Below are 57,671 nucleotides of genomic sequence, written 5' to 3' on the forward strand. Positions count from 1 at the left end.
GGGTTTCACCGCGCTGAAAATGCGTTTCGGCTACGGCCCGAAAGACGGCCCGGCGGGCATGCGCAAGAACATCGAGCAAGTGCGTGCCCTGCGTAACCTGGCCGGTCCCGACATCGACATCATGCTCGAGTGCTACATGGGCTGGACCCTGGAATACGCCCGCCGCATGCTGCCCAAACTTGCTGAATTCGAACCACGCTGGCTGGAAGAGCCGGTGATTGCCGACGACATCGAAGGCTACATCGAGCTGAAGAAAATGGGGATCATGCCGATTTCCGGCGGCGAGCATGAGTTCACCTCCTACGGCTTCAAAGACCTGCTGGAACGCCGCGCCGTCGACGTGATCCAGTACGACACCAACCGGGTGGGCGGTATCACCGCAGCGCGCAAGATCAACGCCATGGCCGAAGCCTGGTCGGTGCCGGTGATCCCGCACGCCGGGCAGATGCACAACTACCACCTGACCATGTCCACCACCGCCTCGCCGATGGCCGAGTTCTTCCCGGTGTTCGACGTCGAGGTCGGCAACGAACTCTTCTACTACGTGTTCAAGGGCGAGCCGCAACCGGTCAACGGCTACATCCAGCTCGACGATGACAAGCCCGGCCTGGGCCTGGAAATCTCCGATGAGTACTTGAGCGACTTCAACATCATCGAGTGATCCAAATCCCAATTTTCTGGAGGCCGTCATGCGCCTGATTCAATTTGAAAACACTGCCGGTGAACGCCAGGTGGGTCTCGTCGAGGGCTCGCAGGTAAAGGTGCTGCAAGGCACCCGTAGCACCCGTGAACTGGCCCTCGCGGCGATTCGTGCCCAACGCAGCCTGCAAGAAGAAGTCGCACTGCGCCGCACCGAACCGGGACCGGATTACGCCCAGCTGTTGCAGCAGGGCAAAGTCCTGCCACCGCTGGACCACGAAGACCCGGCCCATTGCCTGATCAGCGGCACCGGACTGACCCATTTGGGCAGCGCCTCGGCGCGGGACAAAATGCACCAGCAGGAGGGCGCGGTCGAAGCCGGCATGACCGACACCATGCGCATTTTCAAATGGGGCCTGGAGGGTGGTAAACCGGCGGCCGGGCAGGTCGGCGCGCAACCGGAGTGGTTCTACAAAGGTGATGGCAGCATCGTCGTACGCCCCGGCGCGGATTTCCCGGTGCCGCCGTTTGCCGAAGACGCCGGCGAGGAACCCGAGCTGACCGGCCTCTACGTGATCGGCGACGACGGCCAGCCGTACCGCGTCGGTTATGCCTTGGGCAACGAGTTCTCCGACCATGTGATGGAGCGGCGCAATTATCTGTATCTCGCCCATTCGAAACTGCGCTTCTGCGCCTACGGTCCGGAGCTGCGCGTCGGCGAGTTGCCCAAGCACCTTGCAGGCACCAGTCGGATCAAGCGCAACGGCGAAACGATCTGGGAAAAGGAGTTTCTCAGCGGCGAAGACAACATGTGCCACAGCCTCGCCAACCTCGAATTCCACCACTTCAAATACGCGCAGTTTTTGCGTCCCGGCGATGTCCACGTGCATTACTTCGGCACCGCAACGTTGTCGTTTGCCGACGGGATAAAAACCCAGCCGGGCGATCGCTTCCAGATCAGCCTCGATGAGTTCGGCGCGCCCCTGGAAAACGGCATCGGCGAAAGTGCCCAGCCGTTGGCCATCGGCCAGGTGCGCACGCTTTAAGTCTTCAATCACCGGCGTTGTCGGCCGGTCAAGGGATCACTCATGACCACGCTACTCGGACACAACTACATCGGCGGTCGCCGCAGCGCCAACGGTACGCAACAGCTGCAAAGCCTCGATGCCACGACGGGCGAAGCGCTGCCGGTCCGTTTTTTCCAGGCCACTGAAGCGGAAGTGGACGCGGCAGCCAGCGCTGCGGCCGCTGCCTACCCGGTTTACCGCAACCTCAGCGCGGAGAAACGCGCTCAGTTCCTCGACGCCATCGCCGATGAAATCGATGCTCTGGGCGATGACTTCGTCGCCACTGTGTGCCGCGAAACCGCATTGCCGTCCGGGCGTATCCAGGGTGAGCGCGGACGCACCAGCGGCCAGATGCGCTTGTTTGCCAAGGTCCTGCGTCGCGGCGATTTCTACGGCGCGCGCATTGATCGGGCACTGCCGGATCGCCAGCCGTTGCCACGTCCGGACCTGCGTCAGTACCGCATCGGCCTGGGGCCTGTCGCCGTGTTCGGTGCCAGCAACTTTCCGTTGGCATTTTCAACCGCCGGTGGCGATACCGCTTCGGCGCTGGCCGCCGGTTGCCCGGTGGTGTTCAAGGCGCACAGCGGGCACATGGCGACGGCCGAGTGGGTCGCGGACGCGATCATCCGCGCCGCCGAGCGCACCGAAATGCCGGCCGGCGTGTTCAACATGATTTATGGCGGGGGTGTCGGTGAATGGCTGGTCAAGCATCCGGCGATTCAAGCGGTGGGCTTCACCGGTTCGCTCAAGGGCGGCAATGCCTTGAGCCACATGGCCGCGACCCGGCCACAGCCGATTCCGGTGTTTGCCGAGATGTCGAGCATCAACCCGGTGTTCCTGCTGCCCGAAGCGCTCAAGGTTCGCGGTGAGCAAATCGCTGCGCAACTGGCCGGTTCGGTGACCCTGGGCTGCGGGCAGTTCTGCACCAACCCGGGCCTGGTCATCGGTTTGCGTTCGCCGCAGTTCAGCCAGTTCCTGGAAACGTTTTGCGCCAGCATGAACCAGCAACCGGCCCAGACCATGCTCAATGCCGGCGCGCTGGTCAGTTACAGCCGAGGCCTTGGCGAGTTGCACGAACATCCGGGGCTGACGCACTTGGCGGGCAAGCCGCAACAGGGCAATCAGGCACAACCGCAGGTGTTCAAGGCTGACGTCAGTCTGTTGCTCAAGGGCGATGAGCTGCTTCAGGAAGAGGTGTTCGGACCGACCACCATCGTCATCGAGCTTGAGGACCGGGCGCAGCTGGCGGCAGCGTTGCACGGTCTGCGCGGGCAATTGACGGCGACGCTGATTGGCGAGACGGACGAGTTGCTGGAGTACCGTTGGCTGGCGGAGTTGCTGCAGGAAAAGGTCGGGCGGATTCTGCTCAATGGCTACCCGACCGGGGTCGAGGTGTGTGAGGCGATGGTGCATGGCGGGCCGTATCCGGCGACGTCTGATTCGCGCGGGACGTCGGTGGGGACGTTGGCGATTGACCGGTTCCTGCGGCCGGTGTGCTTCCAGAATTACCCGGATGCGTTGTTGCCCGAGGCGTTGCAGAACGCCAATCCGCTGGGGATTCGACGGTTGGTGGATGGGGAGGTGAGTCAGGCAGCGTTGTAGTCTCTACCGCCTTCACGAGCAGGCTCGCTCCCACATTGGATTTGCGGTGAACACAAAATCCTGTGGGAGCGAGCCTGCTCGCGAAGGGGTCATCAGCCACGCCGCCAAACTACTTGGCAGTCACCTCAGCCACTTTCCCCACCGCCGGCTTCAACACCAGCCACAACGCCGCCGCAATCAACACCCCGCCATAGATATGCGCCATCGACAACGGCTCATCCAGCAACAGCGCTCCCCACAACACCCCGAACGGCGGGATCAGGAAGGTCGTGGTCATCGACCTCACCGGCCCGATCGAGCTGAGCAAGCGGAAGTAAATAATGTACGCCAGGGCGGTACACATCAGCCCCAATCCAAGCAACGACAACCAGACGTTCCAGCCGCCCCAGCTTGCCGGTGGCTGGCTGATTACGCTGTAGCCGAACAACGGCAACAGGAACAGCGTTGCCCCGAGCATGCTGCCCAGCGCTGAAAGACGGCTGTCGAGACCGCCGGCGTGGTCAAGCCAGCGGCGGGCCAGGAACCCGGCAAAGCCATAACAGGTGGTGGCGAGCAGGCAGGCGGCGGCGCCCATCAACAATTCCATGTCGAACGCCACCGGACCGGCACGGGTCAGGACGCCTACGCCAAACAGCCCGAGGAACACCCCGCCAAGCTTGGCCGCGGTGAGTTTTTCATGGAAGAACAGGCCGCCGATCAACACGCCCATCAGCGGCGTGGTGGCGTTGAAGATCGCCGAGTAACCGGCCGGCAGCACTTGCGCGGCCACGGAATAGAGGGTCGCCGGAATCCCGGAGTTGATCACCCCGAGCAGCATCACCGTCTTGAGTTTGCCTTTGAAGTCCCAGCTGATGCGCATCAGGCCGAGAATCACCAGCAAGCCGACGGCGGCAATCGACACGCGGAAAAAGGCCGTGGGGATGGTGCCAATCACCGGGGCGATGATGCGCATGAACAGAAAGCTCGCGCCCCAGATCGCGGCCAGCGACAGCAATCGGAAAATATCGACAGGACTCACGGTGCACTCCTTCCTTGATGGGGACGAGAGTGTTGCCGAGCGCCTTATCCATGGCAACCGAAAAACGAGCATTTAACTCGAGCCGAAAATTACGCTTCTCCTGCACCCGGTTCACTGGCTAAGCTCAGGGCTCACGAATTCCCGCAGAGGTCTCACCCATGCCGCAGCAATGGCCAGCCGCCGACATCGCCCGAATGATCCTCGATGGCTTTGACGATTACCGCGAGCATTTCCGCCAGATCACCGACGGCGCCCGGGCCCGCTTCGAGCAGGCCCAGTGGCAGGAGGCGCAAATCGCCTCGGCCGCGCGGATCAATCTGTACGAAGAAAAAGTCAGCGAAACCGTGGAACGGCTGCGCGTCGCGTTTGACAGCGACACGCTGGACGTCAGTTGCTGGCCTCTGGTCAAAAGCGCTTACATCACGCTGATCGACCTGCGTTTCGATGATGAACTGTCCGAGACCTGGTACAACTCGATTTTCTGCGGGCTGTTCAGCCATGACCTGATCAGCGACGGCTGCATGTTTATCCACACCACCCGGCCCAGCCTGCGCCGGGCCCGCGCCGCGCAAACCCGAACCTATAAGCCCCAGGGCCAGTTGTCCGGCATGCTCGCGAGCATTTTTGCCGATTACAGCTTCAGCGAGGATTACGCCGACCTGGCCGGCGACCTGCACCGCCTCGAAGCCCAACTGCGTGAGAACCTGCCGGATTGGGTGTGCAAGGACCCGGAACTGAGCGTCGAGCTGTTTTCCTCGGTGCTCTACCGCAACAAAGGCGCGTACCTGGTGGGGCGCATCTATACCCGGGACGAACAATGGCCGCTGGTGATTCCGCTGTTGCACCGTGAAGGGCGCGGGATTCAGATCGATGCGCTGATTACCGACGAAGCCGATGTGTCGATCATTTTCTCGTTCACCCGTTCGTATTTCATGGTGGATGTGCCGGTGCCGGCGGAGTTCATCGGCTTCCTCAAGCGCATCCTGCCGGGCAAGCACGTCGCCGAGTTGTACACCTCCATCGGCTTCTACAAACACGGCAAGTCCGAGTTCTACCGGGCGCTGATCAATCACCTGGCCAACACCGACGACCAATTCATCATGGCCCCCGGCGTGCGCGGGATGGTGATGAGCGTGTTTACCCTGCCGGGTTTCAACACCGTGTTCAAAATCATCAAGGACCGTTTCTCGCCGTCGAAAAACGTCGACCGTGCCACGGTGATCGAAAAATACCGTTTGGTGAAAAGCGTCGATCGCGTCGGACGCATGGCCGATACCCAGGAGTTCGCCGATTTTCGCTTCCCGTTGAGCAAGTTCGACCCGGCGTGCCTGGAAGAGCTGCTTGAGGTGGCGGCGTCCACGGTGTCGGTGGAAGGCGACACCGTGCTGATCCGTCACTGCTGGACCGAGCGGCGGATGACGCCGCTGAACCTGTACCTGGAAAACGCCAATGAGGCGCAGGTCCACGAGGCCCTGGAGGATTACGGGCTGGCGATCAAGCAACTGGCGGCGGCGAACATCTTTCCCGGCGACATGCTGTTGAAGAACTTCGGCGTCACCCGGCACGGGCGGGTGGTGTTTTATGACTACGACGAAATTTGTTTCCTGACCGAAGCCAACTTCCGCCACATCCCGCAACCGCGTACGCCGGAAGACGAAATGGCCTCCGAGCCGTGGTATTCGATCGGGCCGCTGGATGTGTTTCCCGAGGAGTTTCCGCCGTTCCTGTTTGCCGATTCCGGGCAAAGGAAGCTGTTTGACCAGTTGCATGGCGAGCTATACAACGCCGATTACTGGAAAAGCCTGCAGGAAGCCATTCGTGCCGGCAAAATCATCGACGTATTCCCGTATCGCCGCAAAGGCCTGGATAACGAATAAACCCCTGAGTGAACACCCCTGTGGCGAGGGAGCTTGCTCCCGCTGGGTCGCGAAGCGACCCCAAAACCATCCACCGCGCAGCTTCAGACAAAACTCGATGACCGGATTACGACTGCCGCGCAGCCGAGCGGGAGCAGGCTCCCTCACCACAAAGGCAGGTTGAATTCGTCGCCGAGCCCCCAAATCTGCGACAATCCGGCCCCTGCGCCACTAGACGACTTTTGCGTACCTGATGACTGACGAATCGCCTTCCATCGACAAACTGCTGAAAAACCTCGATCACGCCATGCTCGCCGACCGCCACCGGCTGCGGCGGCAGTTGCTTGAGCTGCGCAAGAAACCTGACGAGGCCAAGCTGGCCCAGTGGGTGACGCGCATGCAGGCGTCCTGTGACCAGGTGCTGGCGCGGCGTGCCAGCCTGCCGGTGATTCGTTACGACGACAGTTTGCCGATCGCCGCCAAGCGCGACGAAATCAAGGAAGCGCTGCTCAAGCATCAGGTGCTGATCATCGCCGGCGAAACCGGCTCGGGTAAAACCACCCAGTTGCCGAAGATCTGCCTGGAAATCGGCCGCGGCCAGCATGGCTTGATCGGCCACACCCAACCGCGTCGAATCGCTGCGCGCAGCGTGGCCAGCCGGGTTGCCGAAGAACTGGCGACGCCATTGGGCGCGCTGGTCGGCTATCAGGTGCGGTTCGAGGATCAGAGCGACTCCAACACCCTGATCAAATTGATGACCGACGGCATCCTGCTGGCGGAAACCCAGAACGACCGTTACCTCGAACGCTACGACACGATCATCGTCGACGAAGCCCACGAACGCAGCCTCAACATCGACTTCCTGCTCGGTTACCTGAAAACCCTGCTGCCGCGTCGCCCGGACCTGAAAGTCATCATCACCTCGGCGACCATCGACCTGGAACGCTTCTCCAGGCATTTCGATGACGCACCCATCGTTGAAGTTTCGGGCCGGACTTTCCCGGTTGAAACCTGGTATCGCCCGCTGACGCTTGAGCAGGACGAGGAGGGCAACCGCGTCGAGGACGACTTGACTGTGGATCAGGCGATCCTCGCCACCCTCGACGAAATTGCCGCGTTCGAACGTAGCGAGCGCAAGAGCCCCGGCGACGTGTTGGTGTTCCTGCCCGGCGAGCGCGAGATTCGCGATGCCGCCGACATGCTGCGCAAGGCCCAACTCAAGCACACCGAGATTCTGCCGCTGTACGCGCGCTTGTCGCCGGCCGAACAGCAGCGGATTTTCCAGTCGCACCCTGGCCGTCGCGTGGTGCTGGCGACCAACGTCGCGGAAACTTCGCTGACGGTGCCGGGCATCCGTTACGTGATCGACAGCGGCACCGCGCGCATCAGCCGTTACAGCTACCGCGCCAAGGTCCAGCGCCTGCCCATCGAAGCCATTTCCCAGGCCAGCGCCAACCAGCGTAAAGGTCGATGCGGTCGGGTCGAGCCGGGTATTTGCATTCGCCTCTATGGCGAAGACGACTTCATCGGTCGCCCTGAATTTACCGACCCGGAAATTCTGCGCACCAACCTCGCCGCCGTGATTTTGCAGATGCTGCACTTGCGCCTCGGCGAGATCACCGACTTCCCGTTTATCGAACCGCCGGATGGCAAGGCGATCAGCGACGGGTTCAACCTGCTGCAAGAACTCTCGGCCGTGGATCGCAACAGCCAGCTGACCCCGCTCGGTCGCCAGTTGGCGCGCCTGCCGGTGGACCCGCGCATGGGCCGCATGCTGCTGGAAGCGGCGAAACTCGGCAGCTTGCAGGAAGTGTTGATCGTCGCCAGCGCCATGTCGATTCAAGACCCGCGCGAGCGTCCGCCGGAGCGCCAGCAAGCGGCGGATCAGGCCCACGCACAGTGGAAGGACGTGGACTCGGATTTCGCCGGGCTGGTCAATCTGTGGCGTGGTTTTGAAGAGCAGCGTCAGGCCCTGACCGCCAGCCCGCTGCGCAATTGGTGCCGCAAGAACTTCCTGAATTACCTGCGTCTGCGCGAATGGCGCGACTCGCACCGTCAGTTGAGCCTAATCTGCCGCGACATGCAGTTGAGCCTGAACAAAGAGCCGGCGGATTACCCGAAGCTGCACAAAGCCGTGCTCTCGGGCCTGCTCAGTCAGATCGGCCAGAAAACCGATGAAGGCGATTACCTCGGCGCCCGTCAGCGGCGTTTCTGGATTCACCCATCCTCCGGGCTGGGCAAGAAGCGCCCGCAATGGCTGATGACCGCCGAACTGGTGGAAACCACCAAGCTCTATGCGCGGATGGTGGCCAAGATCGACTCGGACTGGATCGAGCCGCTGGCCGGGCACCTGATCAAGAAAAACCACTTCGAACCGCACTGGGAGAAAAAGCGCGGCCAGGTCGTGGCCTTCGAGCAGATCACGCTGTTCGGGCTGATCGTGGTGGGTCGTCGGCCGGTGCATTACGGGCCGATCGATCCCGTGGTTTCTCGTGAGTTCTTCATTCGCGAAGGCCTGGTACGCGGCGAGATTCAATCCAAGGCCAAGTGCCTGACGGCCAATGCGCAACTGCTGGAACAACTCGACGAACTGGAAGCCAAGGCTCGGCGTCGCGACATTCTCGCTGACGAAGAAACCCTGTTCGCTTTCTACGATGCGCGATTGCCGGCGGAGATCCACCAGACCGCAACGTTCGACAGCTGGTACCGGGTCAACAGCCAGAAAGACCCGCAGCTGCTGATCATGCGCGAAGAAGACGTGCTGGCCCGTGAGGCCAGCGAAGTCACCGCCCTGCATTACCCGGACACCTTGCACATCGGCGATCTGGAACTGGCCCTGAGTTACCACTTCGAACCGAACCACCCGCGCGATGGTGTGACCCTGCGTGTGCCGGCGCCGCTGTTGCCGATGCTGCCGCCGGAACGTCTGGAATGGCTGGTGCCGGGCGTGATCGAGGCCAAGTGCATCGCGCTGGTGCGCAACCTGCCCAAGGCCCTGCGCAAGAATTTCGTGCCGGTGCCGGACTTCGTCAAAGCCGCGTTGCAGCGCATGACCTTCGCCGAGGGCTCGTTGCCGCAGGCGTTGGGCCGCGAGCTGCTGCGCATGACGGGCGCGCGGGTCAGCGATGAGGCGTGGGCGGAAGCTTCACAGCAAGTCGACAGTCATCTGCGCATGAACCTGGAAATCGTCGACGGCCAGGGCAAGTTCCTCGGCGAAGGGCGAGATCTGGCCGAGTTGACCGCACGCTTTGCCGAAGCCAGCCAAGCCGCGTTGGCCGTGCCGCAAACCGCGAAAAACCAACAGCCGGTGGAACCGAAAGTCTTTGCCGCCGTCGCCGAGAAAACCCAGCAGAAGATCGCCGGGTTGTCGATGACGGTGTATCCGGCGCTGGTGGAAGAGAGCGGGACAGTCAAGGAAGGGCGTTTTTCGACCCCCGCCGAGGCCGAGTTCCAGCATCGCCGCGCCTTGCAGCGATTGCTGATGCAGCAGTTGGCCGAGCCGGCGAAGTTCCTGCGCGGCAAGCTGCCGGGGCTGACCGAGCTGGGGCTGATGTACCGTGAACTGGGGCGCATTGATGCGCTGGTGGAAGACATCCTGCTGGCCAGCCTCGACAGTTGCATTCTCGAGGGCGAAGACCCGTTGCCACGGGATGGCGCCGGGCTGGCCTCGTTGGCCGAGCGCAAGCGCGGTGGCTGGACCGAGCACGCCGAGCGCCTGGCCAAGTTGACGCTGGAGATTCTCAAGCACTGGCACGGCCTGCAGAAACGCTTCAAGGGCAAGATTGATCTGGCGCAAGCCGTGGCCCTGAACGACATCAAGCAACAGCTCAGTCATCTGGTGTATCCGGGGTTTGTCCGGGAGACGCCGATGCAGTGGCTCAAGGAATTGCCGCGTTACCTGAAGGCTGTCGAGCAACGCTTCGAGAAGATTGGTGCACAGGTGCAGAGGGATCGGGTCTGGAGTGGCGAACTGTCCGGTCTCTGGACCCAATACCAGACCCGCGCCAACAAACACGCCCAGGAAGGCAAGCGCGATCCGCAACTGGAGCTCTATCGCTGGTGGCTGGAGGAATACCGGGTTTCGCTGTTCGCCCAGCAACTGGGGACCAAAGTGCCAATCTCCGACAAGCGCCTGAACAAGCAATGGACCCAGGTCGAACCCTGACCCCGAGACTTGTGCAATACCTGTGGGAGCGAGCCTGCTCGCGCTGGCGGCATCACAGTCGACATAGATGTTGGAGGTGATGGCCCCATCACGAGCAGGCTCGCTCCCACAGGTTTTTGTATTGCCTGGCAGGTGGGAGTCATCGAGCAAAATGGCGCCAAAACCCAATGTTTATGGCAAACTTCGCGCCTATAAACGCCGGTCCCGCAGTTTTGAGCCTCTCAAGGTTCGGGCGGTACGGAATAAAGCGATGCCAGGTGTGCTTTCCGTGACGGGAACAGACCCTTTGTGTGTTGGTACGTCGGTGCCAACGCTTTCTGCCTGAACAGATTAGAGAAACGACCATGCATAACGTCGTCATCAGCGGCACCGGCCTGTACACCCCGGCCAACAGCATCTCCAATGAAGAGCTGGTGCAGTCTTTCAACGCTTACGTCGCGCAATTCAACGCCGATAACGCCGACGCCATCGCCCGTGGCGAAGTCGAAGCGTTGACCGAATCCAGCGCTGCGTTTATCGAAAAAGCTTCCGGTATCAAAAGCCGCTTTGTGATGGACAAGGATGGCATCCTCGACCCGCAACGCATGGCGCCGCGCCTGCCTGAGCGCTCCAACGACGAATGGTCGGTGCTTTGCCAGATGGCCATCGGCGCGGCCGAACAAGCCTTGCAGCGTGCCGGCAAGACCGCCGCCGACATCGACGGCGTCATTGTGGCGTGCTCCAACCTGCAGCGCGCCTACCCGGCCATCGCCATCGAAGTCCAGGAAGCGCTGGGTATCCAGGGCTTTGGTTTCGACATGAACGTGGCTTGCTCCTCGGCGACCTTCGGCATCCAGGCGGCCGCCAACAGCGTGCAACTGGGCCAGGCCCGGGCAATACTGATGGTCAACCCGGAAGTTTGCACCGGTCACTTGAACTTCCGCGACCGTGACAGCCACTTCATTTTTGGCGACGCGGCGACGGCGGTGATCATTGAGCGTGCCGACCTGGCGACCTCCCCGTACCAGTTCGACATCGTCAGCACCAAACTGCTGACCAAGTTCTCCAACAATATTCGCAACAACTTCGGCTTCCTCAACCGCGCGGCGGAAGAGGGCATCGGAGCCAAGGACAAACTGTTCGTGCAGGAAGGCCGCAAGGTGTTCCGCGACGTCTGCCCGATGGTGGCCGAGCTGATCGCTACGCACCTGGAAGAGAACAAGCTCAACGTCAGTGACGTGAAACGTTTCTGGTTGCACCAGGCCAACCTCAGCATGAACCACCTGATCGTGAAGAAACTGCTGGGCCGCGAAGCCACCGAAGAAGAAGCCCCGGTGATTCTCGACACCTACGCCAACACCAGCTCCGCCGGGTCGGTGATTTCGTTTCACAAACATCAGGATGATCTGCCCGCCGGATCCCTGGCCGTGCTCAGTTCGTTCGGCGCGGGTTACTCGATTGGTAGCGTGCTGTTACGCAAGCGTTGAGGGAAAGGCTGTCGCTATTTCCGTTGATTTGCGGTGGTTTTTCCTACAGCCGAAGCAGTCGGGACGCTGTAGTTTTCGGAAATGACAGCAGGACGTTGCCGACGGCGACGCCCTGCTGACTCATTTTTCGAGGTCAGGACAAGGGGTTTGTGAATGGCGGCTGACGACGCGCAACTGCTGCAACGATTGCTGGCAGGTGAACAACAAGCCTTTAAAGAGTTGGTAAGCACTTACCAGAGCCCGATGCGTGCAGTCGCTTATGCGATCGTCGGCAACCGGCATGCTGACGAAGTGGTGCAGGATGCGTGGCTGTCGGTCGTGCGCAACCTGAGCAAGTTCGAGGCGCGTTCGAGCCTCAAGACCTGGTTGCTGACCATCACCGCCAATGCGGCGAAGGGCCGTTACAAGCAGAACCGTCGCGAGGTGCTGCTTGATGACCTTCCATCGCCCCATGGCACGATCGATGATGATCGTTTTTCGTCCGCTGATGGCCATTGGCTGGTGGCGCCGTTCGCCTGGCACCAGGACACCCCGGAGGCGTTGCTCACCGAACGCGAGTTGCGCGAATGCCTCGAACACACATTGCTCAGCCTGTCGGAACTGCAACGCAGCGTCTTGCTGTTGCGCGAGCGTCAAGGCCTGGAACTGGAAGACATCTGTAATCTTCTGGACATATCGCTCTCCAATGTTCGCGTGCTGCTGCATCGGGCACGGTTGAAGGTCTTTGCGACCGTGGAGCATTTTGAGGAAACCGGCGAATGCTGACCTGTAAGGAGCAAGTGGCACGTGCCAGTGATTATCTCGATGGCCAGTTGAGCTTTCGGGAGAAGTTGCTGGTGCGGCATCATTTAATGTTCTGCCCCAATTGCCGGCGGTTCATTCGTCAGATGCGTTTGATGCAGCAGACGCTGCGCGTCTTGCCGGAAGAGGCTGTGCCGGAGGTCGATGCACTCGCCGAGCGTCTCGCTGCGGAGCGTCGCAAGGACATTCCGTAAAGTCGTGGCGTTATCGCAGGGGACAGAAGCAGGCCGGCGTGGATGCATCGAACGGATGATGGGGATCGATCCATCCACGCCAGACTGTAAAGCGCCTCAAGCGTCCATGACCTGAGGCGTAGAGCGGTACTGCTTAGAACTTGGCTTCGGCGTCCAGTTGCAGAGTGTTGATGTCCGAATCCTTGAGGTTGGCGTTGGTGTAGTCAGAGTTAGCCATGAAGTACGTCGCGCCCAGGGCGAAGTTCTTGTCCAGCTCGTAACTCACTTTCAACTTGCTGCCACGCGAACCGGTGAAACCGTTGGCGAAGTCGGAGTCGGTGAAGGCGCCGACCACGGCGTTACGCTGCACGTCGCGGTAGTTGTAGTCTACGGCGAAGCCATAGAACTTGGTCTTTACACCGGCCAGCCAGGCAGAATCCTGATCGTTGCTGGCGTCTTTGTTGTTGACGTACTGACCGTACAGCGAGAGCGGCAGTGGCAGGCCGGTGATGTCGATCTGACCAAAGCCTTCGTACAGTTTGAATTGCTCGTTCGGGGTGTTGCCGTTGGTGGCCAGTACGGACGGGATGCTGGTGCCGCCAGCGGTGATGTCGTCGTCGTTGTCGTAGCCGTAGACGCTGCCACCCAGAGTCAGTTTCAGGTTGTCGGTGAGGGCGAAGCGCGCGCCCAACTGGCCGGCGTACAGACGCAAGTCGTGCTTGAACTGTACGCCGTCGCCGTCGACGTTGTCCTTGAGGGTGTAGTGGCCGGCGCTACCGAACACCTCGGTGCTGGCGCCCAGCGGGTATTTATACGACACGGACAGACCTTCAGGGCTGATGTCGCTATCCCAGATGATGTCGCCCATGCTCACCCATTGCTGTGGCATCTTGCCGCCAACGATGTGCAGGTTCTTGATCGCGTCCGGGTGGTAGTCGAGGTAACCCAGGTCCAGCCAGATCGACTTCTTGTCGAAGTAGTTGTCCAGGCTCTGGTTGGTGGAGCGCGCGTCGTCGTTGTTGCCGGTGGCGATACGGATACCGGTGTCGACTTGCGGGTTGATCTCGGTGTAGGCACCCAGACGGGCACGAACGCGCTGACGGTCCTGGTCCCGGTTGTTCGAGACACCATCGTTCTTGACCGTTTCCTGACGGAAACGCACGTCGCCCTTGAATTGGGTCTTGGCAGCCCAGGCCAGTTTCTGGTCGAAGGTGCTCAGCTCATTGGTTTTCTTCGCGGTGGCCGCGATCTGCTCGTTGGTCTCTTGCTGAGCCTGACGGGCGATTTGCTGATCTTTTTGATCCCTGGCCAGCTCGGCTTGCAGTTCGCTGTATTGCGCATTGGTAATCGAGCCGTTTGCCTTAAGCATGTCGAGCAGTTTGGCGTCGACTGCGGCACTGGCCGGAACACTCATGGCCAGCAGCAGACCGCCACACAGGGCCGCCGCAGTTTTCGTGGAAGCAAGACGCATATCAATCTCCGAAGATGTAAGGGGATGACTGAGCCATCCGGGACACAACCGACCGTTGAGGGACGGAAACAGTGGCCGGGTAGAACCCGACGCTCTAAAAACTGGCGCCAGTATCGCGATGGTTTATTACAGAGCGGTGGCAAAGTGATGGCGTCTCGATGACGATACAAAGACCGTATGAACTTTTGATCCAGAACCCTGTCAGGCGGTTTTGACGGATGTGTAATGGCGGGCGATAGGCGATACTCGCCGGGCTGTTACGCGAAGAAGTCGAGAGGGTGTCAATGCCGCTGCAACGTCTGGAAAGCCTGTCCGATATTGGTCCGCACACGTGGGATGCCCTGGTGCCGGAGAATCAGCCGTTTCTACGCCATGCCTTTCTCAGTGCGCTGGAAGACAGCGGCAGCCTCGGCCCCCATTCCGGCTGGCAGCCCGAGCATCTGTTGCACCTCGAAGAAGGGCGTCTGATCGCCGCGTTACCCAGTTACCGCAAGTGGCATTCCTACGGCGAGTACGTGTTCGATCATGCCTGGGCCGATGCCTGCGAGCGTGCCGGCATCGACTATTACCCGAAGCTGTTGACCGCCGTGCCGTTCAGCCCGGTCAGTGGGCCACGGTTGCTGGCGCGTAATGTCGAGGACGGTTTTGAACTACTGAAGAGCCTGCCGGGCTACCTTGAAATCGAAGAGCTCTCCAGCGCCCACATCAACTTCACAGACCCTTTCACCGATGCGGCATTGGCCGAACACCCCGGCTGGTTGCAGCGGATCGGCTGTCAGTACCACTGGCAGAATCGCGGATATCGGGACTTTCAAGACTTCCTCGACGTCCTCAGTTCGCGCAAACGCAAACAGATGCGCAAAGAGCGCGAGCAAGTGGCGGGGCAGGGTATTGAGTTCGAATGGCTGGAAGGCAAGCAGCTGGATCAGGCGCAGTGGGATTTTGTCTATGCCTGCTACGCCAATACCTACGCGGTGCGTAGGCAACGGCCCTATTTGACGCGGGAATTTTTCAGTCTGTTGGCCGAGCGCATGCCCGAAGCTATTCGTGTGGTGCTGGCCAAGCAAGGTTCACGACCCGTGGCCATGGCCTTCAGCCTGGTGGGCGGCGACAGTTTTTACGGGCGTTACTGGGGCTGCCTGGCGGAGTTCGACCGCCTGCATTTCGAGACCTGCTTCTACCAGGGCATGGACTACGCGATTGCCAATGGCTTCCAGCGTTTTGACGCCGGCGCCCAGGGCGAACACAAGCTGATTCGCGGGTTCGAACCGGTGATCACCCATTCCTGGCACTATCTGCGTCATCCGGGACTGAAAGCCGCGGTCAAAGACTTCCTTCACCAGGAGCGTCTTGGGGTGTTGGCCTATGCCGAGGAAGCGAGGACCGCGTTGCCTTATCGGCAAGCATGATCCTCGCCCGTGGCCTCAAGTGCCTTCCTTGCCTAGCCAGCGATAGGTCACGCCGCCGATCACCGCGCCCAACAGCGGTGCGACCCAGAACATCCACAATTGCGCGATGGCCCAGCCACCGACCATCAGCGCCGGACCGGTGCTGCGGGCCGGATTGACCGAAGTGTTGGTGACGGGAATCGAGATCAAGTGAATCAGCGTCAAGGCCAGGCCGATGGCAATCGGTGCAAGCCCGGCGGGCGCACGTTTGTCGGTGGCACCGAGGATGATCAGCACGAACATCGCGGTCATCACCAGTTCACAGACAAAGCCCGCGGCCATCGAGTACTTGCCCGGGGAGTGTTCGCCGTAGCCGTTGGACGCCAGGCCGGCGGAGAGGTCGAAGCCTTCCTTGCCGCTGGCGATGTAGTAGATCAGCGCGGCGGCGATAATGGCGCCAATCACCTGGGCGATGATGTACGCGGGCAACTCCCGCGCCGGGAACCGACCGCCGACGCACAGGCCGACGGAGACGGCAGGGTTGAGGTGGCAACCGGAGATATGGCCGATGGCGAAGGCCATGGTCAACACGGTGAGACCAAACGCGATGGCCACACCCAGTACCCCGATTCCGAGAGGCGAAGACGCAGCAAGCACCGCACTGCCGCAACCCCCCAATACCAGCCAGAACGTACCTAACAACTCAGTGACAGAACGTTTGAACAGCGACATGAGAGCGTCCTTGATAGGCGACCTATCGAGACTGTATCGCGTGATGCATCCTGCAGACTTACGACAGGCTCATCTCCAGAACCTTGGCTGAGTACAGCAGGGTTTCTGCGGATTTCCAGCGGCCACAAAAAACCGCCAGGGCCTGTGGTTAGCAGGCTGTGGCGGTTTTTTGGTGGATTTAGAGGGCGCTTGTGGCGAGGGAGCTTGCTCCCGCTGGACAGTGAAGCTGTCCCCATGGCAAAAACTCCACTGTGTCAGAAAAACCAGGCTGCCTGAAATTACGACTGCTGCGCAGCCGAGCGGGAGCAAGCTCCCTCGCCACAAAAGCTCACTCCCACAGGTTCGGTGGTGATCTCAGGATATCAGTCGATACCGACAAACCCACCCGTCTGGTGCTGCCACAGCCGCGCATACAACCCGCCATGCGCCAGCAGTTCGGCGTGGGTGCCGGTTTCGGCGATCTTGCCTTTTTCCAGCACCACCAGCCGGTCCATCCGGGCGATGGTCGAGAGCCGGTGGGCGATGGCGATCACGGTTTTGCCCTGCATCAGGGTTTCCAGGCTTTCCTGGATCGCCGCTTCGACTTCCGAGTCCAGCGCCGAGGTCGCCTCGTCCATGATCAGGATGGGTGCGTCCTTGAGCAGCACACGAGCAATCGCAATCCGCTGACGCTGGCCGCCGGAGAGTTTCACCCCGCGCTCACCCACGTGCGCATCGAAACCGGTACGGCCTTCGGCGTCCGACAGCAACGGAATGAACTCATCGGCGCGCGCCTTGTGCACCGCTTCCCACAGCTCGGCGTCGGTGGCATCGGGTCTGCCGTAAAGCAGATTGTCGCGAATCGAACGGTGCAGCAACGAGGTGTCCTGGGTGATCATGCCGATGCGCTCGCGCAGGCTTTCCTGGCCGACTTCGGCGATGTTCTGCCCATCGATGAGGATTCGCCCGCCCTGCACGTCATAGAGGCGTAGCAGCAGGTTGACCAGGGTCGATTTGCCGGCGCCGGATGGCCCGATCAAGCCGATTTTCTCACCGGGCTTGATCGTCAGGTTGAGGTCGCCAATGATTCCGCTCTTCTTGCCGTAGTGAAAATCCACGTGCTCGAAACGCACTTCGCCTCGGGGCACGGCCAGCGGTTTGGCCTGATCGCGGTCAGTGATGCTGACCGGTTGGGCGATGGTCCGCAAACCGTCCTGGACCATGCCGATGTTTTCGAAGATGCCGGTGACCACCCACATGATCCAGCCGGACATGTTGACGATGCGGATCACCAGGCCTGTCGCCAGGGCAATCGCGCCCACCGAGATCAGCGACTGCGTCCACAGCCACAGGGCCAGGCCGGTGGTGGTGACGATCAGCAGGCCGTTCATGCTGGTGATGGCCACGTCCATGCTGGTGACCACGCGCCCGGCCAGTTGGGCTTTTTCGGTTTGCTCCTTGATGGCTTCCTTGGCGTATTGCTGTTCATGGTTGGTATGGGCGAACAACTTCAAGGTGGTGATGTTGGTGTAGCCGTCGACGATCCGTCCCATGAGTTTGGAGCGCGCATCGGAGGATTGCACCGAGCGGTCCTTGACCCGCGGCACGAAGTAATAAAGCGCGCCGATGAACCCGGCGATCCAGGTCGTCAGCGGGATCATCAGGCGCCAGTCGGCTTCGGCAAACAGCACCAGCGCGCTGATGGCGTAGATCAGCACATGCCACAGGGCATCCACCGCTTGCACGGCGGAATCGCGCAGGGCGTTGCCGGTCTGCATGATGCGCTGGGCGATGCGCCCGGCGAAGTCGTTCTGGAAGAAGTTCAGACTCTGTTTGAGGACATAGCGGTGGTTCTGCCAGAGAATCAGGCTGGTCATGCCGGGGTTCAGCGTCTGGTGCACCAGCAGGTCGTGCAGGCCGAAGAAAATCGGTCGCAGAACCAGGGTCACTACCACCATCCAGGTCAGTTCAAGTGCGTGGTCCTGGAAGAAATCGGGGTTCGGCGTGCCTTGGGCCAGGTCGATGATGCGGCTCAGGTAGTTGAACAGCGCGACTTCGATCAAGGAGGCGAACAGGCCGACAATCAGCAGGGCGGCGAAACTCGGCCAGACCTGCTTCAAGTAATAGGTATAGAAGGGGAGAACCCGATCTGGCGGAGCCGCCGTCGGAGCGTCGCGGAATATGTCGATCAGTTTCTCGAAACGGCGATAAAGCATCAGTTCTCCGCCCGCGCGCGGGCTCTCCTTTAAACGATATGAGCGGCGCCGGATGCCGGCAGCCGCTCAAGCACTCCTGTGCAGATTAGTTGATCACTTTGGCCGACTTGATAAAAACAGAGTCGGCCGGCACATCTTTCATGCCGCCTTTGGTGGTGGTCGGGGAATTGACGATGATGTCCACCACATCCATGCCTTTGACGACTTTACCGAACACGGCATAGCCATCGCCCTGGTCGAGGAAATCGTTGTCCTTGACGTTGATAAAGAACTGGCTGGTGGCCGAATCCGGGTTCGAGGTGCGGGCCATGGACAGCGTGCCACGCACGTTATGCAGGCCGTTCTTGGACTCGTTCTTGATCGGCGCCTTGGTTTCTTTTTGCTGCATCTGTTGAGTGAAACCACCGCCCTGGACCATGAAGCCAGGAATCACGCGGTGGAAAATCGTGTTGTTGTAAAAGCCGCTGTTGACGTAATCAAGGAAGTTTTTGGTACTGATCGGTGCCTTGACCGGGTCCAGTTCGATTTCGATCTGGCCGTTGGTGGTTTCCAGCAATACGTGCGGCGCCTTGGCGGCGGGCGTTGCGGCCATCAGGTTGGCGGCAAACAGAACGGAGCCGGCGACGAGGGCGATTTTTTTCAGCATGGGTCAGTGATCCTGAGTGAGGGGGTGTCGACTGCGGTGAGAAACTCGAGCAGGGTTTGGTTGAAGCGTTCGGGTTGGTCCAGCGGGGTGGCGTGGCGGGAATCGGCGATCACCACCAGCCGCGCATCGGGCAGCAGTTTTACGTAGGTTTCCTTCAGCGAGACCGGCGTGTAATCGCGGTCGGCGGTGACGATCAGGGTTGGACAGGCGACTTTGGAAAGTCGTTCCTGAACACCCCAGCCAACAATGGCATCGAAGCTGGCGAGATAAGCATGTTTGTCGTTTTTTGCCCAGCGCTCGGCCATTTTCTGGCGCAAATCAGCTTGTTCGGGTTTGGGGAACAGCTTGGCACCCAAGGCCTTGCCGATGGCGCCCAGACTGAGGGCACGCATCAGGCTCCAGCGTTTGAACCACTGCCAGTAATCGTCGCGGCTGCGCAGCTTGACCTCCGGCGCACTGTTGACGATGCACAGGCTTTTAAGCATGTGCGACTGATCCACGGCCAGTTGAAAACCGATCATGCCGCCCATGGACAAGCCCACGTAATGCGTGGGGCCGAGGTTCAGGTGTTCCATCAGGGCGACCAGGTCGGCGCTGAACCCGGCAATGCTGTAACGCTCCTGGGGTTTGTCGGAGCGGCCGTGACCGCGCACATCCGGAACGATTACACGGTAATGGGCTGACAGCGCCGGGATCTGCTTTTCCCAGTCCAGGGTACTGGAACCCAGCCCGTGGACCAGCAGCAACGGCGTGCCGTGACCGTATTCCTCATAGTGCAGGTTGCAACCTTCATGTTCGAAATAGGCCATGCGGATACTCCGTGTCAGGCTTGTTCAGGGGCGGCGAACGGCGCATCCAGCGGCGCGGTGTCGAAGGTGCGCAGCAGTTCGATCAGGATTTGTGTCGCCGGGCCCAAGGGTTTGTCCTTGTTCGAATACAGATAAAAACTCGGGTTGCGGCTGCCGCCCTGGTCCAACGGTAGCAGCTTGAGCGTGCCTTCCTTGAGTTCGCGTTCGATCATGTGCCGGGGCAGCCAGGCGAAACCCAGGCCACTGCTGACAAACGTCGCCGCGGTGGCCAGGCTGCCGACGGTCCAGCGCTGTTCGGCGCCGAGCCAGCCGACGTCTCGTGGCTGCTGGCGACCGGAGTCGCGGATGACCACTTGCAGCTGGCTTTCAAGGTCCTGGAAATTCAGTTCGCGGTTGAGGCGATGCAAGGCATGTTCGGGGTGGGCGACCGCGACAAACTCGACGTCGCTCAACTCCGCGCCCAGGTAGCCCGGAATGCTGAAACCACTGATGGCCAGGTCGGCCACGCCTTCGAGCAGTACTTCTTCAACGCCCGACAACACTTCTTCGCGCAGACGCACCCGGCAACCACGGCTCTGCGGCATGAACGCGGTCAATGCGCGGACGAGGCGGGCGCTCGGGTAAGCCGCATCGACCACCAGCCGCACTTCCGCTTCCCAGCCTTGCTCCATGTGGTGGGCCAGGTCTTCCAGCTGACTGGCCTGTTTCACCAGTTGCCGCGAGCGTCGCAACAACACGCCGCCGGCTTCGGTCAGCACCGCTTTGCGGCCGTCGATGCGCAACAGCGGCACGCCGAGCTGGTCCTGCATACGCGCCACGGTGTAGCTCACCGACGATTGCGAGCGGTGCAGCGCTTCGGCGGCCTGGGCGAAACCGCCGTGGTCGACCACGGCTTGTAATGTTCGCCATTGATCAAGGGTCACGCGGGGCGCTTTCATGAATAGCTCCTCTTGTCCTAAGCTGGCAGTCCTTATTGGAGACTGCTGAATGAAAAAATTCTGTTGTTTGGTGCTGGCGCTGCTGCCGCTGACTGCGTTTGCTTACCCGATTGATGTGGAGAAAAACCTCAACGGCATGAAGATCGACTACAACGCCCACGACACGGATAACGACATCGCATCCATTCAGGTCAACAACTACGGCGATACCGATGCGATCTGCAAGGTGGTTTTCAACAATGGCCCGGAAGCGCCGCGCACCCGCTCTATCGAAGTGGCCGCTGGCAAACACAAAAATGCCACCGCCAAGTTCACCCGCACCATCATCAAGATGCGCATCAACCTGAGCTGCACCCCCAAATGACATAAAACCCTGTAGAGGCGAGGCTTGCCCGCGAAGACGGTGTGCCAGTCGACATGGATGTTGAATGACACCGGCCCCTTCGCGGGCAAGCCTTGCTCCTGCAGGTGCAGGGCATGATCAGCTTATAAACGAATTTATTGATGGGTTATAGCAGTTATTTGCGCTTTTTCATCGATATGACTCTGTTTAACCTTCACTCCATCGCCTTACAGCATTCTCAGATGGAGCCTACATCCCATGTCACGCGTTCTGATCATCGAAAGCAGCGCACGTCAGCAAGACTCGGTTTCCCGTCAGTTGACCCAGACGTTCATCAGCCAGTGGAAAGCCGCTCACCCGAACGACCAGATCACCGTGCGTGACCTCGCCGTCAACCCGGTGCCGCACCTGGACATCAATCTGCTGGGCGGCTGGATGAAACCCGCCGAACAGCGCAGCGACATTGAACAGGTCTCCCTGGAACGCTCCAACGAGTTGACCGACGAACTGTTGGCCGCTGACGTACTGGTCATGGCCGCGCCGATGTACAACTTCGCCATCCCCAGCACCCTCAAAGCCTGGCTCGACCATGTGCTGCGTGCCGGTGTGACTTTCAAGTACACCGAGACCGGCCCGCAAGGTTTGCTCAGCGGCAAGCGCGCCTACGTGCTGACCGCTCGCGGCGGGATCTACGCCGGTAGCACCGCCGATCACCAGGAACCGTACCTGCGTCAGGTGATGGGTTTCATCGGGATTCACGACGTGACCTTCATTCACGCCGAAGGCATGAACCTGGGCGGTGACTTCCAGGAGAAAGGCCTGAACCAGGCCAACGCCAAGCTTTCCCAGGTGGCCTGAGGCTTTAATCGCCAGATAATCCCTTGATGTTCAAGTGGCCTGGCGCAACCCCTTCAAGGCTTTACGCGCATCGAACCTCCCTTTGCACTTGTTGCTCCTGAGTGCTGTCGCCCGATTGAACGCTTTAGCGAGATCGGGCTTTTTTTTGCCTGGGATTTTTGGGGTTGAACACGAACCTGGAGCGAAGCTTGCTCGCGAAGACGGTGTCAGATCCAACATAGATAGCGGCTGACACAGCGTCTTCGCGAGCAAGCTTCGCTCCTACAGGAATCGATGTGTTCTCGTGATTGCCAGCAAAACCCGCTATCGTCGCCGCCATTCGAAACGAGGCGAGCATGGGCTATCTACTTTTTGTCACGCTGATCCAGGCGTTTTCCTTCAGTCTGATCGGCGAATACCTGGCCGGTCATGTCGACAGTTACTTCGCGGTGCTGGTGCGGGTTTTGTTGGCCGGGCTGGTATTTATCCCGCTGACGCGCTGGCGTTCGGTCGAGCCGGCGTTCATGCGCGGCATGCTGTTGATCGGCGCGTTGCAGTTCGGCGTGACCTACGTCTGCCTGTACCTGAGCTTCCGGGTGCTGACGGTGCCGGAAGTGTTGCTGTTCACCATCCTCACACCGCTGCACGTGACCCTGATCGAAGATGCCTTGAATCGGCGCTTCAATCCGTGGGCGCTGGTGGCCGCACTGGTGGCGGTGCTCGGTGCGGCGGTGATTCGTTACGACCGGATCAACCCGGATTTCTTCATGGGCTTCCTGCTGCTGCAACTGGCCAACTTCACCTACGCCGCCGGGCAAGTGCTTTATAAACATCTAGTGGCGCGCCATCCGAGCGATCTGCCGCATTACCGACGCTTCGGCTACTTTTACCTGGGCGCGCTGGCGGTGGCATTACCGGCATTCCTGATGTTCGGCAAACAGAATTTCCTGCCGGAGGCGCCGCTGCAATGGGGTGTGCTGGTGTTCCTCGGCCTGGTCTCGACCGCGTTGGGGTTGTACTGGTGGAACAAGGGCGCCTGTATGGTGAACGGTGGAACATTGGCGGTGATGAACAACCTGCATGTGCCGGTGGGGTTGCTGATCAATCTGTTGATCTGGAATCAGCATGAAGAGCTGGGGCGGTTGTTCTTTGGCGGATCGGTGATTTTGATGGCGGTGTGGATCAGTCGGTTGGGTGTACGCAGGCCAGCTATCGCATGATCATTCCCACGCGGAGCGTGGGAGCGATCAGTTCGGTGGGCTACATGATGTGTTTTTCGGGCTCGGGAATGTGGCTCGCGCCTAAAACCGCCGGAAGTAACCCGCTCCGCAAGTCCCCGCCACTCGGCTGCTGATACAGGCTCAATCCGAACTCCGGCAGCACCGCCAGCAGGTAATCGAAAATATCCCCCTGAATCCGCTCGTAATCCGCCCACGCCGTAGTGCGGGTGAAACAGTAGATTTCCAGCGGAATACCCTGCGCGGTGGTTTGCATCTGGCGGACCATGCAGGTCATGCTCGGCTGAACCTCCGGATGACTCTTCAGATAGGCCAGCGCATAGGCGCGGAACGTCCCGATGTTGGTCATTCGCCGACGGTTGGCCGACATCGCCGCGACGTTGCCCTGCGCCTCGTTCCAGGCCTTGAGCTCCGCCTGTTTGCGGCCGATGTAGTCGGTCAGCAGATGCACCTGGCTCAGCTTCAACTCTTCGTCATCACGGATGAATCGCACGCCGCTGGCATCGATGAACAGGCTGCGCTTGATCCGTCGTCCGCCGGACTGCTGCATGCCGCGCCAGTTCTTGAACGACTCGGACATCAGGCGCCAGGTCGGTATCGAGACGATGGTCTTGTCGAAGTTCTGCACCTTGACCGTGTGCAGGGTGATGTCGACCACGTCACCGTCGGCACCGACTTGCGGCATCTCGATCCAGTCGCCGACCCGCAGCATGTCGTTGCTGGTCAGTTGCACGCTGGCGACGAACGACAGCAGCGTGTCCTTGTAGACCAACAGAATCACTGCCGACATGGCGCCCAGGCCGGACAGCAGCAACAGGGGCGAACGGTCGATCAGCGTGGCGACGATGATGATCGCGCCAAACACGTACAGGACCATTTTCGTCAGTTGCACGTAGCCTTTGATCGACCGGGTACGGGCATGTTCGGTGCGCGCGTAGATGTCCAGCAGGGCACTGAGCAGGGCGCTGACCGACAGCATCAGGAACAGAATGGTGAACGCCAGCGCGACGTTACCGAGGAATATCAGGCTGGTCTTGCTCAGCCCCGGCACCAGGTGCAGGCCGAACTGGATCACCAGCGACGGCGTCATTTGTGCCAGGCGATGGAAGACCTTGTTATGCCGAAAGTCGTTGACCCAGTGCAAGGCCGGTTGCCGGCCGAGCATTTTGGTCGCATGAATAATGAGGTAGCGCGCCACTCGTCCGAGGACCAGCGCCACCACCAGCAGCAGGATCAGTGCCAGGCTGGAATGCAGGAGCGGGTGCTGATCGAGGGCACCCCAGAGGTCTTGGGCGTTGAGCCAGAGCTGTTTGATATCCATGGGTAAAACCGGTTCTTCTGTAGGACGCGACGGGGCGATTAGAGCATCTAAGACGCTTTGCATGACGTTTTGAGACAAATCAGGCAACAAAAAAGCCACTGTTTACCGCCGTTTGCATAAAGAAACTCGGCCTCGGCGCTCGAAACCGTTACCCTATGCAGCTGTTTTTTTGTATTTCTTCGAGGTAGCACCCGTGTTTTCCCAATTCGCCCTGCACGAACGCCTGCTCAAAGCCGTGGCCGAGCTTAAATTTGTCGAGCCAACGCCTGTGCAAGCAGCGGCTATTCCGCTGGCGCTCCAAGGGCGTGACCTGCGGGTGACAGCGCAAACCGGTAGCGGCAAGACCGCTGCATTCGTTTTGCCGATCCTCAACCGTCTGATCGGCCCGGCCAAAGTCCGCGTCAGCATCAAGACCCTGATCCTGTTGCCGACCCGCGAGCTGGCCCAGCAGACCATCAAGGAAGTCGAGCGCTTTGCGCAGTTCACGTTCATCAAGTCCGGTTTGATCACCGGTGGTGAAGACTTCAAGGTCCAGGCCGCCATGCTGCGCAAAGTGCCGGACATCCTGATCGGTACGCCGGGCCGGATGATCGAGCAACTGAACGCCGGCAACCTCGACTTGAAAGAAGTTGAAGTGCTGGTCCTCGACGAAGCCGACCGCATGCTCGACATGGGCTTTGCCGAAGACGTGCAGCGTCTGGTGGAAGAATGCACCAACCGTCAGCAGACCATGCTGTTCTCGGCCACCACCGGCGGTTCGGGCCTGCGCGAGATGGTCGCCAAAGTCCTGAACAACCCTGAACACCTGCAACTGAACAACGTCAGCGATCTGAACGCCACCACTCGTCAGCAGATCATCACCGCCGACCACAATCAGCACAAAGAACAGATCGTCAACTGGCTGCTGGCCAACGAGACCTATCAGAAGGCTATCGTGTTCACCAACACCCGGGCCATGGCCGACCGTATCTACGGCCGCCTGGTGGCGCAGGAATACAAAGCGTTCGTGCTGCACGGTGACAAAGACCAGAAAGACCGCAAGCTGGCCATCGACCGCCTGAAGCAGGGCGGTGTGAAAATCCTCGTCGCCACCGACGTCGCCGCTCGCGGTCTCGACGTGGAAGGCCTGGACCTGGTGATCAACTTCGACATGCCGCGCAGCGGCGACGAATACGTTCACCGTATCGGTCGTACCGGCCGCGCCGGCAACGATGGCCTGGCCATCTCGCTGATCTGCCACGGCGACTGGAACCTGATGTCGAGCGTCGAGCGCTACCTCAAGCAGAGCTTCGAGCGCCGCACCATCAAGGAAGTCAAAGGCACCTACGGCGGACCGAAAAAGGTCAAGGCCTCGGGCAAAGCCGTTGGCGTGAAGAAGAAAAAGGTCGACGCCAAGGGCGACAAGAAGAAAACCGGCGCCAAGGCCCCGACCAAGCGCAAGATCGCCAACCGCCCGAAGACCGACGCCCTGTCGCTGGTCAGCAAGGACGGCATGGCCCCGCTCAAGCGCCGCAAGCCGGAAGCGCCGGCTGCTGAATAAGGCGTTGTCAGGTCAGTTAGGGTAGGTATGGCGAACACAAAACCTTGTGGCGAGGGAGCTTGCTCCCGCTGAGGCGCGAAGCGGCCCTGAAAAGAAGGGACTGCTGCGCAGTCCAGCGGGAGCAAGCTCCCTCGCCACAGGATCCGTGTTGCTTCTGACTGACTGGTTTTAGCCGTAGCGATCCAATAAAAACCCGGACAAGTGTCCGGGTTTTTTTATCTCCAGCGTTTGTCAGCTCCCCAATAGCCCACTGGTGTCCGCATCAAAGCGTTGTTTGGCTTGATCAGCCTTCGGTTTGAGTAGCGTGAGCAGCTCGGCCTCGCCGTACAACCGTGTGACCGCCAGTTCCTTTGGCGTCGGCTCAATCGGGATCAGCACGTCTTCAGTGTCGGCATGCAGCCAGATCGCCACCAAGTGCAGCGCCGAAACAAACAGCACCCGCAGCTCAACGGTTTTACCCTGCAGTTGCGGCGACTGTTCCGCCAGTTTCAACGCCCCGACCGTCGCAGCGGCGATGGCCCCGTGGTTCAGCGAGGCGAACTCGACATGGCCGCGGACGTCGGCCAATTGAGCATCGGCAATCGTCACGCCATTGGAAAACACCAAGTAATGCCAATCGCCGACTTTGGCGTCTTTCAGGCCTTTGCCTTGGCTCACGTCCTCCAGGCTGAGCGAGTAACCACGGTAGGCCTCGCTCAGGCTGATGTTGCCGGGCGTGGCGTTGGCAAACTGGCGATTGACGCCGAAGCCTTGGGTTTGCAGGGCGGCTTGCAGCGCCGGACGCAATGTCTGTACGCCGTTGGAAGGCGCCTTTGGATAAGTCAGTTGCATGATGTCGCCCTCCTAGTTTTTAACGGTGAAGTAAGTGTTGGTCCAGTTGCCGCCGCCGTTGTAAGAACCGGGGAAGGAGTTCAACGCTCGGGTCGAGTAGCCGTAGATCGAGTCTGCGACCAGCACGTAGTTGCCGTTGGTGCCATAGATCGTCAGGAAGTGCGCACCGCCACCGAACCAGGCACAGCGCAAACCGATCGGTCGGCCCATGTTGATCTGATTCTGGATGGCCGACATCTGCAGCGAACCCTGATTCATGCCGTTGAAACTGCGGGTGATTCTCAGGGCTGTATCCAGATAGCCATACACGTTACACGGCCCCGGTTGATTACAGCAGTTGCGGTCCAGCGCAGTGGTGGCCACGCCGCATTGGGTCCAGGACCCGGTGCCGTAATAGTTGCCGACCGAGGCGGAAACCGCCGCCCAGCACCAGTTGGTCTGGGTTTGCTTCTGCATTGTGAAGTTGAGGCTGGCAGCAGCCAGTGCGCTGAGGGGGGCAGCCGATTCGACATCGGACAGTTGCGGGTTGAGCAGATGACCGGTCAGGCACCTTGGCAGGGTTTCGCCGGTGAATGACGTGGCTTCAGTGGTTAACATTTTCAATCCTCCATGAGTGAAAACTAGCGTCCAGCTAGTGGGTATGTAGCGGTGTGGCTGAGCGATCGGCGTATGCGGTTTGCCATGTTGGATGGCCGGCTCCGATCCGGGCTCGGGGTAACCTTAGGCAGATATATGCGTCTGTGCAAATAATTAAATGCACTAGTGCAAATTCCGGATCGAAAGGACGGCGCCTTTGGCAGCGCCGGAAGAAGCGTCATTTTTGCGTAGGAGTGACCGAAGGCTGCAATCCCTGGTTTCAGCTCTCGGCCTTTTTGTCCGCCGTCTTCAGCTCTTTCAGCCGCTGATCAATCAGCTGGCATTTGTCGGGAAGATCCGCGCTGGCGGTGCCCAAATCCATCTTCTGCAGCTCGGCGTTAATTTCTTTGGCCTTGGCCGGGTTCTGCTCGGTGAGTTTGGTCACTTCCTTGGCCAGTTGTTCGCGCTTGGCTGTGGCTTCTTCGGGAGTGCAGGCCCAGGCAGGGAGGGCGCAGGCGAGAGTGGTGACGAGGGTGAGTTTCAGCAGGGTTTTCATTGTGAGCCTCAGTCCGGGTTAAGACGGGTTAACCGGTTGAGGGCCGAAGTACGGCAAAAGTTCAGCGGCGCAGTGGTGGATCGACCGGGATTTCGTGGATGCTTAGCCTTCCTCCCCTTTTTCCTGTGCCCAAGGATCGAACATGCTTCCAAAAGTAGTGTTGATGGTACTTTTCCTGTCGCTATCAGCTTGCGGACCTTCTCGTTCAGCATGGATCGACAGCGCCAACAGCCTGGTCGGGCAGCCGATGCCCGATCTCGAAAACAAACCTTGCGATGCTCGCTGTCAGCTCATGCTGTGGTCCCCAAACAATCACGAACACCGCTATGAACGAGTGGTCGAGGGCGATGGCAATCGTTACTACTTCAACTGGCTATTCGATTGCAGTTACTCGGTGTACACCACGGCCGATGGTGTGATCCGGTCGTGGCGGTTCGAGACATCGCGGCCTGAAAGTTGTTATGTGTTCTAGCGCACTATCCCCCGTGGCAGCAGCTGGATGACGTCTTGTCGTCGTATTTGTCGTGGTGCTGCACCCACTCCATGATTTCCTCTTCATTACGGCCCTTCGGCGTCAGGTCGAGATAGTTATAGGCCCCTACCAACATGTCTAGGCCACGAGCATAAGTGGAGTAGGTATGAAAAATTTCGCCCGCTTCATTGCGATAGAACACGCTGAGCCCCGGGAGTTCTTCCTCGGCGCCGTCGGATTTTTCGTAGTTGTAGGTGGCTCTGCCGGCAGCGACATCTTCGGCCCGGGCAGAGACGCCAAAGTCGTAGTTGAAATCGCAGCCTTCTGACGACACCCAATCAAACTTCCAGCCCATGCGCCGTTTGAAAGCCTGGAATTCGGCGAACGGTGCGTGAGAAACCGCGACCACTGCCACGTCATGATGGGCCAGATGCTGGTTGGCGCCGTCGATGTGGTCGGACAGGAACGAGCAGCCGGGGCAACCTTCGTCCCATCCAGCGGCGAACATGAAGTGGTAGATGACCAGTTGGCTGCGGCCGCCAAACAGGTCGGCGAGTTTCAGTTCGCCGTTCGGGCCCTGGAAGTGGTAGTCCTTGTCGATTTTCACCCAGGGCAGGGCGCGGCGTTCGGCGCTAAGTTTGTCCCGCTCCTTTGTGAAGGCTTTTTCGTGGGCCAGGTGTTGTTTGCGTGCGGCGAGCCATTCATCGCGGGACACGACGGGATGATTCTGAACGTTCATCAGGTTTTCTCCTTCGCAAGGCTGGGAGGTGACTTACAGAGCCTAGTCGTTTGACCTGCGTCCAATTCGACATGCCGTCGGTCGGCAGCCGCAAAAAACTCGGCTGAACGGCTGCGCGCGGTGCCGGTCACAACTTAAGAAGGCCCTCTCTCACAGGCTTTGGAGGTTGAATCAGGATGACCACTTACAACTGGGATTTGATTGAACGCTTGCTGCACGAAGTGCAACGCGGTGAGGCCAGTTTCACGCCGCGCCCGTACGCCGAGCAGCATGCGGCGGAGAAAGCGTCGGAAGGCGAAGCGACTGAAAATCTGGATCACCTGAAAGCGGTGGCCGGCGAGTATGAAAAATTACTGCTGGAGCGCGGCTATATCGAGTCTCGACCCGAAGAGCAGGGCGGCACCGGCTCCAATTACATTTTGACGCCGCGTGGCTCGAGCTTGTTGAGCCTGATCGACAGCAGCATTCCGGGTAATGACCATCCGCGGCAGGTGTTGGATGAGCAGGAAGATGCGCTGGATGCGCTGACGTTTGATGAGGTGGCGTCGAAGGCGCAGATTGCCTGAAGACCACCTGAAACCAATGTGGGAGTGAGCCTGCTCGCGATGATGGAGTATCAGACAACGACGATGTCGACTGACACTCCATCATCGCGAGCAGGCTCACTCCCACATTTTGACCTGTGTTGGGCTTAGCCTTGTTGCGCGGCTTTCAGGCATTTCAAATCGTTGAAGTCCTTGCGCACCCCTCCAATCTTTTTCAACAGCCGCTGACGTTGAGGCGGCGTACTCTCGGCCATCAAATCCACAAACAATCCTCGTGCTTGCGCTTCAGTGTTGGCATAGGCCTGACGGTACGCCGGCGTCCATAAACTCTCACGATTCACCAGAAGCGTCTCGATTCTCTGTGGGAATTCCGGACTCTGACGCTGCGCAACGGCCGCACTGAATTGCTTCTGCCAATGCGCTCGGTTGGCGATCCATTGCGTGTTCTGGTCACCCAAGGCGTTCGACCATGTCTCCACCCGTTGTCTCTGAGTCGGGCTGAGCGGGCCCAGCCAGTCATTCAGGCGTTTTTGCATGCGCTCGCTACGTTCCTTGATCTGCTGATCGAGCGTCGGTTTGACGTAATCGTCTTGGCGCTTGCGCTGATCCTTGGCGAAGGCGTCGTTCATTTCAGCGACTTGCTTGTCATCCAGCCCCTGTAACAATTCGATGGCCGAAGGGGTGATTTCCCGGGCGGTCTGTGCGATGGCGTCCTTGGCTTCCTGAGTGCGGGTTTGCAGCGCGTCGTCGGTGACCTGGTTGGTCTCGACCATCGCCTGCAAGCGGTCCAGCCAGTCAAGGTAGCCCGGCAGTTGCGTGGTGCAGTGCCAGCTCAGGTGTTCCTTGAGGCGCTCGTTGAACCAGCCTTTTTGTTCGCCGTTCATGTCCAGGTAATCGCTGAGCGTCCACGGAATGATCACGTCGAGGTTGCGATAGGCCAGGCCCACGCGGCTACAGGCGCCAAGGGCCAGGCTGAGCGTGATGATGAGGGCGAGATACTTTAACCAGCGCGACATGGGCGAATCCTTGCGAAGATCTGGCTTCTTTAATGGATTCTTATGTGAACGCAGAATGGGCCCGGCAGTTCAGCCGATCAATAGAAGGGGCGCTCGGCCTTGAGGGTGACCAACCCGTCGCACTGGCTGTTGTGCCCGGAGTAGGCGGAACAGTCGCTGCCGCTGAGGCTTGAGTCGCTGTAGATCAGGTTGAGGTCGACACCCATGAACGGCCGGGAAAGTTGCACCGACCAATCGGTAAAACTGCCGATATAGCCGCCGTCGACGGACGCTGGCGTGTTGAGTTGGTGGGTGGTGTATTTCATGCTGATCCCGATGCCGAACGGCTGATTGCCGCCCAGGTCGGCGAAGACGGTGCTGTTCTGTTTGTCCGGGTCGTTGCTGAAGGCTGCGCCGAAACGGCTGCCGAGAAAGGTCAGGCCGCCGAAAAACTCCTGGCTGTCGAGGGTGTCCACTTTCGGGTAGCTGTAATGGATCATGCCGACTTCGTACCCGAGGGTATTATCGAAAGGCTGTTTAAAGCCCAGGTAGGAGTCGACTTCAAGGTTGGCCCCAGGGGATAAACCCATGCTCGGCGCCCATTGCCCCGCGTAAAAGCCACTGTCATGGCTCAGGTCGAGACCACCGTGGAACGAACCGGTGCTGGCGGGCTTGACCAGCCCTTGGGCCATGCTGCGGCTGGGGGTGGTGCCGAGTTTGAGATCGAAATCGCCCAATTCACGCTGGAAGATTTGCGCGTTGGCGACCGAACACGACAGCAGGGTGCCGAGCAATAAATGGGAGGGTTTGAGCATGCGTCACTCCATGACCGCGAGGAGCAGGAACAAAAACCTACTGAAACGCTTGATCTAGACGTGTGCAAGCATACCGGCGAATGCTCGGCATTGAAGGCCGTTCGTCGATTTTTGAAATATTGATGTGTTTGGCGGGGTGTTGCGGGGAGGTTCCAGTCCAAGCGCTTCGAAGCTCAAAGCGCTTACGGACCAGGTGACGCGGCGGATCTTTGGGGGAGTGTTACTTCTTGCCCAAAGTGATCTGCTTGGACGGGCCGAACGTCTGGCCGCTCACGCCTTTGGCAATTTGCTGGATCTCGCCGCCGGACTTGAGGAACGCAGCGATCTGGTTGTTGATCGATTCGCTGGTTTCAACGGCTGGAGCTGGCTTTGCTTTGCTGTTGGATGCTTTTACACGCATGGCGGCCATTAACCTGTAGAAAATTAACTTGGCCAGGCATCGTACAGGAAATACTTGACAATTGCTTGGCTAATATCCCCTCAAAATACACATTGCAGGGGCGTCATTAATCACAAGCTATTATTCGAAACACGTTCCTAAGCTGCTGTTTTAAATAAGAACGACGGTAGAAAAACACAGGTTTCATATCCGCTGGCGAGGGTGACGATCGCCCGTTCGGCCTGACGAGCGGCCAAATACCCAAGGCAAAACCCAGGAAAATTAAGGCCTTCAGAAGAATTTCTGGTGTCACCGGGCTGGCCACGGGAACGCCGCACGGAAAAACGGGTAGAATGCCGCCCACGCAATGAGGGTATTGGAAATGGCTTTAGTCGGGCGCTACAACAGTTTGCAAGTGGTTAAACACACTAACTTCGGTTTATATCTTGACGGTGGCGCGGATGGCGAAATCCTCCTGCCTAATCGTTATATTCCCAAAGATATTCCCAGCGAAGATGAAGATTGGCTCAACGTTTTTGTTTATCTGGACAGCGATGACAAACTCATCGCAACTACCGAAAAGCCGAAAGTTCAGGTCGGTGAATTCGCCAGTTTGAAAGTCGTTGAGGTCAACAGCATCGGTGTTTTCCTGGATTGGGGCCTGCCGAAGGATTTGCTGCTGCCGTACTCCGAAGAAAAGCGCCAGATGACGGCCGGTGAATATGTCGTGGTGCACGTCTACCTCGACAAGCACACCCGCCGCATCACCGCGACGGCGCGCCTGGACCGCTACCTCGACAAGACCCCCGCCAGTTACACCCCAGGCCAGGAAGTTGATCTGCTGGTGGCCGAAGCGACCGACATGGGCTTCAAGGCAATCATCAACAACAAGCACTGGGGTCTGATTCACAAGAACGAAATCTTCAAGTTCATGCGCGCCGGCAAGGAAGAGAAGGGCTTTATCAAAGAAGTCCGTGCCGACGGCAAGATCAGCCTGAGCCTGCAACCGGTGGGCGAAGAAGCCGCCACCAGCCTCAACTCGAAGATCCTCGCCAAGTTACGTGAGAACAACGGCACCCTGCCGGTCAGCGACAAGAGCGACCCGACCGTGATCACCAGCCTGTTTGGTGTCAGCAAAGGCAACTTCAAGAAGGCTATCGGTGCGCTGTACAAAAATGGCCAGATCGTCATTCATGCGGATCGCATTGAACTAAGCTGACCTCGCTCCGGCCCCATATAGAACGATTACAGAGGGGCGGGTTATGAAAAAAGGGCTGTTTGCCTACGCGGGCACCTTGCTCGCGTTTCTCGTGCTCGACGGCCTATGGCTGGGCGTGCTGATGGCGCCGACTTATCGGGCGCTGCTCGGTCCGCTGATGCTCGACCAACCGCTGCTGGCCCCGGCAGCGGTGTTCTATCTTCTTTATGTCTTGGGTTGCGTGGTGTTCGTGGTGTTGCCGGCGAAGACCTGGCGGCGAGCTTCGGTGCTGGGCGCGCTATTGGGTCTGGTGGCTTACGGCACGTATGACCTGAGTAACTGGGCAACCTTGAACGGATGGTCGGCGCAGTTGGCGTTGATGGACATGGCCTGGGGCACGTTGGCCACCTGCATTGCCTGCACGGTCGGGTATTGGGTTGCGCGAAAAGTGCAGTGATCCTCGTTGCCTGCAATGACGCAATCGGGAATTTAAAGGTCCCGTCCAGGCGGTATTTTCTGGCCGTTTGGTTAATAATCGACAGCATAACTTTTCGCCCCGACACCGTTTGTTCAGCAAGCAGGCCGGGGCTTTGTTTTTACTGTCGAGTCACTGCCATGTTTGTTGTTGTCGAGGTGTTCCGGTGAGCGCCAGCCGGCGTAGCGCCGATGGGTTTGCCCTGCAAGTGATGGTCGGGCTGTGCCTGATCTGGGGCGTGCAGCAAGTGATGATCAAATGGGCGGCGCCCGACATCGCTCCGGTCATGCAAGCGGCGGGGCGGTCGGGTATTTCCGCGTTGCTTGTAGGACTGTTGATCTGCTGGAAGGGTGGCTGGGACCAAGTCAGCAGCACCTGGCGCGGTGGCTTGTTGGCCGGTGCGTTGTTTGGTCTGGAGTTCTTTTTCATTTCCGAAGGTTTGCAACTGACCACGGCAGCGCATATGTCGGTGTTCCTTTATACCGCGCCGATTTTTACCGCGTTGGGCGTGCACTGGCTGCTGCCGAGCGAACGTCTGAGGCCGGTGCAATGGCTGGGGATTTTCCTCGCCTTCGTCGGGATCGCCATCGCGTTTGCCGGCGGCGTGTCCTGGGACAACCTCGACCACCGCATGTTGATGGGCGATGCGTTGGGCGTACTGGCCGGGGCTTCCTGGGGCGCGACCACGGTGGTGGTGCGTGCCTCGCGACTGTCGGAAGCCCCGGTCACGCTGACCCTGTTTTACCAACTGATCGTCGGTTTCGTTGGGCTGCTGCTGATCGCGATCCTCAGCGGCCAGGTAACCCATGTCAGCCTGACCACCGTCGCGGTGGCCAGCGTGCTGTTCCAGGGATTGGTCGTGTCGTTCTTCAGCTACCTGACGTGGTTCTGGCTGTTGCGCCGTTACCTGGCCGCGAACCTGGCGGTGTTTTCGTTCATGACACCGCTGTTCGGTGTCACATTCGGCGTGGTGTTGCTGGGTGAAGAGTTGAGCCTGAACTTCGTCATCGGTGCCGTGCTGGTGTTGTTGGGCATCACGTTTGTCAGCGCTGAGCAGTGGGTGCGCCGTCGTTTGCGCAAAGCCCTTGGGCAGCAGTGACCGGACGCAACAGCAGACCACCAGCGACAAGCAAGCCGCTACCGGCAACCACCAGTGCTGGCTGCAAACCGCCGCTGAAATGGCTGCTCAGCGCCGCCAGCAACGGCCCGGCGAGTTGACCCACCGCAAAGCAGGCCGTTAGCATCCCGGCGTTGCGTTGAGTAGCGTGGGGCGCCAGTTCCCGGGAACGTTGCATCACCAATTGCATGCAGGCCAGGAACGGCGTGCCGCAAAGAATCACCCCCAGCGCCAGGCCCGAGCCGCTGCCCAACAGGCAGGCAAAGACACCAGCGGCTTGCAGCCACAACGTCACCATCAGCCAGTGGCGGGTGCCATTCGGGGTTTGTCGACGCAGGCTGACCAGCACCACCCCGATAGCCGACGCCAGACCGAAGCACGGCCAGAACAGGTCGGCCTGCCATTGGCCATGGAACTGTGCGCTGGCCATTTGCGAAAGGAACGTGGCGGGGATGATGTAGCCCAAGCCGTACAACCCGTAGATCACACCTAGGCGGCCAATGCCTTGCTGACTCGAAGTGCCCGCGCTCGGTGCGGCAACCACTGCGGCGGTCGATTGCGGCAGAAACGGCAGAATTCCCAGCAACATCGCCAGGGCGACACCGGCATAAACCAGCCACAAGGTGGCAGACGTCTGCCCCAGCAGGTGCGAGCCCAACGCCAACATTCCTGTGATAAAAATCCCCAAACCAGGTCCGGCAAATACCTGGGCGCCCAGTCGTGGGCGGCCGGCTGCCGCTGCCAGTGGCTGGCTCAACGCCGTGATCATCACCAGCACCCAGGCGCTGGCCACGCCGGTACCGAATCGCAGCACCAGGTGCGACCAGAACCCGTTGGCCCAGAACGACGCCAGCGTCAGCAGCACACACAGCCACAACCCACCGAGCAGGCGCCGACGAACTTGTTCGGGACGGCGAGAGAACATGGCATCCACAGCGCCGACGAAGTAGCCGAGGTAGTTGGCGGCCGCAATCAGACCGGCGGCAGTCAGGTCGATCTGACCTTCGCTGAGCAAGTGCGGCATTTGCGGTGTGAGGGCGAAACGCCCGATCCCCATGGCCATCATCAGGGCGATAAAACTGGCGAGTAAGCGAATCAAGGGAGACATGGTCTGAATTCCGGTAAAGGCTCAATGACCGTCAGGCTAGGACTGATTGACTTTCTTTAAAAATGAATAATAGTGAGTAACTTGTTCTGATTTGGAGAAGATCGTGGAGTTCAGCCAGTTACGAATCTTCCAGGCCGTGGCGCAAGAGGGCTCGATCACCCGTGCTGCCGAACGGTTGCACCGGGTGCCGTCTAACCTGTCAACGCGGCTCAAGCAACTTGAAGAGCAGCTCGGTGTAGAGCTTTTCGTCCGCGAGCGTCAGCGTTTGCAACTGTCACCTGCGGGAAAAGTCCTGCTGGACTACACCGCCAAGCTTTTTAACTTGCGCGACGAAGCTCAGGCGGCGGTGCAGGGCGGGCAACCGGCCGGGGACTTCGTGTTGGGCACCATGTACAGCACGGCGGCGATTCATTTGCCGGGACTACTGGCGCGTTATCACCGCACGTATCCGGCGGTGAACCTGCAAGTGCAGTCCGGGCCCAGCGGTGAATTGCTTGAGGGTTTGCTCACCGGTCGTCTCGATGCGGCCTTGGTGGATGGCCCGCTGGAGCTGGCCGGTCTGGACGGTGTGCCGTTATGCGACGAGCGGCTGGTGCTGATCAGTGAGGCCGATCACCCGCCGGTCCGCAGCGCCATGGATGTGGAAGGGCGCTCGGTGTTTACCTTTCGTCAGGGCTGCTCCTACCGCATGCGTCTTGAAGCCTGGTTTGCCCATGACCACGCGGCCATGGGCCGGGCGATGGAGATCGAGTCTTACCCGGGCATGCTGGCGTGTGTGATTGCTGGCTCGGGCGTGGCGCTGATGTCGGAGTCGATGCTGGCAAGCCTGCCGGGCCGTGAAAGCGTGGCGGTGCACCCGCTGGCGGAGCCGTTTGCCCACGCGACGACCTGGTTGATGTGGCGCAAAGGCATGGTCGGGGCCAACCTGAACGCGTGGATTGAACAGCAACAAGCGGTCTATCCATCGGCGCCGATGCAGGCTTCGGCGATTGCTTGAACTATCGGTCAGGTATTTTGATCAATTCAGTAACAGATCATTGCGGATTTGGCCGAGCATTGCGTAGGACTTCAGACTATTATCAGTGCGAAGGGGCTACAGAATTTCAGCCGCTCGGCACTACCCTGAAGGGGGCACCATGAAAGAGAAAATTCAAAACTGGCTGCACGATCTGGGTGTTGCACTCGGTTTGATCGAACCGCCTCTGCAACCTGTTCCTATTCGCACCGACGACGAACAGCGTCGACGCCAGCCGCGCCGTCGGTAAGTCTGACCCGCACTGGCTCAAACCTGGCAAATCCTCTGTGGCGAGGGAGCTTGTTCCCGCTGGGGCGCGTAGCGCCCCTTGGTAGCCTCAGAGTTGTCAGGGAATACTCGGACAGGATTGGCGACTGCTGCGCAGCCGAACGGGAGCAAGCTCCCTCGCCACAGTTCACCACGAGCGTGCGTTTGGCATTCGGACTCAATGCCGTCCAATCTCCACCAAAAACCGACTCAAATCATTCGCCGTCCTGGCATCCTTGAGCATACGGTCTTCTTCCGCCGTAAACGCCGTCAACCCCAGCTCATCCTCCAGATGGAAGATCAGCTCTTCGATATCCTGTTTATCCAATCCCAACTGCGCCAGGCTGGCGTTGTCGTCGAAGTCATCCTGACCCTCCAGCAGGCGGCTGATGAAACGATGCACGGCGGCACGAACGGCAGCTCTTTTCATGGTGGTTCTTCGAGGGCGTTATTGTTGTTCCTGAGCTTGAGTACAGCAGGCTTCAGGTGTGTGAGCGCTGCCACTCGTCAATCATCGTGCGCAAATGCTCCCCGGAAAAACTCCCGAAATGCCCGCCGTGCACCGTACGGATCGGCAACGCGCGCAAGCGCTGCAGGCTGCGAGCGTAGTCGTCGAGATTGGAGTGGTAGGCGTCTTCGATCAGCGGGCCGTCGTAGATGATGTCGCCGCTGAACAGCGTCTCGGTTGCCGCTTCGTACAGGCTGATGCCGCCCGGTGAATGCCCCGGCGTATGCAGAACCTGCAGCACGCGATTGCCCAGATCCAGCACGTCGCCTTCTTCAATCATCCCCGTGGCCGGCGCGGCTTTGACTCGATATTCGGCATAGCACAACGGGCAGTCCGGGTGCGCCTCGAACATCTCGTCGCCGACAAACGCCCGGCTCAAATCGTTTTCGCCGTCGGGTGCCGCCAGGATGTCGGCCTCGGCCGGATGCACCAGGCGCTCGGGAAATTCGTGATGACCGGCAATGTGGTCGAAATGGCAATGACTGGCCACCGCCACCAGCGGCCGCTCGGTGATCCACGGCAACTGCTCGCGCAGGCTCACCAACCCGGAACCGCTGTCCAGCAGCAAGTCCTTGTCGCGGCCCTGAATGTGCCAGAGGTTGCAGCGATAGAAGGGCCGGATGTAAGGCTCGTGAATCAGCCGTATGCCGTCACTGAGCTGTTTGACCTCGAACCACTGATCGCGCGAAACAATCTTCATCAAAGGTTTTCTCCAGACGAAAAAAAACGGGTGTGGCAACCGACGCCACACCCGTCGAAGAAAGCATCAAGTCGTTAGGTTCAGCTTAGGCGGCGCTGGCCATCGTTGCCGGACGAGGGGACAGCAAGCTGACCACCACGAAGCTCACCAGGCCCACGCCGAGGCTGTAGTAGATCGGAGTGTTGGCGTCCATACCGTCCTTGAACATGAACAGCAGCGCAGTGGCAAAGCCCATGCCCATGCTGGCGATAGCGCCGGCGGTGGTTGCGCGTTTCCAGAAGATCGCGCCCATCAGCGGAATCAGCATGCCGCCCACCAACAGGTTGTAAGCCAGGGTCAAGGCACTGATCACATCGTTTACCACCAGCGCGATACCCAGCACGGCGATACCGGTCAGCAGGGTGAACAGGCGATTGATGCCCAGGCTCGACTGTTTGCCGCCGCGCAGTTTCGGCAGCAGGTCTTCGGTCAGAGTGGTGGCGGCGGCGAGCAGGCCGGCGCTGGCGGTGGACATCATTGCTGCCAGGGCAGCCGCGATCACCAAGCCACGGATGCCGTCCGGCAGCGAGACTTTGACGATAGCGGCAAAAGCGTTATTGACGTTGTCCAGGTCCGGGATCAGTACGTGAGCGGCCATGCCGATCAATGCACAGACCAGGCCGTAAATGATGCAGTAGATGCCCGCGGTAGTACCGGCATACTTCGCAACTTTCTCGCTTCGTGCGGTGAACACCCGTTGCCAGATATCCTGGCCTATCAGGATGCCGAAGAAGTAAATCATGAAGTAGGTGATGATGGTGTCCCAGCCAATGCTGGTGAAGCTGAAGCTGGCAGCCGGCAATTGTGCAACCAGTTGATCCCAGCCACCCACTCGGTACAAGCAGATTGGCAGCAGCAGGAACATCAGGCCTACGGTCTGGATACCGAACTGGACGATGTCGGTCAGGGTCAGCGACCACATTCCGCCGATGGCCGAGTAGATCACCACCACGCCACCGCCGAGAATTACCGACATCCAGAACGGAAGGCCGAACAGCACTTGCAGCACGGTGCCGATCGCCAGGATCGAGGTCACGCCGATCATCAGCGCATAGGCCAGCATGATGCTCGCGCTTGCGGTACGAGCCATTGGGTTGTAGCGCTTTTCCAGCACTTGAGTGACGGTGAAAACCTTCAGCTTCAGCAGCGGTTTGGCGAGGAACAGGTTCAGCGCGACGATCCCGCAACCCAGTGCAGCACAGAGCCAGAAACCGGAGATGCCATGAACGTAGCCCAGGCGCACGGTGCCCACGGTGGACGCGCCGCCCAGAACGGTGGCGGCCATGGTGCCCATGTACAGGCTCGGGCCGAGGTTGCGACCGGCGACCAAGTAGTCTTCGTTGGTCTTGGCCTTGCGCATGCCGAAGTAGCCAAGTATCAGCATCGCGGCGGCGTAGATGAGTACGACGAATAAATCCAAAGCCATGATGGCGTGTCTCCGATTGTCTTTTTTATGGTGAGGCGAAAATCAATGTGGCAATCAGTCCGCTTTTTGTGGCGAGGGAGCTTGCTCCCGCTGGGCTGCGAAGCAGCCCCAAATCCTGCAACCGCGTTTCTTCAGGGGAAACACCATTCGCCTGTTTTGCGACTGCTGCGCAGTCGAGCGGGAGCAAGCTCCCTCGCCACAGAGGTCCGTTGACCATCGTTTGTGTTGAATCAGGCGGCTTGTCGCATCGCCGGTTTACTGAGCGCGTCCGTGCCCTTGCTACGTGCATCATTCGGCCCGAACACCGCAGCCGGTTCCGGGAACAGACTCAGCAGCGTCAGGTACACCAGCGATGCCAGGCCGAGGGTGACCGGCAGGCTGATGTCGATGCCGCCAGCCAGATCGCCCAGCACACCCACAAACTGCCCCGGCAGGTTCACAAAGCACAAACCCACCAGCGCACTCGGGATCCAGGCTCCCAGGCCACGCCAGTTCCAGCCGTGGGTGAACCAGTAGCGGCCACCTTTCTCGCCGCGGGTGAACACTTGCAGGTCATCCGGGCAGTAGAAGCCGCGACGCACCACCAGGCCGATGATCATGATCACCATCCACGGGGTGGTGCAGGTGATGATCAGCACGGCGAAGGTCGACACGCTCTGCACCAGGTTCGCGGCGAAGCGCCCGATGAAGATGAAGGCAATCGACATCACACCGATCAGCAACGTCGCCTTGACCCGCGACAGCACCCGAGGGAACACGCTGGACATGTCCAGCCCGGTGCCATACAGCGAAGTAGTGCCGGTGGACATGCCGCCGATCACCGCGATCAGGCACACCGGCAGGAAGAACCAGCTCGGCGAGACCGCCAGCAAACCGCCGACGTAGTTGTTGGCCGCGATGTAGTCCGGTGCCTTGATCGCTACGATGGTGGCGGTGGCCAGGCCGAACAGGAACGGAATGAACGTCGCGATCTGCGAGATCACCACGGCGGCCATGATCCGGCGCTTGGAGGTCTCACGCGGGATGTAGCGCGACCAGTCGCCGAGGAACGCGCCGAAGGAAATCGGGTTGCTCATCGCCACCAGTGCAGCACCGATGAAGGCCGCCCAGAAACCTGGCTGACCCATATTGACGGTGCCGGCGTAATTCACATCGAAAGGCCCGGCGAAGGCGAAGATGCCCAGCAGGAACAACAGGCTGGCGCTCCATACCGCGATTTTGTTGACCCACAGCAGGAAACGAAAGCCATAAATGCAAACTGTCAGCACCAGGATCGCGAACAGCCCGTAGGCCAGGCCCAGGGTCAGGTCGGTTTCCGGCAGACCGATCAGGCGTTTGGCGCCACCGATCAGCGCATCACCCGAACTCCACACCGAGAGCGAGAAGAAGGCGATGGCGGTCAGCAGCGACAGGAACGAACCGACGATCCGCCCGTGCACGCCGAAATGCGCACCGGAAGACACGGCGTTGTTGGTGCCGTTGATCGGGCCGAACAGGCCCATCGGCGCGAGGATCAGCGAGCCCAGCAGCACGCCCAGCACAATCGCCCAGACACCGGCCTGAAAAGACAGGCCGAACAGCACCGGGAAACTGCCGAGCACGGCGGTGGCAAAAGTGTTGGAACCGCCGAAGATCATCCGGAACAAGTCCGTCGGGCCTGCGGTGCGTTCGTTGTCCGGGATCTGTTCGACCCCGTGGGTTTCAATCTGCGTAAGGCTTTGGTCTTTGTTGTTGTTATTCATGATCAGCTCCGATCATAAAGGCGCGCTCATCGTGTGTGAGCGTCACCTGTTTGGCTAAGGGGGTGGCAGCCCTTCCGGCATTGCGGACAAATGTTCGTGGCAGGCCAGCCATAGGCCTTGTTGTTGTCGGCGAAACACAATCGTCTCGCGCTCCTGGCTGAAGTGTTGCTCCCCTTGCATGCGCAGCTCGGTGGCCACGTCATGGATGAAAATCGCCACGTCACCCTGCAGGCTGACGAAGGCGTTGCTCGACGTGCACGCAAGCACCTCGAAGCCATCCTCGGCGCGCCAGGTGTCCCACAACGCCTGATAGGCATCGCGCGACAGCAGGGGCTGTTCGAGGGTGTAGAACACGAAGCTGGCGTCGGCGCTGAACGCGCCGAAGTAGGCTTCGCGATCGTTGCAGGCGAAGGCTGACACCAGATCGGCGGCAGCTTTCAACACCTGATCACGTTCGGTCATGACCGATCCTCAGCGGTGGGCCACGCCCGGCAGTACGCAGAGCATTTCGTACAGCAGGTTGGCGGCCAGCAGCGAGGTGTTGCCGGTGGTGTCATAAGCGGGCGAGACTTCTACCAGATCGCAGCCGATCAGGTCGAGGCCTTGGCAGCCGCGAATGATTTCAATTGCCTGAATGGTCGTCAGACCACCGATTTCCGGGGTGCCGGTGCCTGGCGCCCAAGCCGGGTCGATGCCGTCGATGTCGAAAGTCAGGTACACCGGACCGCCGCCGACTTTCTCGCGCACTTCGGCCATCAGCGGTGCCAGGGATTTGTGCCAGCACTCTTCAGCCTGAACCACACGGAAGCCCTGTTTACGGCTCCAGTTGAAGTCTTCGGAGGTGTAGCCCTGAGCGCGCAAGCCGATTTGCACCACGCGATCGCAGTCGATCAGGCCTTCTTCGGCCGCGCGACGGAAGGTGGTGCCGTGGGCGACTTTCTCGCCAAACATGTGATCGTTCACATCGGCGTGAGCGTCGATGTGCACCAGGCCGACCTTGCCGTGCTTCTTGTGAATGGCACGCAGGATTGGCAGGGTGATGGTGTGGTCGCCGCCCAGGGTCAGCGGGATCACATTGTGTTCGAGGATGGCGTCGTAGGATTCTTCGATGATCCGCACCGCGTCCAGCAGGTTGAACGTATTGATCGCCACGTCGCCGATGTCGGCCACCGACAGCGAATCGAACGGTGCAGCGCCGGTCGCCATGTTGTACGGGCGGATCATCACCGATTCAGCGCGGATTTCGCGAGGTCCGAAGCGGGTGCCGGGGCGCAGCGAGGTGCCGATGTCCAGCGGGACGCCAACAAAGGCAGCATCCAGACCGGCAGCGGTAGGCAAATGGGGGAGTCGCATCATGGTGGCGATGCCGCCGAAGCGCGGCATTTCATTGCCGCCCAGTGGTTGGTGAAGAATCTTTTCCACGGGTAAGGCCTCATCGTCGTTGTTTTATTTATGTCGGTTGCGCCGCTCCGGGGAGGTTCGGGCACCGTTAGGGGCCGATTCTGCGAAATGTAGTGGCCGGGAAGAATCGCTATGGGCAAATACTTAGTTCAGATTTTTCTAAACTAATGGTTGGCACGACGATAGACTTGCGGCCATGTGCCGCACTCCTGTGGCGAGGGAGCTTGCTCCCGCTCGGCTGCGCAGCAGTCGTAAAATCGGCTGATGCGGTCCGTCTGACACTACGAGGTGAATGGTTGTAGGGCCGCTTCGCAACCCAGCGGGAGCAAGCTCCCTCGCCACAAAAGCGCAACACGCATGACCTTGCAAACGGAGCCCCCATGGCCAACGCTTTACCCGACCTGAAACTGTTACGCATCTTCGTCAGCGTGGTGCGTCATCAGGGGTTTGCCAACGCGCAGCAAGAGCTCAACCTCTCGACTTCGGCGATCAGCACCTACATGAGCCAGCTCGAAGCCGCCCTAGGCCTGGTGCTCTGCCATCGCGGTCGCGGCGGTTTCAGCCTGACCAGCAAGGGCGAGCTGTTCCATCAGGAAACCCTGCGTCTGTTGGGCGAGCTTGAAGGCTTCGAGCAGTACGCGGCGGCGTTGAAGGGCGAACTGCGCGGCACTCTCAACCTCGGCGTCATCGACTCCACCGTCAGCGACAAGGCCTTGCCGTTCGCCGAAGCCATCGGCGCCTACAGCCAGGAACACCCGGCCGTGCATTTGCACCTGTCGGTCATGAGCCCCTACGAATTGCAGCTCGGCGTGCAGGACAACCGTCTCGACCTGGCCATCGGTGCGTTTTCCACGCGCATGAGCGGCCTGGTTTACATGCCGCTGTACCGCGAGCAACACTGGTTGTATTGCAGCAGCCGTCATCCGCTGTTCACCGAGCGGCGCATTCCTGAGCAAGTCATCACTCAGCAACGCATGGTCGGCCGTGGTTACTGGAGCCAGGCCGAACTGGCGCGCCACGGTTTCAAGCACAGCGCCGCCACCGTGGAAAGTATGGAGGCGCAGCTGATTCTGGTGCTGTCGGGCGCCTACATCGGTTACCTGCCGGAGCACTACGCCCAGGCTTGGGCGGACAAGGGCGATTTGCGCGTCCTGCTGCCGGCGACGTTTGGTTATCAGGCGCCGTTTTCGATGATCGTGCGTCGTGGCCGCAGCCGCGAGCCGCTGATCCAGACCTTCCGCGATCTGCTCAAAGCGCAACTGAACCAGGCCTGAGAACATGTCCAGAATCCAGTGTCCACGCTGCCTGCGCCCACAAACCCATTGCCTGTGCCCGCTGATCCCGAGCCTCGACAGCCGCACCCGAGTGCTGTTGTTGCAGCATCCCAGCGAAGTGAACCATGCGTTGAACACGGCGAGACTGGCCGCGTTGGGCTTGAAGAATGCCGAGTTGATTGTCGGTGAGGTGTTTGAGGATTTGCCGGTGCTGCTGAATCCTCCGGGGTATCAGGCGCGGTTGTTGTTTCCGGCCGACGATGCGCAGCCATTGCAGGCGTACACCACGAATGAAGAGCCGCTGTTGCTGGTCGTCCCGGACGGCACCTGGCGCAAGGCGCGCAAGATGTTGCACCTCAATCCGTTACTGGCGGCGTTGCCGAGGGTGACGTTGGTGGATGGCGGGGTGTCTCGATATCGACTGCGCAAGGCACCGGGGCCGGGGGCGTTGTCGACGGTGGAAGCGATTGTCCAGGCGTTGCAGACGCTGGAAGCGCCGAGCTCTTTTGAACCCTTGTTGAGACCGTTCGAGGCGTTGATCGAAGGCCAGATTGCGGCGATGGGGGAGGAGACTTACCAGCGTAACCACGGCAGGTGATTACTTGTGGCGAGGGAGCTTGCCCGCTGGAGTGCGAAGCGCTCCCAATTTGTCGACTCAGTACACCTGTTGCGCCTGGTTGAGTGATTTTGGGTCTGCTGCGCAGCCCAGCGGGAGCAAGCTCCCTCGCCACAGAGAATGAGTCAAACCTATCGCTCCCGCATCGCCTCGGTCCGCGCTTTCAACACCGGTTTCAACAGGTAATCCAGCACGCTTTTCTCGCCCGTGATGATATCTACCGTCGCCACCATCCCCGGAATAATCAGCAGCGGTTTCACATCGCCGCCCAAGTGATTCTTGTCGGTCCTCACCTGAATCAGATAAAAGCTGTTGCCCTTGTCATCGGTAATGGTGTCCGCACCAATCAGTTCCAGCTTGGCAGTCAACCCGCCATAAATCGTGTAGTCGTAAGCACTGAACTTGACCATTGCTTTCTGCCCCGGATGCAGGAACGCCACGTCCTGTGGCCGCACCTTGGCTTCGATCAGCAAGTTGTCTTCAATGGGGACGATCTCCACCATGTCGCTGCCCGGCTGGACCACGCCGCCGATGGTATTGACCTTCAGCACCTTGATGATTCCGTGCACCGGCGACACCACGGTGGTGCGGGTCACGCGGTCATCAATGGCGATGCTCGACGCTGTGATTTTCGACAGGTCGGTGCGTTTTTCATTCAGCTCTTTCGCCGCGTCCGAGCGGAAGGATTGCTCCGATTCATCGATCTTGCTTTTGATCTCGTTGATCGCCGATTCCGCCCGGGGAATTGCCAGCGTCGTCGCATTCAAAGAGCCGCGAATTTCCACCGCGCTGCGTTTGAGCCGCAGGATTTCCACCGGTGAAACCGCCCCGGTGCCCACCAGCGGCGCGGACATGTTCATCTCTTGTTGCAGCAAGGCCAGGCTCGAACTGAACTGCCCCTGCTTGGAGCGGAATTCCGCCAGTTCCTGAGTCTTTTGCCGCAGTTGTTCGGTTAGCGTCCGTTGCTCACTGGCCAGTCGACGCTGGCGTTGTTCATACAGCGAGCGTTCGTCCTCGGCCACTTGCGGGGCTTTGGCGATCACCTCAGGCGACAGCTTGAACGGCCGGCCTTCCGCTTCGGCCGACAGACGTTCGACCTGCGCGGTCAACGCATAACGATCCGCCTCGCTCTCGCCCTTGTTCGACAGAAACCGCGTGTCATCCAGGCGCAGCAAGGTGTCGCCCTTGTTCACCATTTGCCCTTCGCGCACGAAGATCTCGGTGACGATGCCGCCCTCCAGGTTCTGGATCACCTGGACCTTGCTCGACGGGATCGCCTTGCCTTCGCCCATGGTGACTTCTTGCAGCACTGCATACTTGGCCCAGACCAGAGCGGTAATCAGCAGCGCCGCGGCCAGCCACACGGTAATCCGCGACCAGCGCGGCGAATCCTGTAGCGAAGCGCCGGCGGTTTCCGGCATGAATTCGCTCTCGGCGGTTTTGCCGAAGCTGCCGAAGTAGCCGCGGTCTTGTGGCGTGTCGGATGATGAACGGGCCATGGGTAGCTCCTAGACAGCCGCAGAGCCGACACGGCCCTTGCGCAGTGCATCGATGACCGCTTCTTTCGGACCGTCGGCAACGATCCGCCCGTTATCCAGCACCAGCAGCCGATCTACCAGGCTGAGCATCGAGGTGCGGTGGGTCACCAGCAGCAAGGTCTTGCCCTGCACCCAGCCGTGGAGTTTTTGCCGCAAGACATCTTCGCTGCTGTTGTCCATGGCGCTGGTGGGTTCGTCGAGCAGCATGATCGGCGGATCCAGCAACAAGGCCCGGGCCAGCAGCACTGCCTGGCGTTGACCGCCGGACAGCAACTGCCCGCGTTCGCCCACGGGCCGGTCAAAACCTTGCGGATGCTGACGCGCCAGCTCGGTGACACCGGTCAGTTCGGCGACTTCGAGCATCCGTGAATCGCTGATGTAACGTGCGCCCAGGGTCAGGTTGTCGCGCAGGCTGCCGGCCAGCAGCGGCAGGTCATGGGCGACGTAACCGATTTGCTGGCGCAGGTCGGCGACATCGAGTTGCCGCAGGTCCAGGCCATCGAGCAGCAACTGGCCTTCTTCCGGCGCATAGAACCCCATCACCAATCGCGCCAGGGTGCTTTTACCCGAGCCGCTGCGACCGATGATGCCGATCCGTTCGCCGGGTTTGACGCTGAAACTGATGTTGGCCAGGGCAGGGGCGTTCTGGCCGTTGTAGTGGAAGGTCACGCCACTGACATCCATCGCGCCTTGCAACTGAGTGCGCTCCAGCGGCCGCTGGTGGGCGTCGCGCTCTTGCGGCAAGGACATCAGCGCATCGGTGCTTTTCATGGTCAGTTGCGCTTGCTGGTAGCGGGTGATCAAACCGGCGATCTGCCCCAAGGGTGCGAGTACGCGGCTGCCGAGCATGTAGGTCGCCACCAGCGCACCAACGCTGAGGTTGCCGGCGATGATGCTGTAGACGCCGGCGACAATGGTCGCCATGCCGGAGAATTGCTGGATGAACAGCGTGCCATTGGTGGCCAGCGCCGACAGATTGCGCGCATGGCTGTCGAGGCGGGTGAGGGCGCCGTGGGTGCTTTCCCATTTGTGCTGGCGCTCGCTTTCGGCGCTGCACGCTTTGAGGGTTTCCAGGCCGCCAAGGGTTTCGATCAGCAGGGCCTGGCGCTCGGCGCCGAGGCTCAGGCTTTTCTGCACGGTGTCGCGCAGGCGCACCTGAATGACCATCGCGAAAATGATCGTAATCGGAAACGCCAACAATGGAATCACCACCAGCCAGCCGCCGAGCAGGCCGATCACCACCAGCATCAACACGGCAAAGGGCAGGTCGATCAGGCTGGTCAGCGTGACGGCAGTGAGGAATTCACGCAGGCCCTGGAAGTCGTGGATGCTCTGGGCGAAACCGCCGATGGTCGCTGGCCGCGCTTTCATCGCCATGCCAGTGATGCGTTCGAACAAGGTCGCGGAAAGAATCACGTCGGTTTTCTTCCCGGCGGTGTCCAGCAAGTGCGCGCGCACCACCCGCAGCACCAGTTCGAAACCGGTGCCGATCAGCAAGCCGATCGACAGCACCCACAAGGTCGACGTGGCCTGGTTCGGCACCACGCGGTCGTAGGTTTGCATCACGAACAGCGGCACCATCAGCCCCAGGAGGTTGATCAGGAAACTCGCCAGAATCGCATCGCTGTACAGCCATTTCGACAGCTTCAAGGTGTCGCGAAACCACGCTTCCACACGCGGCACCAGCGGCGAGCGCAGGTCTTCGAGTTCATGGCGGGGCCGGGCGAACAAGGCCTGGCCGCTGTAATTTTCAGCCAGTTCTTCACGGCTGACCCATTGTTCGCCACCGTCCGCTTCGCTGGGCAGGATCAGCAACCGGCCGTCATCGCCATAGCGTCGCAGGATGGCGGTGCGGCCGTTGTTCAGGATCAGCATCACAGGCAGGTTGAGCGCGGAAATGTCCGCCAGTTCACGGCGCAGCACCCGCGCCTGCAAGCTGGCCCGGGCTGCTGCACGGGGCAGCAGGTCCAGGCTCAAGCGTTGTTTGTTCAGTGGCAGCCCGGCACTCAGGCTGGCGCGACTGACCGTCGCGCCGTGGAGTTTGCAGAGGATCAACAGACCGTCCAGTAGCGGGTCATCGAAGCTCAGGCGCGGATCGACACCGATGTTGCCGGGTTCCATGCTGGTCAAATTGATCGCCCCCAGTGAGCTACTTCAGTTCAGGCAAACGCGCTTCGTTTTTCACTTCGGCCTGGGCGATCGCATCGGCGGGTAGCACCACCCGTTGTTTGCTCAGCAACTGGCCCATGTTCGCCAGCACGCGGTACATCGAATACTCCTCGGTGTAGCGCACTTCGGTGTAGCGGCGATTGGCGTTGTAGAGCTCGTTTTCACTGTCGAGCAAGTCGAGCAGGGTGCGTTGGCCGAGGCCGAACTGGTCCTGATATGCCAGGCGCACACGACGGCTGGTGTCCGCGTATTCGCGGGCAGTCGGGGTTTGTTTCTTGGCATTGACCATGGCGTTCCAGGCCAGGTGGATGTTCTCGTTGAGTTGGCGCAAGGCGTTGTTGCGGATGTCCATCGCCTGGTTGATCTGATGCGCATTGGAGGCCAGGCGCGCCTTGTCGCTGCCGCCGCGGAACAGGTTGTAGTTCATCACCACGCCCACGCGCCACTCGTTGTCGTGGCCTTCATCGCCCTGCACGTTGTTGTTTGCGCCCACTGCCGCTTCGGCATCGAAACGCGGGTAGAACGGCGACTTTGAGACTTCGTACTGGCTCTCGGCCGATTGCACGTCAGCCTGGGCCGATTTCAGGTACGGGTTGTTTTCCACCATGCTCTGCTGGGCTTCCGGCAGAGAGGCAGGCAGTTCGCCGCGGATAGACGGCGGCGTTTCCAGTTCATCGGGCAGGCGCCCTACAACGGCGGCGAAATTCGACTCGGCATCCGCCAGATCGACCTCGGCGGTGTCGAGGTTGTTTTGCGCCAGTGCCCGGCGGGCGCTGGACTGGTCGGAGTCGGCGTTGCTGCCGACGCCACGCTGGGTGCGCAGGCCGATCTGATCGTTGACCCGCAAGTGAGCCTGCAGGTTGTTCGTGGCCAGGGTCACCAGTTCACGGCGCTTGAGCACTTCGAGGTAGACCTCGATGGTGCGCAATGCCAGGTCCTGAGCGGTGCCTTGAGCGTAATAGGCCCGGGAGTTGACGACCCCTTTGGTGCGTTCGACTTCGTTCGCGGTGTTGAAACCGTCGAACAGCATCTGCCGCAGGCGCAGCTCCGATTGGGTGTAGGTGAGGATTTCGGTGTTGTGATTGCCGAACGCCCGGGTGTTGGTGTTATCGCTGTACCCGCGCCCGTAGGCGGCGTTCAGATCAACTGATGGATAAAAGCCCCCCTTGGCGACTTTGACTTGCTCATCCGCGGACAGCCGCGAGTCGACGCGCGAGGCCAGTTCCGGGTGGGTTGCGATGGTGCTCTGGATCGCCTCGGTCACTGACATGGCTTGAGCCTGGGATGTGCAGGCCATGGCCAGCAGAATTGCGCTGCAAAGGGGGGTTAAAACGCGCATGGGTACATCTCCCTGATTCCTGATGGTTCTTTATCAGTCGCCAAATATTTGACGACATTTATAGGCAAAACCGTTTCATGCTTGTAACAACGTAGCTAAGAACATTCTAGAGCGTAGCTAAGAAATTTTTTTCATAGGGGTTATTCCAAAAAAAACTTATGCGCTCTGCAAAATCCAGCACATTGTTCACTCTGAAAGCCCTTGTTTTAGAAGCTCTAGGGAGCATTCGAGGGTTTAAGGAAAGTTCCATCCACTTATCGACATAGGGCGGAGAAGTGCTGGAGGGGAGGGAAGCGAAACGGTTTTGAGGCGACAGTTTTTTGTCGCTCTACAGGTTCAAAATCGTTACGCATCGCACAAAAGGCAATGTGGCTGCGATTGGAATCCCAAGGTTGTTGATTGCATTGGGGTTTTGCCAAAAACGGACTCATTGCCCATGAGCGACATGCTTGGCGAGACTATCGCCGGGGCAGCGGTTTACTCGGATAAACGCACCCCGCAGGCGATCCGCCAGGCAACCTGCTTCAACCATGAGCACGTTCTTCGCACAAACAGGGTGCCGACAGCGGTTGGCAGCGGAGGAAATGCACATGGCAACGCTCATTGGTACCGTCAGTAAAATCATTGGTCAGGTGTTCGCGGAAAGCGGCGGTACCCGGCGTGTGCTGGCCGAGGGCGATCGATTGTTCGCCGGCGACCAATTGATCACCGGCGCCGATGGCGCGGTGGCCGTGCATCTGAAAAATGGCCAGGAACTGACCCTCGGGCGTGGCAGCAGCCTGCAAATGAACTCCCAGTTGCTTGCGAATCAAGCGGCCCATGTGGAAACCGCTGAAGCGGTGACGCCGACTCAAGCGCAACTGACCGATGTCGAGCAACTGCAAAAAGCCATCGCGGCCGGCGATGACCCGACTCAAACCGCTGAAGCCACGGCGGCCGGACCTGCTTCGACCGGCGCACCCGGCGGGGCGGCGGGCGGCGGCCACAGTTTCGTCATGCTCGAAGAAGTGGGCGGGCGGGTCGACCCCACCATTGGCTTCCCCACCGCGGGCTTTAACGGCATTCCCGAATTTCCGCTCGAACGTCTGGCCGGTGATCCGGACAACGGCGACAACGGTGCCGGTTCAGGGGGCACGGGTGTCATTCCCGTTCCTGACGCGCCGAACAACCCGGTCACCCTCGCGGGCCTGTCGGTGGCGGGCGGCGAACTGACCCTCAACGAAGCTAACCTCGCGGACGGTTCTGCCAGCAATCCTGGCGCCTTGATCCAGAACGGCACCTTCACCGTGTCTGCGCCCGACGGGCTGACCAGCTTGAGTATCGGCGGGATCAATGTGATCACGGGTGGGGTGCCTGTCGGCTTCCCGCAGTCGATCACCACGCAACTGGGCAACACCCTGACGATCACCGGCTACAACCCGGCCACCGGCGTGGTCAGTTACAGCTACACCCTGGTCGGCAACGACACCCATTCGGCCGGCGAGGGTGTCAACAACCTCAGCGAACAGTTCATCGTCGTCGCTAATGATTCCAACGGCGATACCGCCACCGGCACGTTGGACGTCAACATCACCGACGATGTGCCCAAAGCGGTCGATGACAGCAACGCCAATACCGCCTCGGAATCCCTGCTGACCCTGACCGGCAGCGTGCTGCCCAACGACTCGCAGGGGGCTGACCGCATTCCCACAGGCCCCAACAGCGGGCCGATCATCGGCGGCACCTTCACCGGGACTTACGGCACGCTGGTGCTCAATCCCAACGGCAGTTACACCTACACGCTGAACACCAGCGACGCCGATTTCAAAGCGCTGCACGGCGGCGGTAGCGGCACCGAAACCTTCACCTACACCCTGACGGATGCCGATGGCGACACCAGCACCGCCAACCTGGTGCTGCAAATCCAAAACAACGATGACCCGGTCACGATCGGCGGCCTCAACGTCGAAGGCGGCGAACTCGTCGTCTACGAGAAAAACCTCAGCGACGGCAGCAGCCCCGACGCGCCCGCGCTGACACAGAGCGGCACCTTCACCATCACCGCGCTCGACGGTGTGCAAACCCTCAGCGTCGGTGGCATCAACGTGGTGGTCGGCGGCGTGTCCGCAGGATTCCCGCAATCGATCGTCACACCACTCGGCAGCACGTTGACCATCACCGGGTTCGACAGCGCGACCGGCGTGGTCAGTTACAGCTACACCCTGGCCGATAACGAAGCGCATCCGACGGCCAACGGTGCCAACGGGATCTCCGAGCAATTCGCCGTCACCGTGGTCGATGACAACGGCACCACCGCCAACGGCAATCTCGACGTCAACATCGTCGATGACCTACCTCAGGCCGTGGATGACAGCAACGCCGGCACCGCTTCGGAAACCCTGCTGACCCTCAACGGCAATGTGCTGACCAACGACACCCAAGGCGCCGACCGCGTGACCGTCGGCGAAAACGCCGGCCCGATCACCCCCGGTACTTTCATCGGGACTTACGGCACGTTGGTGCTGAACGCCAACGGCACGTACACCTACACCCTGAACACCAGCGATGCCGACTTCAAAGCGTTGCACGGCAATGGCAGCGGCACGGAAACCTTCACCTACACCCTCACCGATGCCGACGGCGACACCAGCACCGCCAATCTGGTGCTGAACATCCAAAACAACGATGACCCGGTGACCCTCAACGGCCTCGACGTGGCCGGTGGTGAACTGACTGTCTACGAGAAAAACCTCAGCGACGGCACCAGCCCGAACGCGCCCGCTCTGACCCAGAGCGGCACCTTCACCGTGACCGCCCTCGATGGCCTGCAAACCCTGACGGTCGGCGGCATTTCGGTGGTCAGCGGTGGCGTGGCCGCAGGTTTCCCACAATCGATCGTCACACCGCTCGGCAGCACGCTGACCATCACCGGCTACAACCCGACCACCGGCGTCATCAGCTACAGCTACACCCTGGCGGACAACGAAACTCATCCGAATGCCAACGGTGCCAACAGCCTCACTGAGAATTTCAACGTGGTGGCGACGGACACCGACGGCAGCACTGCGTCGGGCCAGATCAACGTCAACATCGTCGACGACCTGCCCACCGCCAACCCTGATTACGCTTCGGTAGACGAGGGCGCGACCGTCTCGGGCAACGTGCTGGATAACGACATCGGCGGTGCCGATGGTCCGGCGCTCAGCGGTGCCGTGATTGGCGTGCGCGCAGGCTCGGACACCTCGACCTCGGCCATCGGTGGACTGGGCACCAACATCAACGGCACCTACGGTTACCTGACGCTGGATGCCAACGGCAATGCGACCTACCACAGCAATCCCAACGCGGTGAACGGCCCCGGCGCGACCGATGTGTTCACCTATACCGTGCGTGATGCCGATGGTGACGAAAGCACCACCACCATCACCATCGACGTGTCCAACAGCAGCATTGTCGCCTCCACCGATGCCGACGTGACCGTCTACGAAAATGCCCTCGACCTGACCAAGGACGGGCAAGACCTGGCGGCCGGCACGGTCATCGGCAGCGACCCGACCAGCACCGGCGAAACCGCCAAGGGCACGCTGGTCGGCTCGGTCACCGGTGCGACCGGCGCGATCACTTACACGCTGGTGGGCAGCGCCACGGGCAACTATGGCCAGATCCAGCTCAACCCCAACGGCACGTACACCTACACCCTGACCTCGCCTGCGACCACCACGCCGCCTGCCAACGATGGCGCGAATTCGCTGACCGAAAGTTTCACCTACCAGGCCACCGATTCCCTGGGTAACAGCACCACCAGCACCATCGTGGTGAAGATCGTCGATGACGTGCCAAAAGCCTTCAACGATAGCAACACCGGCACAGCGTCGGAGGCCGTGCTGACGCTCAATGGCAATGTCCTGAGCAACGACGTCCAGGGCGCGGACCGTGTCGCCACCGGCCCGAACGCCGGGCCTGTGACCCCAGGCACCTTTACCGGGACTTACGGCACCCTGGTGCTCAACGCCAACGGCACGTACACCTACACGCTGAACACCAATGATGCGGACTTCAAAAACCTGCACGGCGGCGGCACCGGCACTGAAACTTTCGCCTACACCATTACCGATGCCGACGGCGATACCAGCACCGCCAACCTGGTGCTGAACATCCAGAACAACAACGACCCGGTCACGCTCAATGGCCTCGACGTGTACGGCGGTGAACTGACCGTCTACGAGAAAAACCTCAGCGACGGCACCACCCCGAACGCGCCCGCCCTGACCCAGAGCGGCACCTTCACCGTGACCGCGCTGGACGGCCTGCAAACCCTGACCGTCGGCGGCATTGCTCTGGTCACTGGCGGTGTGGCGGCAGGCTTCCCGCAATCGATCGTCACACCGCTGGGCAGCACGCTGACCATCACCGGCTACAACCCGGCCACCGGCGTGGTCAGTTACAGCTACACCCTGGCGGACAACGAAACTCATCCGAACGCCAACGGCGCCAACAGCATCACCGAGAACTTCAACGTGGTGGCGACGGACACCGACGGCAGCACCGCGACGGGTCAGATCAACGTCAACATCGTCGATGATTTGCCGACGGCCAAAGCGGACACGGCGAGCGTGGTCGAAGGCGGCACGGTCAGCGGCAACGTGCTGGACAACGACATCGGCGGTGCAGATGGCCCGGCACTCAGCGGCGCAGTGATTGGCGTGCGCGCAGGCTCGGACACTTCGTCCTCGGCCATCGGCGGCCTGGGCACGAACATCAATGGCACCTACGGTTACCTGACGCTGGATGCCAACGGCAACGCGGTCTATCACAGCAATCCCAACGCCGTGAGCGGTGCCGGCGCCACCGACACGTTTACCTACACCGTGCGCGATGCCGACGGCGATGAAAGCACCACCACCATCACCATCGACGTCTACAACAGCTGCATCAAAGCGGTCAGCGACACCGATGTCACCGTCTACGAGAAAGCCCTGGACCTGACCAAGGACGGGCTGGACCTGGCGGCCGGTACTGTCACGGGCAGCGAGCCCGGCAACACCGGCGAAACGGCCACCGGCACCCTGGTCGGCTCCGTCACCGGCGCGAGTGGCGCCATCACCTACACCCTGGTCGGCAGCGCCACCGGGGCCTACGGGCAAATGCTGCTCAACCCCAACGGTACCTACACCTACACCCTGACGTCGGCGCCGAAAACCTCGCCGAACACCAACGACGGCCCGAATACCCTGATCGAAAGCTTCACCTACAAAGCCACCGATGCGCTGGGCAACAGCACCACCAGCACCATCGTGGTCAACATCGTCGATGACGTGCCCAAGGTCCTCGGCGCGGAGCGTTCGGTGGCGGCTGTGGAGATCGATTCCAACCTGCTGCTGGTGATTGACGTCTCCGGCAGCATGGTTGACCCCTCCGGTGTACCGGGGCTATCGCGCCTCGAACTGGCCAAGCAGGCGATCAGTGCCTTGCTCGACAAATACGACGACCTGGGCGATGTGAAAGTGCAGATCGTCACCTTCAGCAGCAACGCCACCGACAAGACATCGATCTGGGTGGATGTGGCGACCGCCAAGTCGATCATCTCCGGCCTGACTGCCGGCGGTGGCACCAACTACGACGCCGCTGTCGCGACGATGCAAACGGCGTTCAACACCTCGGGCAAACTGACCGGGGCGCAGAACGTCGGCTACTTCTTCTCCGACGGCAAACCCAACGAAGGCGACATCGGCAGCGCAGATGAGGCCGCACTCAAAGCCTTCCTCGACGCCAACAGCATCAAGAACTACGCGATCGGCCTGGGCAGCGGCGTGAGCAACGCCTACCTCGATCCGCTGGCTTATGACGGCAGCACCCACACCAACACCAACGCTGTTGTGGTGACCGATCTCAACCAGCTCAACTCGGTGCTTTCGGGCACGGTGGTCGGCGCGCCGGTGACGGGCACCTTGCTGGAGGGCGGTACGTTCGGCGCCGATGGCGGCTTCATCAAAACCCTCGTGGTCGACGGCACCACCTACACCTACGACCCTAAAGGCAACAGCAATCAGGGTTCGTTGAACTTCAGTGGCGGCGCCAACCACGGCACCTTCAACACGGTGAACAACAGCATCAGCATCGCCACCAACAATGGCGGCACGTTGGTGGTGAACCTCGACACCGGCGAGTACACCTACACCTCGCAAAAAACCACGGCAGTGGTGATTACCGAAAACATCGGCTTCACCGCCAGCGACAACGACGGTGACCTGGCCAGCTCCACACTGACGGTCAAAGTCATCCCGAATGCGGCACCGGTGGCGGTCGATGACCACATCATCACCAACGTGCTCTCGGGCAACATTGTGGTGCCGGGCGAGATGCTGCTGGCCAACGACACCGATGCCGATGGCGATCCGCTGACGGCTTCACCCACCAACTTCAACACCGGCTGGATTTCCAAAGGCGCCGACTTCACCGGCACCGGGGCGATCAGCTTCTCCTCGACCGGCAACAACAACGCCAACCAGGTCCTGGCGAACGTGCGCAACGCCTTTGCGGCGAACGCGACGACCATGACGGCGGTGCTGGTGGTCAGTGGATATCTGGGCGGGGTCACCGCCGGTAACGCCAATGATGAGGACCGGATCACCGTCAACCTCAAACAAGGCGAAACCCTCAACCTGGACCACAACCTGGCGGGCGGTCACATCGCGATGGAGTACTCGCTCAACGGCGGGGCGTGGATCGCCCTCGCGGACGGGCAAACCCTCACCGCGGAGGCGGACGGGACCTATCAGATCCACGTCACCAACATCACCAACACCAGCGGCAGCGGCGTGAACAACGCGGAATACTACAAGCTGACCATGACCCTCGATTACGCCGGGGGCCACGACATCGCCCCGGATGCCCACGGCACCTACACCGCCAACGACAACCACGGCGGCAGCGACAGCGCGGGCGTGACCATCAGTTATCAGGACGGACATACCCTCACCGGCACGGCCGGCGACGATGTGCTGGTGGCGGGCACCGGCAACAACGTCCTCAATGCCGGCGACGGCAACGATGTGCTCACCGCTGGCTCCGGCAACAACGAACTGCATGGCGGCGCTGGCAATGATTTGCTGTTCAGCGGCACCGGCAACGACCTGCTCGACGGCGGCACCGGCACCGACACCGTGAGTTACGCCCACGCCACCGCCGGGGTCACGGTCGACCTGAGCGTGGCCACCGCGCAAAACACCGGCGGCGCCGGCACCGACACGTTGACCGCCATCGAAAACCTCACCGGCTCCAACTTCAACGACTCGCTCACGGGCGACAACCTGAGCAACGTCATCACCGGCGGTTTGGGCGATGACATCCTCAAGGGCGGCGGCGGTGACGACTTCCTGATCGGCGGCTTGGGCAACAACACCCTGACCGGCGGGGCAGGGGCCGACACCTTCCAGTGGCTCAAAGGCAACAGCGGCCACGACCTCGTCACCGACTTCACCCCAGGCACCGACAAACTCGACTTGTCGCAACTGCTGCAAGGCGAAAACGGCACCGCAGCATCGCTGGATGACTATCTGCACTTCAAAGTCATCGGCAGCGGCGCCTCGGTCCTGACCAGCATCGAC

At 60.4% G+C, this 57,671-nt stretch carries 47 protein-coding genes and 1 pseudogene (2 of these 48 cut by a window edge); 23 read left to right on the forward strand and 25 right to left on the reverse strand.

Going from position 1 to position 57,671, the window contains the following annotated elements:
- The 3 genes in view from FBY01_RS12755 to FBY01_RS12765 are tightly spaced (at most 42 nt apart) and all read left to right on the forward strand, a layout consistent with a single transcriptional unit that may run on beyond the window.
- Positions 1-661, forward strand: partial view of an L-rhamnonate dehydratase gene (locus tag FBY01_RS12755; RefSeq protein WP_010462080.1) — the 3' portion only. Its footprint begins 515 nt before the window's first position; 661 of the gene's 1,176 nt are visible here — the last part of the coding sequence; the start codon falls outside the window, past its left edge; it ends in the stop codon at positions 659-661.
- Between the two features lie 28 nt (positions 662-689).
- Positions 690-1,685 carry an AraD1 family protein gene (araD1, locus tag FBY01_RS12760; RefSeq protein ID WP_145308102.1) on the forward strand — a complete coding sequence of 332 codons (996 nt, stop codon included), beginning with the start codon at positions 690-692 and terminating at the stop codon, positions 1,683-1,685.
- Between the two features lie 42 nt (positions 1,686-1,727).
- A complete protein-coding gene (locus tag FBY01_RS12765) occupies positions 1,728-3,308 on the forward strand; it encodes an aldehyde dehydrogenase (NADP(+)) (protein ID WP_145308100.1) in 1,581 nt (526 codons plus the stop codon).
- Between the two features lie 109 nt (positions 3,309-3,417).
- Here the strand turns inward: FBY01_RS12765 and FBY01_RS12770 are convergent, their stop codons facing one another.
- Entirely contained in the window at positions 3,418-4,326 is a 909-nt protein-coding gene (locus FBY01_RS12770; protein ID WP_145308098.1) for a DMT family transporter, read from the reverse strand.
- Between the two features lie 158 nt (positions 4,327-4,484).
- Between FBY01_RS12770 and aceK the strand changes: the two genes are divergently transcribed.
- The 5 genes from aceK (at position 4,485) to FBY01_RS12800 (ending at position 12,808) form a co-directional block, all read left to right on the forward strand.
- Positions 4,485-6,203 carry a bifunctional isocitrate dehydrogenase kinase/phosphatase gene (gene aceK / locus FBY01_RS12775; RefSeq protein ID WP_010462072.1) on the forward strand — a complete coding sequence of 573 codons (1,719 nt, stop codon included), beginning with the start codon at positions 4,485-4,487 and terminating at the stop codon, positions 6,201-6,203.
- Positions 6,204-6,435: 232 nt separating this feature from the next.
- Positions 6,436-10,347 (forward strand): ATP-dependent RNA helicase HrpA, encoded by a 3,912-nt coding sequence (gene hrpA / locus FBY01_RS12785; protein ID WP_102594232.1) that lies wholly within the window; start codon positions 6,436-6,438, stop codon positions 10,345-10,347.
- 344 nt (positions 10,348-10,691) lie between these two features.
- A complete protein-coding gene (locus FBY01_RS12790) occupies positions 10,692-11,813 on the forward strand; it encodes a beta-ketoacyl-ACP synthase III (RefSeq protein ID WP_077749153.1) in 1,122 nt (373 codons plus the stop codon).
- Positions 11,814-11,966: 153 nt separating this feature from the next.
- A complete protein-coding gene (locus tag FBY01_RS12795; RefSeq protein WP_010462067.1) occupies positions 11,967-12,578 on the forward strand; it encodes an RNA polymerase sigma factor in 612 nt (203 codons plus the stop codon).
- Positions 12,572-12,808, forward strand: coding sequence for an anti-sigma factor (locus tag FBY01_RS12800; protein WP_010462064.1), 237 nt, complete (start codon positions 12,572-12,574; stop codon positions 12,806-12,808). Before FBY01_RS12795 ends, FBY01_RS12800 begins: the two co-directional genes overlap by 7 nt.
- Before the next feature lie 133 nt (positions 12,809-12,941).
- Here the strand turns inward: FBY01_RS12800 and FBY01_RS12805 are convergent, their stop codons facing one another.
- Positions 12,942-14,258, reverse strand: a complete 1,317-nt coding sequence (locus tag FBY01_RS12805) for a putative porin (protein ID WP_145308097.1) — start codon at positions 14,256-14,258, stop codon at positions 12,942-12,944.
- 284 nt (positions 14,259-14,542) lie between these two features.
- Between FBY01_RS12805 and FBY01_RS12810 the strand changes: the two genes are divergently transcribed.
- Entirely contained in the window at positions 14,543-15,667 is a 1,125-nt protein-coding gene (locus tag FBY01_RS12810) for a GNAT family N-acetyltransferase (RefSeq protein ID WP_145308095.1), read from the forward strand.
- A gap of 15 nt (positions 15,668-15,682) precedes the next feature.
- On the opposite strand, the gene aqpZ is transcribed toward FBY01_RS12810, so the two are convergent.
- The 5 genes and pseudogenes from aqpZ to FBY01_RS12835 all read right to left on the reverse strand — a co-directional run bounded on the left by aqpZ (position 15,683) and on the right by FBY01_RS12835 (position 20,966).
- Positions 15,683-16,378 carry an aquaporin Z gene (gene aqpZ / locus FBY01_RS12815; protein WP_010462058.1) on the reverse strand — a complete coding sequence of 232 codons (696 nt, stop codon included), beginning with the start codon at positions 16,376-16,378 and terminating at the stop codon, positions 15,683-15,685.
- A gap of 362 nt (positions 16,379-16,740) precedes the next feature.
- Positions 16,741-18,573 carry an ABC transporter ATP-binding protein gene (locus FBY01_RS12820; protein WP_010462056.1) on the reverse strand — a complete coding sequence of 611 codons (1,833 nt, stop codon included), beginning with the start codon at positions 18,571-18,573 and terminating at the stop codon, positions 16,741-16,743.
- Between the two features lie 85 nt (positions 18,574-18,658).
- Positions 18,659-19,219 carry a peptidylprolyl isomerase A gene (locus tag FBY01_RS12825; protein ID WP_010462054.1) on the reverse strand — a complete coding sequence of 187 codons (561 nt, stop codon included), beginning with the start codon at positions 19,217-19,219 and terminating at the stop codon, positions 18,659-18,661.
- Between the two features lie 3 nt (positions 19,220-19,222).
- A pseudogene (locus FBY01_RS12830) lies at positions 19,223-20,028 on the reverse strand (alpha/beta fold hydrolase).
- A 14-nt stretch (positions 20,029-20,042) separates the two neighbouring features.
- A complete protein-coding gene (locus FBY01_RS12835; RefSeq protein WP_010462050.1) occupies positions 20,043-20,966 on the reverse strand; it encodes a LysR family transcriptional regulator in 924 nt (307 codons plus the stop codon).
- A 49-nt stretch (positions 20,967-21,015) separates the two neighbouring features.
- On the opposite strand from FBY01_RS12835, the gene FBY01_RS12840 reads away from it, so the two are divergent.
- From FBY01_RS12840 to FBY01_RS12850, 3 genes are all read left to right on the forward strand, one after another.
- On the forward strand, positions 21,016-21,330 hold the full coding sequence (locus FBY01_RS12840) for a hypothetical protein (protein WP_010462048.1): 315 nt from the start codon (positions 21,016-21,018) through the stop codon (positions 21,328-21,330).
- Between the two features lie 237 nt (positions 21,331-21,567).
- A complete protein-coding gene (locus FBY01_RS12845; protein WP_010462046.1) occupies positions 21,568-22,167 on the forward strand; it encodes an FMN-dependent NADH-azoreductase in 600 nt (199 codons plus the stop codon).
- Between the two features lie 335 nt (positions 22,168-22,502).
- The gene (locus FBY01_RS12850) at positions 22,503-23,366 is read left to right on the forward strand and encodes a carboxylate/amino acid/amine transporter (RefSeq protein ID WP_010462042.1); all 864 of its coding nucleotides are present in this window, start codon (positions 22,503-22,505) and stop codon (positions 23,364-23,366) included.
- Between the two features lie 40 nt (positions 23,367-23,406).
- On the opposite strand, the gene FBY01_RS12855 is transcribed toward FBY01_RS12850, so the two are convergent.
- Positions 23,407-24,705 carry a mechanosensitive ion channel family protein gene (locus FBY01_RS12855; RefSeq protein WP_145308091.1) on the reverse strand — a complete coding sequence of 433 codons (1,299 nt, stop codon included), beginning with the start codon at positions 24,703-24,705 and terminating at the stop codon, positions 23,407-23,409.
- A gap of 193 nt (positions 24,706-24,898) precedes the next feature.
- On the opposite strand from FBY01_RS12855, the gene FBY01_RS12860 reads away from it, so the two are divergent.
- Positions 24,899-26,245 carry a DEAD/DEAH box helicase gene (locus tag FBY01_RS12860; protein WP_008153197.1) on the forward strand — a complete coding sequence of 449 codons (1,347 nt, stop codon included), beginning with the start codon at positions 24,899-24,901 and terminating at the stop codon, positions 26,243-26,245.
- Positions 26,246-26,476: 231 nt separating this feature from the next.
- Here FBY01_RS12860 and FBY01_RS12870 read toward each other — a convergent pair whose 3' ends face one another.
- The 3 genes from FBY01_RS12870 to FBY01_RS12880 form a co-directional block, all read right to left on the reverse strand.
- Entirely contained in the window at positions 26,477-27,076 is a 600-nt protein-coding gene (locus FBY01_RS12870) for a hypothetical protein (RefSeq protein WP_145308088.1), read from the reverse strand.
- 12 nt (positions 27,077-27,088) lie between these two features.
- Positions 27,089-27,673 carry a papain-like cysteine protease family protein gene (locus FBY01_RS12875; protein ID WP_010462038.1) on the reverse strand — a complete coding sequence of 195 codons (585 nt, stop codon included), beginning with the start codon at positions 27,671-27,673 and terminating at the stop codon, positions 27,089-27,091.
- A gap of 259 nt (positions 27,674-27,932) precedes the next feature.
- Positions 27,933-28,208 (reverse strand): hypothetical protein, encoded by a 276-nt coding sequence (locus FBY01_RS12880; RefSeq protein ID WP_010462036.1) that lies wholly within the window; start codon positions 28,206-28,208, stop codon positions 27,933-27,935.
- A gap of 142 nt (positions 28,209-28,350) precedes the next feature.
- Between FBY01_RS12880 and FBY01_RS12885 the strand changes: the two genes are divergently transcribed.
- Entirely contained in the window at positions 28,351-28,680 is a 330-nt protein-coding gene (locus FBY01_RS12885) for a hypothetical protein (protein ID WP_077749142.1), read from the forward strand.
- Positions 28,681-28,684: 4 nt separating this feature from the next.
- On the opposite strand, the gene FBY01_RS12890 is transcribed toward FBY01_RS12885, so the two are convergent.
- Positions 28,685-29,419: a thioredoxin family protein gene (locus FBY01_RS12890; RefSeq protein ID WP_102594244.1), complete on the reverse strand. Its 735-nt coding sequence runs from the start codon at positions 29,417-29,419 to the stop codon at positions 28,685-28,687.
- Positions 29,420-29,595: 176 nt separating this feature from the next.
- Here FBY01_RS12890 and FBY01_RS12895 point away from each other — a divergent pair, with 176 nt between their 5' ends.
- Entirely contained in the window at positions 29,596-29,985 is a 390-nt protein-coding gene (locus FBY01_RS12895; protein ID WP_102594245.1) for a transcriptional regulator, read from the forward strand.
- A 125-nt stretch (positions 29,986-30,110) separates the two neighbouring features.
- Here the strand turns inward: FBY01_RS12895 and FBY01_RS12905 are convergent, their stop codons facing one another.
- From FBY01_RS12905 to FBY01_RS12915, 3 genes are all read right to left on the reverse strand, one after another.
- Entirely contained in the window at positions 30,111-30,980 is an 870-nt protein-coding gene (locus tag FBY01_RS12905) for a DUF6279 family lipoprotein (protein ID WP_077749139.1), read from the reverse strand.
- 77 nt (positions 30,981-31,057) lie between these two features.
- On the reverse strand, positions 31,058-31,774 hold the full coding sequence (locus tag FBY01_RS12910; RefSeq protein ID WP_010462029.1) for a TorF family putative porin: 717 nt from the start codon (positions 31,772-31,774) through the stop codon (positions 31,058-31,060).
- Positions 31,775-31,994: 220 nt separating this feature from the next.
- A complete protein-coding gene (locus FBY01_RS12915; RefSeq protein ID WP_017337097.1) occupies positions 31,995-32,183 on the reverse strand; it encodes a hypothetical protein in 189 nt (62 codons plus the stop codon).
- A gap of 352 nt (positions 32,184-32,535) precedes the next feature.
- Here FBY01_RS12915 and FBY01_RS12920 point away from each other — a divergent pair, with 352 nt between their 5' ends.
- From FBY01_RS12920 to FBY01_RS12930, 3 genes are all read left to right on the forward strand, one after another.
- Positions 32,536-33,372 (forward strand): S1 RNA-binding domain-containing protein, encoded by an 837-nt coding sequence (locus FBY01_RS12920; protein ID WP_010462025.1) that lies wholly within the window; start codon positions 32,536-32,538, stop codon positions 33,370-33,372.
- 43 nt (positions 33,373-33,415) lie between these two features.
- A complete protein-coding gene (locus FBY01_RS12925; protein ID WP_145308086.1) occupies positions 33,416-33,808 on the forward strand; it encodes a DUF2177 family protein in 393 nt (130 codons plus the stop codon).
- Positions 33,809-33,992: 184 nt separating this feature from the next.
- Positions 33,993-34,925, forward strand: a complete 933-nt coding sequence (locus tag FBY01_RS12930) for a DMT family transporter (RefSeq protein ID WP_010462021.1) — start codon at positions 33,993-33,995, stop codon at positions 34,923-34,925.
- Here the strand turns inward: FBY01_RS12930 and FBY01_RS12935 are convergent.
- Positions 34,870-36,051 (reverse strand): MFS transporter, encoded by a 1,182-nt coding sequence (locus FBY01_RS12935; protein ID WP_145308084.1) that lies wholly within the window; start codon positions 36,049-36,051, stop codon positions 34,870-34,872. The two genes, FBY01_RS12930 and FBY01_RS12935, sit on opposite strands and share 56 nt — an antisense overlap.
- 103 nt (positions 36,052-36,154) lie before the next feature.
- On the opposite strand from FBY01_RS12935, the gene FBY01_RS12940 reads away from it, so the two are divergent.
- Positions 36,155-37,048 carry a LysR family transcriptional regulator gene (locus FBY01_RS12940; protein WP_010462018.1) on the forward strand — a complete coding sequence of 298 codons (894 nt, stop codon included), beginning with the start codon at positions 36,155-36,157 and terminating at the stop codon, positions 37,046-37,048.
- 139 nt (positions 37,049-37,187) lie between these two features.
- Positions 37,188-37,316, forward strand: a complete 129-nt coding sequence (locus FBY01_RS31825; protein ID WP_003184145.1) for a PA1414 family protein — start codon at positions 37,188-37,190, stop codon at positions 37,314-37,316.
- Positions 37,317-37,511: 195 nt separating this feature from the next.
- Here the strand turns inward: FBY01_RS31825 and FBY01_RS12945 are convergent, their stop codons facing one another.
- The 6 genes from FBY01_RS12945 to speB all read right to left on the reverse strand — a co-directional run bounded on the left by FBY01_RS12945 (position 37,512) and on the right by speB (position 43,170).
- Complete coding sequence (locus FBY01_RS12945) at positions 37,512-37,763, reverse strand: hypothetical protein (RefSeq protein WP_010462011.1); 252 nt, start codon at positions 37,761-37,763, stop codon at positions 37,512-37,514.
- A gap of 52 nt (positions 37,764-37,815) precedes the next feature.
- The gene (locus FBY01_RS12950; protein ID WP_083374775.1) at positions 37,816-38,541 is read right to left on the reverse strand and encodes an MBL fold metallo-hydrolase; all 726 of its coding nucleotides are present in this window, start codon (positions 38,539-38,541) and stop codon (positions 37,816-37,818) included.
- Positions 38,542-38,626: 85 nt separating this feature from the next.
- A complete protein-coding gene (locus tag FBY01_RS12955; RefSeq protein WP_145308082.1) occupies positions 38,627-40,006 on the reverse strand; it encodes a sodium:solute symporter in 1,380 nt (459 codons plus the stop codon).
- Positions 40,007-40,236: 230 nt separating this feature from the next.
- Positions 40,237-41,748 (reverse strand): cytosine permease, encoded by a 1,512-nt coding sequence (locus FBY01_RS12960; protein WP_145308080.1) that lies wholly within the window; start codon positions 41,746-41,748, stop codon positions 40,237-40,239.
- A 54-nt stretch (positions 41,749-41,802) separates the two neighbouring features.
- On the reverse strand, positions 41,803-42,210 hold the full coding sequence (locus tag FBY01_RS12965) for a nuclear transport factor 2 family protein (RefSeq protein WP_145308078.1): 408 nt from the start codon (positions 42,208-42,210) through the stop codon (positions 41,803-41,805).
- A gap of 9 nt (positions 42,211-42,219) precedes the next feature.
- Positions 42,220-43,170, reverse strand: a complete 951-nt coding sequence (speB, locus tag FBY01_RS12970; RefSeq protein WP_077749132.1) for an agmatinase — start codon at positions 43,168-43,170, stop codon at positions 42,220-42,222.
- Between the two features lie 359 nt (positions 43,171-43,529).
- On the opposite strand from speB, the gene FBY01_RS12975 reads away from it, so the two are divergent.
- Both FBY01_RS12975 and FBY01_RS12980 read left to right on the forward strand, forming a co-directional pair.
- Entirely contained in the window at positions 43,530-44,423 is an 894-nt protein-coding gene (locus tag FBY01_RS12975; protein WP_007945995.1) for a LysR family transcriptional regulator, read from the forward strand.
- Between the two features lie 4 nt (positions 44,424-44,427).
- The gene (locus FBY01_RS12980; protein ID WP_145308076.1) at positions 44,428-45,021 is read left to right on the forward strand and encodes a tRNA-uridine aminocarboxypropyltransferase; all 594 of its coding nucleotides are present in this window, start codon (positions 44,428-44,430) and stop codon (positions 45,019-45,021) included.
- 149 nt (positions 45,022-45,170) lie between these two features.
- On the opposite strand, the gene FBY01_RS12985 is transcribed toward FBY01_RS12980, so the two are convergent.
- From FBY01_RS12985 to FBY01_RS12995, 3 genes are read right to left on the reverse strand one after another with little or no spacing between them, the layout of a single operon-like run.
- The gene (locus tag FBY01_RS12985; RefSeq protein WP_145308074.1) at positions 45,171-46,538 is read right to left on the reverse strand and encodes an HlyD family type I secretion periplasmic adaptor subunit; all 1,368 of its coding nucleotides are present in this window, start codon (positions 46,536-46,538) and stop codon (positions 45,171-45,173) included.
- A gap of 9 nt (positions 46,539-46,547) precedes the next feature.
- Positions 46,548-48,707 carry a type I secretion system permease/ATPase gene (locus FBY01_RS12990; RefSeq protein WP_083374772.1) on the reverse strand — a complete coding sequence of 720 codons (2,160 nt, stop codon included), beginning with the start codon at positions 48,705-48,707 and terminating at the stop codon, positions 46,548-46,550.
- A 19-nt stretch (positions 48,708-48,726) separates the two neighbouring features.
- Positions 48,727-50,085: a TolC family outer membrane protein gene (locus FBY01_RS12995; protein ID WP_010461997.1), complete on the reverse strand. Its 1,359-nt coding sequence runs from the start codon at positions 50,083-50,085 to the stop codon at positions 48,727-48,729.
- 590 nt (positions 50,086-50,675) lie between these two features.
- Here FBY01_RS12995 and FBY01_RS13000 point away from each other — a divergent pair.
- Positions 50,676-57,671 carry the 5' portion of a retention module-containing protein gene (locus FBY01_RS13000; protein ID WP_145308072.1) on the forward strand. The gene runs 177 nt beyond the window's last position, so the window shows 6,996 of its 7,173 coding nt (coding positions 1-6,996); it begins with the start codon at positions 50,676-50,678; its stop codon lies beyond the right edge, outside the window.

This window comes from Pseudomonas sp. SJZ077 (genome assembly GCF_007993905.1).
GTDB classification, from domain to species: Bacteria; Pseudomonadota; Gammaproteobacteria; order Pseudomonadales; family Pseudomonadaceae; genus Aquipseudomonas; species Aquipseudomonas mandelii.

What these genes read in the sequence shown, in the direction of transcription:
- FBY01_RS12960 (WP_145308080.1), bottom strand. Translation starts at nt 41,748, where the DNA reads ATGAATAACAACAACAAAGACCAAAGCCTTACGCAGATTGAAACCCAC.
- FBY01_RS12890 (WP_102594244.1), bottom strand. Translation starts at nt 29,419, where the DNA reads ATGAACGTTCAGAATCATCCCGTCGTGTCCCGCGATGAATGGCTCGCC.
- FBY01_RS12910 (WP_010462029.1), bottom strand. Translation starts at nt 31,774, where the DNA reads ATGCTCAAACCCTCCCATTTATTGCTCGGCACCCTGCTGTCGTGTTCG.
- FBY01_RS12905 (WP_077749139.1), bottom strand. Translation starts at nt 30,980, where the DNA reads ATGTCGCGCTGGTTAAAGTATCTCGCCCTCATCATCACGCTCAGCCTG.
- FBY01_RS12810 (WP_145308095.1), top strand. Translation starts at nt 14,543, where the DNA reads ATGCCGCTGCAACGTCTGGAAAGCCTGTCCGATATTGGTCCGCACACG.
- FBY01_RS12980 (WP_145308076.1), top strand. Translation starts at nt 44,428, where the DNA reads ATGTCCAGAATCCAGTGTCCACGCTGCCTGCGCCCACAAACCCATTGC.
- FBY01_RS12835 (WP_010462050.1), bottom strand. Translation starts at nt 20,966, where the DNA reads ATGAAAGCGCCCCGCGTGACCCTTGATCAATGGCGAACATTACAAGCC.
- FBY01_RS12885 (WP_077749142.1), top strand. Translation starts at nt 28,351, where the DNA reads ATGCTTCCAAAAGTAGTGTTGATGGTACTTTTCCTGTCGCTATCAGCT.
- aceK (WP_010462072.1), top strand. Translation starts at nt 4,485, where the DNA reads ATGCCGCAGCAATGGCCAGCCGCCGACATCGCCCGAATGATCCTCGAT.
- FBY01_RS12955 (WP_145308082.1), bottom strand. Translation starts at nt 40,006, where the DNA reads ATGGCTTTGGATTTATTCGTCGTACTCATCTACGCCGCCGCGATGCTG.
- FBY01_RS31825 (WP_003184145.1), top strand. Translation starts at nt 37,188, where the DNA reads ATGAAAGAGAAAATTCAAAACTGGCTGCACGATCTGGGTGTTGCACTC.
- FBY01_RS12795 (WP_010462067.1), top strand. Translation starts at nt 11,967, where the DNA reads ATGGCGGCTGACGACGCGCAACTGCTGCAACGATTGCTGGCAGGTGAA.
- FBY01_RS12985 (WP_145308074.1), bottom strand. Translation starts at nt 46,538, where the DNA reads ATGGCCCGTTCATCATCCGACACGCCACAAGACCGCGGCTACTTCGGC.
- FBY01_RS12825 (WP_010462054.1), bottom strand. Translation starts at nt 19,219, where the DNA reads ATGCTGAAAAAAATCGCCCTCGTCGCCGGCTCCGTTCTGTTTGCCGCC.
- FBY01_RS12805 (WP_145308097.1), bottom strand. Translation starts at nt 14,258, where the DNA reads ATGCGTCTTGCTTCCACGAAAACTGCGGCGGCCCTGTGTGGCGGTCTG.
- FBY01_RS12845 (WP_010462046.1), top strand. Translation starts at nt 21,568, where the DNA reads ATGTCACGCGTTCTGATCATCGAAAGCAGCGCACGTCAGCAAGACTCG.
- FBY01_RS12850 (WP_010462042.1), top strand. Translation starts at nt 22,503, where the DNA reads ATGGGCTATCTACTTTTTGTCACGCTGATCCAGGCGTTTTCCTTCAGT.
- FBY01_RS12880 (WP_010462036.1), bottom strand. Translation starts at nt 28,208, where the DNA reads ATGAAAACCCTGCTGAAACTCACCCTCGTCACCACTCTCGCCTGCGCC.
- FBY01_RS12975 (WP_007945995.1), top strand. Translation starts at nt 43,530, where the DNA reads ATGGCCAACGCTTTACCCGACCTGAAACTGTTACGCATCTTCGTCAGC.
- FBY01_RS12925 (WP_145308086.1), top strand. Translation starts at nt 33,416, where the DNA reads ATGAAAAAAGGGCTGTTTGCCTACGCGGGCACCTTGCTCGCGTTTCTC.
- hrpA (WP_102594232.1), top strand. Translation starts at nt 6,436, where the DNA reads ATGACTGACGAATCGCCTTCCATCGACAAACTGCTGAAAAACCTCGAT.
- FBY01_RS12950 (WP_083374775.1), bottom strand. Translation starts at nt 38,541, where the DNA reads ATGAAGATTGTTTCGCGCGATCAGTGGTTCGAGGTCAAACAGCTCAGT.
- FBY01_RS12790 (WP_077749153.1), top strand. Translation starts at nt 10,692, where the DNA reads ATGCATAACGTCGTCATCAGCGGCACCGGCCTGTACACCCCGGCCAAC.
- FBY01_RS12945 (WP_010462011.1), bottom strand. Translation starts at nt 37,763, where the DNA reads ATGAAAAGAGCTGCCGTTCGTGCCGCCGTGCATCGTTTCATCAGCCGC.
- FBY01_RS12915 (WP_017337097.1), bottom strand. Translation starts at nt 32,183, where the DNA reads ATGGCCGCCATGCGTGTAAAAGCATCCAACAGCAAAGCAAAGCCAGCT.
- FBY01_RS12965 (WP_145308078.1), bottom strand. Translation starts at nt 42,210, where the DNA reads ATGACCGAACGTGATCAGGTGTTGAAAGCTGCCGCCGATCTGGTGTCA.
- FBY01_RS12800 (WP_010462064.1), top strand. Translation starts at nt 12,572, where the DNA reads ATGCTGACCTGTAAGGAGCAAGTGGCACGTGCCAGTGATTATCTCGAT.
- FBY01_RS12765 (WP_145308100.1), top strand. Translation starts at nt 1,728, where the DNA reads ATGACCACGCTACTCGGACACAACTACATCGGCGGTCGCCGCAGCGCC.
- FBY01_RS12820 (WP_010462056.1), bottom strand. Translation starts at nt 18,573, where the DNA reads ATGCTTTATCGCCGTTTCGAGAAACTGATCGACATATTCCGCGACGCT.
- aqpZ (WP_010462058.1), bottom strand. Translation starts at nt 16,378, where the DNA reads ATGTCGCTGTTCAAACGTTCTGTCACTGAGTTGTTAGGTACGTTCTGG.
- FBY01_RS12840 (WP_010462048.1), top strand. Translation starts at nt 21,016, where the DNA reads ATGAAAAAATTCTGTTGTTTGGTGCTGGCGCTGCTGCCGCTGACTGCG.
- FBY01_RS12870 (WP_145308088.1), bottom strand. Translation starts at nt 27,076, where the DNA reads ATGCAACTGACTTATCCAAAGGCGCCTTCCAACGGCGTACAGACATTG.
- FBY01_RS12920 (WP_010462025.1), top strand. Translation starts at nt 32,536, where the DNA reads ATGGCTTTAGTCGGGCGCTACAACAGTTTGCAAGTGGTTAAACACACT.
- FBY01_RS12875 (WP_010462038.1), bottom strand. Translation starts at nt 27,673, where the DNA reads ATGTTAACCACTGAAGCCACGTCATTCACCGGCGAAACCCTGCCAAGG.
- FBY01_RS12855 (WP_145308091.1), bottom strand. Translation starts at nt 24,705, where the DNA reads ATGGATATCAAACAGCTCTGGCTCAACGCCCAAGACCTCTGGGGTGCC.
- FBY01_RS12935 (WP_145308084.1), bottom strand. Translation starts at nt 36,051, where the DNA reads ATGTCTCCCTTGATTCGCTTACTCGCCAGTTTTATCGCCCTGATGATG.
- FBY01_RS12995 (WP_010461997.1), bottom strand. Translation starts at nt 50,085, where the DNA reads ATGCGCGTTTTAACCCCCCTTTGCAGCGCAATTCTGCTGGCCATGGCC.
- FBY01_RS12895 (WP_102594245.1), top strand. Translation starts at nt 29,596, where the DNA reads ATGACCACTTACAACTGGGATTTGATTGAACGCTTGCTGCACGAAGTG.
- araD1 (WP_145308102.1), top strand. Translation starts at nt 690, where the DNA reads ATGCGCCTGATTCAATTTGAAAACACTGCCGGTGAACGCCAGGTGGGT.